The organism is Streptococcus sp. HMSC068F04 (genome assembly GCF_001837455.1).
Taxonomy (GTDB): domain Bacteria; phylum Bacillota; class Bacilli; order Lactobacillales; family Streptococcaceae; genus Streptococcus; species Streptococcus salivarius_D.
Map to the genome: position 1 here is coordinate 1 of NZ_KV832453.1, position 56,416 is coordinate 56,416.

Here is a 56,416-nt window from a genome sequence, read left to right on the forward strand (position 1 = left end):
ATTGTGCACTTATATTGTATATTCAAGCCCTAAAAGTAGTATAATCAAGGTGTAAAGGTAATCGTTTTCAAAAGAACGAAGCTGTCTTTTGAATAGAAATGGAGGACAAACTCATGACCCTATTTATGTCTAAACTGATGAGCGGTATTATGGAACTGCTCATAGTCTCTGTCGTTCCTTTTATCACTTGGTTAATTTGGAGCAGGAAAAGGGTCGGTTTCTTTGACTGGATTGGGTTGAAGAAAGTTGAGAGTCAGAAGAAGAGGCAATTACTACTGACCATTTTTGGTTTTACCCTACTTTTTACTCTTTTTTCGATTGTAGTCTTTAGTTGGTTTGACTCTAGCAAAACGGCCACAGCAGATTTTTCTGGAAAGGGAATTGGAGCTCTTCCTGCTATTCTAGCCTACGCTATCTTAGGGACTGCCTTGCCTGAAGAAATCTTCTTTAGAGGTTTTCTATTAAAAAGGATGCAAGGAAAACTAGGATTTCTAGGAGCAAATCTGGTTCAGTCTCTCTTATTTGGGCTCATCCATGGGTATATGTTTATCCAACTAATCGGTGACCTAAAAGCTATGGCTATTTTTGCCTTTATTAGTCTCATAGCTTTCGTTTTGGGTGCTATCAATGAAAAGAAAGCAAATGGCTCCATTCTTCCAAGTGTCTTTATTCACGCCTTGGCCAATACGGTTGTAGGGTTGCTCTTTGCCTTCTCCCTCATTTAGATAAAATTATATAGAAGAAAGTTATCATGGATGAATTAAAAGAAATCAAACTTAAAAATTATCAGTACTTAAATGAGGTCGCTATCAAGGGGGAGACGCTTTTCACGGGCTCCTCTCTCATGGAGCTTTTTCCCATTTGTGAAATCGCTAGGAGTAGAGGTATCGACGATATCATCTACAATCGGGGCATTAGTGGTTTGAATACGGATGAATTTCACCAGCATCTCCATCCCCTGCTTTTGGATCTGCAACCGAGTAAGGTTTTCATCAATATCGGTACCAATGACATGACCGAGGAGCCTTATGGAGTTCAGTGGTTACAACATATGACGGCAAATATCAGCCAAATTCTGGAGCAAACATTTGCTATTTTGCCCCATACCAAGATTTACCTCATGGCTTTCTACCCAGCCAATCTTCATTTACCTTGGCAGACCAAGGCTTCAATCCAGTGGATGAAACTGCGAACAACTGAAAATCTTGACCGTTGTAATCAGGCACTCGAGGAAATCGCCCAAACCTATGGCTGCCACTTTATTAATTGTAATGCTGGGCTGGTCAATGATAGGAAAGAGCAGAAGGCTGAGCACACCTATGACGGTGTCCACCTTTATGCCAATGCTTACTTAAAAGTCTATGAAGCTCTCGAACCCTACCTCTTGAATTAAGAAAATATGAGAGAATTTCCAGTTCTTACTCGCTTTTTTCCCTTGATTACAGTACAATAGACGTCAAAAGTGAAAAATTGAAATGAGGTATCCCTATGTGGAAATGGTTTAAACGACTCATTGTCCTCGTCATTGTCCTATTTTTTGCAGTGGCGGCTCTACTCATTCCGGACAAAATTGACAGTCAGGACCAATTAAAAAATGTATCTACACAAACATCTCTTGCCGATCTAGCCCAGGCTGGTATTGGTGGAGCGTCCCTCTCATCAGGTGGGGTTTCAACCGAGATTAATCTTGATAGCAACCAGTTTCGTCAAATCCTAAAAGCAAGCATGGCTGATTCTAATGACGAGACCTTGCTAAACAGTACTGTAGAGTTGAATGATTCTTATCTCACAGCTAAGCTACCAGTGTCTCTTGGACCTATCGAATCAACATTCAGCCTTGATTTCACGGTCAGCACAAACAAGGAAGTCATCCTATTAGACTTGGCAGGTGCCCACCTGGGTCGTCTCCCTGTACCTAAATCACTGGTTCTGCCTTACCTCAAGAAGAGTATTGCCCAGTCAAGCAGTGGTGTTCGCATGGTAAACAATCAGATTCAGCTCAAGCTTCCTGAAATCGGCTACGAAATTGAGCAAGCCACTGTGACCAATGGCAAGATGAAGGTCAAGCTTAACATTCCGATTTCCTTACCAACCAGTTGGTAATTCAAGAGAAATCTATCAAGCCATGATAAGTTAAAACAAGTCCATAGTCTGGACTTGTTTTTTGATGTCTTCACTTCTAAACTAAGAAAGTTAAAAAATTCTTGAAATAATACGTTTACATCTCTCAATCCCCTAGAAAATGGGGATTTCCTGTGCTATCATAAGACTGTAAAAATGATAAGCGTCTGACACTCATTGAAAAAAGAGTTAAGTCAAAGAGTTTTAGGATAATAGTTAGGAGGAAAAAATGGACGCTTTAAAATATATCACACCCAAATTTTTCACCACTATCAAGGATTATTCTAAGGGACAGTTCATCAAGGACCTGATTGCAGGAGTTATCGTGGCTATCATTGCCCTACCCTTGTCGATTGCCCTAGCGATTGCCTCTGGTGTTAATCCCGAACAAGGTCTTTACACAGCAGTGGTTGCAGGCTTTTTTATTTCCTTTTTAGGAGGTAGTCGAGTTCAGATTGGTGGACCTACTGCAGCCTTCGTTGTCATCATCTATGGCATCATCGCCCAGTATGGCATGGCGGGTCTGACTGTTGCCACGCTTATGGCGGGACTCATGCTTATTATCATGGGGCTCCTGCGTTTTGGCGACCTGATTAAATTCATTCCCAAAACCATCACACTTGGCTTTACCTTGGGGATTGCCGTTGGGATTGTGGCTGGACAGATTAAGGATTTTCTAGGCCTTGAGATGAAGTCCGTGCCAGCTGAGTTTCTGGAAAAGATGATTGCCTATGGAGAGCATCTTTCGAGTATTAGTTGGGCGACCCTAGCTATCGGTATTTTGGCCCTGCTCATTCAAATCTTTTGGCCACGCCTTTCTCAGAAAATTCCGGGTTCTCTGGTTGCTATCTTTGTGACCACAGCCATCGTAGCTTTTGGTCATCTCCCAGTCAAAACCATTGGTGACCTTTACACCATCAAGTCGGGACTCCCAAGTTTTACGGTTCCTGATCTATCATTTTCTTTGATTCGTCAAATGATTTCGCCAGCCTTCACCATTGCCATACTGGCAGCCATTGAATCGCTACTTTCTTGTGTGGTTTCAGATGGCATGATTGGTGGTAATCACCGCTCTAATGCAGAATTGGTCGGCCAAGGTGTTGGGAATATCATGTCAGCCCTCTTTGGCGGGATTCCGGCAACGGGTGCTATTGCCCGTACCGCAGCCAACGTCAAAAATGGCGGACGAACACCAGTAGCAGGTATGGTTCATGCCTTCACCTTGCTTCTGATTTTACTCTTCCTCATGCCTTACGCCTCATTGATTCCTATGACCTGTCTGGCCTCAATCCTAATGATTGTCGGGTATAACATGAGTGGTTGGCGTACAGTTGGTCGTATGATCAAACGTGCCCCTAAGAGTGATGTGGCGGTCCTGCTAGTGACCTTTATTCTAACCGTTTTCTTTGACCTAGTGGTTGCCATCGAATTTGGTATGGTCCTAGCAGCCTTCCTCTTCCTCAAACGCATGTCCGATGTGGCTCAAATCCGTCAGTGGGTGGACAAGGAAAATCTGGACGATCCAGTTTTGTCCGAGGATAGCGACTTGAAACAAGTTCCTAAAAACGCTGTCGTCTATGAAGTTTTTGGTGCCCTCTTCTTTGGCGCAGCCAATAACTTCTTGAATGTGATCAATGATGAAACTAAGAATGTTCTCATCCTACGCATGCGAAACGTTCCAGCCATGGATATCTCAGGTCTAGATGCCCTTGAAGAAACCCTGGCCATTTGTCAAAAACGTGGCATGACCTTGCTTCTTTCTCACGTTAATGCTCAACCCTACCGAGTGCTTGAAAAATCAGGCTTTATCCAAACTATTGGACCAGACCATATCTGCGAGTCGACCGATCAAGCCCTTGAAAAAGCAGCAGCACTAGCATAAGAAACCTAGACAAATGTTTTTAATACAAGAAGAAAAAGCCAGTTCAACTGAACTTGGCTTTTTAAAATACGCGATAAACATAAGGATTGTCAGGCTGACCGACCTCTTTGACCTCAGTCAAATTGAGAATAGGCAGGCTCTGTTTGAGATTTTGATAATAATCCACAGTGATGGTACCAGTGACTTTCACCCAGGTATTGTCCTTAAAGGTTTGGTCACTTCCTGTCGTCGCTAGTCCGTAAACACCTGAATCGGCGATACAGTGGATAATTCCGAAACGGAAGATGAACTGATAACCCTTGGTTTGTGGGTCATTGTAAACAAAACCGGTATAGGTGACCTTCTTGCCTACGAAATCGTTAGGATAGAGGTAGATGAGCTCCATGACTTCCATGTAATTTTCTGTGGTAATCTGGATGGTCTCACGTCCCTTGTACTTGGCGAGCTCTCTGGTCATTTCCTTCTCATAAGCTGAGGAGGTGAAGTAGGAGCTGGTGTCTGGCTTCAAGTACTGGATAGTCGTTCCCTCTTGGTCAGCCTGATTAGGATCGCTCCCTGCCGCTAGTGGAAAATGATAGCCCTTAGCTGACACGGTATTGGCATCCAAGGTTACTGTTGGCACCAAGAGCCCCGTGAGGACTGGAAAGGCCAAGAGAACGATGCTGGCTACCTTGGCTACTCGACCTGACAAATGCGAGTGAACCTTCATCTGCTTCATCCAAACGATGAGTTGAACCACAGCGAGGATAAAGGAAAGCACCATGGAAATGTAGGCTAAGTAGGAGTAGTGGATGTTAATGTACTGGTTGAGCTTGCCAGAAACTTGCAAGTACATGACGAGCTCAAAATATCCAGATAAGATGAGAAAACGTAACATTAAATCACCCCCAATAGCAGACAGTAAATGATTGTCACCAGACTTGCGGTTCCTACAAAGAGACCGACAAATCGTGTCTTAAACTGGTGTTTCATCATAATCAAGTTCTTGATATCAACCATAGGACCAATGATGAGAAAGGCAACCGTTGGTGCCACTCCGAAACTAGAGAGCAGCGAAGCCCCGATAAAGGCATCGGCCTCTGAACAAAGCGAGAGGATGAAGGCCAGAAGCATCATGATCAGGATGGCTGTCACTGAATTATGACCGATGGTCGTGAGGATACGGGTCGGTAGGTAGGTCTGCATACTTGCTGCCACCAAGCTTCCGAAAATCAAGTAACGCCCAGTGTCGAAGAACTCGTCAACCGCATGAACCAGAGCTTGAAAGACTTTCTTACCAGCTGACAAACCACTATAGTCGTGCACATGACTAACCTTACGGTTGTCCTTGAGAATCTGGTCATCCACCACAAAGCCCAGTAAAATTCCCAAAATCATGGCAATCAAGAAAGCCCCGACGAAACGTAAAATTACGTAGTACCAAGAGTTCCCAAAGGCTGTGTATGTCGCAAAGAGAACAACTGGATTAATGATAGGAGCTGTTGCCATGAAAGGAATAGCCGTGTAGCTAGGCACTTTTTTCTCTAAAAAGTGCGTGATAATGGGAACAATCCCACACTCACAAGAAGGGAAAATAAAACCAATTAGAGTTCCAAAGAGAATAGCTAGGACCTTGTTTTTCGGCAGGAAGTTTTGGACCTTTTCAGGGGTCACGAAGACTTCGATAAAGCCAGACAAGATGCTTCCCAGTAAAACGAAGGGCAGGGCTTCGATAATAATAGATAGAAAAACTGCCAGAAGCTGCAAAACGCTATCTGGTAGTTGATGAAAAATAGCCATAACTATTATTTCTTCTTATCTTCTTGAAGACGTTTGTCCTTCTTAGGATCAGTTCCCGCCTTCTCAAAATCAGGGATAGCCGCAAAAGATGCCATCATGCTTTCAAGTTCATTTGTTTTTTTCTGAATAACCGCCATAAAAAGCCTCCGAGTTAAAATAAGATACTAAGGGCGTCATTTCTAAGAGAAAAGAGGGCATCGACCGAAGAAGCTCTGCTTCTAGGAAGATGCATCTATTTTCCGAAAGAAATAGCCCGAGTTCAGTTGCAAAAAGATACTAAGGGCATCATTTCTGTTAGAAATAGCCCTTAACAATAGGTTTACCTTTCTATTATACTACCTCTTGCTTAAAAATTCTCGCTTCAGCTACAAGGTTTTCTACCCAAGCAAATCTCCTATCGTGGTATAATAGAACTTATGGAAAATCGTAATCTAGAGACATTGGCTCAGGAATTGGGCCTAAAAAAACAACAAGTTGAAACTGTTTTGGAATTGACCGCAGAAGGCAATACCATCCCCTTTATCGCCCGTTACCGTAAGGAAAAAACAGGCAATCTGGATGAAACGCAAATCAAGGCTATCATTGATATGGACAAGTCCTTGACTACTCTTCAAGACCGCAAGGAAACGGTTTTGGCTAAGATCGATGCACAGGGCAAATTGACTGACCAACTCAAGGCAGCCATTGAAGTGGCTGAAAAGTTGGCAGACGTGGAAGAACTCTACCTTCCGTATAAGGAAAAACGCCGCACCAAAGCGACTATTGCCCGTGAAGCAGGTCTTTTCCCATTGGCTCGTCTTATCTTGCAAAATAGTCCAAACCTCAAGGCTGAAGCTGAAAAGCTGATATCTGAAGCCTTTCCAACAGCTGATAAGGCTCTTGCGGGTGCTGTGGATATTTTGGTTGAGGCCTTTTCTGAGGACAATAGCTTGCGCTCTTGGACCTACAACGAAATCTGGAACAACAGTGACATCACTTCAACCCTCAAGGATCAATCGCTGGATGAAAAAGAAACTTTCAAGATTTACTATGATTTTGAGGATAAGGTGTCTAAACTTCAAGGTTACCGTACGTTAGCCCTTAACCGTGGGGAGAAACTAGGCGTTATCAAGGTAAGCTTTAAGCACAATCTTGAGAAAATGCACCGTTTCTACAGTGCTCGTTTCAAACAAAAAAATGACTATATCGAGGAAGTTATCAATCAATCTCTCAAGAAGAAAATCATTCCAGCTATGGAGCGTCGTATCCGAAGCGAATTGACTGAAGCAGCAGAAGATGGTGCTATTCAACTTTTCTCTCAAAATCTTCGAAGCCTCCTTCTAGTATCGCCACTTAAAGGCAAGATGGTACTTGGTTTTGACCCAGCCTTTCGTACAGGGGCTAAGTTGGCCGTGGTTGACCAAACTGGTAAGCTCATTACAACGCAAGTTATCTATCCAGTAGCTCCAGCAAGTCAGGCTAAAATCGCACAGGCTAAAAAAGACTTGGCTGACCTCATCAACAAGTATGCCATTGAGATTATTGCAATCGGTAATGGAACAGCAAGCCGTGAAAGTGAAGCTTTTGTGGCAGAAGTCCTCAAGGATTTCCCAGAAACTTCTTATGTCATTGTTAATGAAAGTGGTGCCTCTGTCTACTCTGCATCAGAGTTGGCTCGCCATGAGTTTCCAGATTTGACGGTCGAAAAACGCTCTGCTATTTCTATTGCCCGTCGTCTCCAAGACCCATTGGCTGAGTTGGTTAAGATTGACCCTAAATCAATCGGAGTAGGCCAATACCAGCATGATGTTAGTCAGAAGAAACTGTCTGAAAATCTTGATTTCGTCGTTGATACCGTGGTTAACCAAGTCGGTGTCAATGTCAATACGGCAAGTAGTACCCTCTTGTCACACGTGTCAGGACTCAATAAGACCATCTCTGAAAATATCGTCGCCTACCGTGAGGAAAATGGTGAGATTGCATCACGTGCGGAAATCAAAAAAGTCCCACGTCTTGGTGTCAAGGCCTTCGAACAAGCCGCCGGTTTCCTTCGTATTCCAAATGCCAAGAATATCTTGGATAATACAGGGGTCCACCCAGAGTCTTACCCAGCGGTAAAAGCCCTCTTCAAGCAGTTAGCTATCACAGACTTGGACGATTCTGCCAAGACAAAATTGAAGGCTATTAATCTTAAAGAAACGGCAGAAGAGCTGGGGCTTGGACAGGAAACCCTCAAAGATATCATTGCTGACCTTTTGAAACCAGGCCGTGACCTCCGTGACGATTTTGAAGCACCAGTGCTTCGTCAAGATGTTCTTGAACTCAAAGATTTGTCAGTAGGACAAAAACTTGAAGGAACGGTCCGTAACGTTGTGGACTTTGGTGCCTTTGTGGATATCGGTGTCCATGAGGATGGTCTTATCCACATCTCAGAGATGAGTAAGAGCTTCGTTAACCACCCAAGTCAGGTTGTCTCTGTTGGGGACTTGGTTACCGTGTGGGTATCAAAAGTTGACTTAGAGCATGAAAAACTTAATCTCTCCTTGGTGAATCCGCGTGAATCTAACTGATTATGTTAAGACTGTTTCTATAGAAGATTTCGGCTGGGAATTTAAGCACCAAGCCTTGTGGAACAAGCGTCTCCGTACCACTGGAGGTCGGTTCTTTCCCAAGGATGGACACTTAGATTTTAATCCAAAACTCTATGAGGAACACGGACTTGAAACCTTTCGAAAAATCGTCCGCCACGAACTCTGTCATTATCACCTTTATTTTCAAGGGAAGGGCTACAAGCATGCGGATAGAGATTTTAAGGATTTACTAGCCAAGGTTGATGGCCTTAGATACGCTCCAAAGATGCAAGGTCAGGAGGAGAACTACTACCTCTATCAGTGCCAATCTTGTGGTCGTATTTACCGTCGCAAACGCCGTGTCAATACACAGAAATTTGGATGTGGTTTGTGCCGAGGCAAGCTCATTTTTCTAAATCAGTCCTAGGGCTGATTTTTTTAGTTTAAAAAAATCATATAATTAAATTAAAGAAATGATGGGAGAAGAAGAACATGTCAAATCGTTTTTATAAGACGCGAAAAAATAGACTCGTCGCCGGTGTTGTTGCAGGTTTGGCAGATAAGTTTGGCTGGGACCTAGCTCTGGCTCGTATTTTGGCTATTATTCTCATGGTTTCAACGCAGTTTGGGATCTTTCTATACTTGGTTTTAGCCTTTCTCCTTCCTTACAAAGAAGATATTTATCCCGAAATCAAACTCAAGGATGGACGCAAACGTAAAAACGCTGAACCTGTTGAAGATGAGTGGAATTGGTAAGTAATTGTTAATAGACATTAACCTATGATTGGCCTTAGTGCTAGTCATAGGTCTTTTTTGCTTTGAGAACCGCATTGAAAACCTTTTTATGATACAATGAAACTAGTAAATAATCGGAGGAAATAACATGACAGTAACCGTTAAAATGTTGGTTGACAGGCTTAAACTCAAGGTTGTCTATGGGAATAAGGAGCTTTTGGCAAAAACGATAACAACTGCTGATATCTCTCGTCCTGGTTTAGAAATGACAGGTTATTTTGACTATTATTCACCGGAACGACTGCAGTTGGTTGGGATGAAGGAGTGGTCCTACCTTAAAACCATGACTGAAAATAACCGTTATTCTGTTTTTACTAATATGTTTAAAGCGGAAACTCCAGCTGTTATCGTGGCGCGTGGTCTTGATATTCCGGAAGAGATGCTTCGAGCTGCTAAGGAAAATGGCGTAGCAGTTCTTCAAGGACGAAACGGCACATCGTCACTTTCAGGGGACATGTCTTGGTATCTTAACTCACAATTAGCTGAACGAACCAGTGTTCACGGTGTTTTGGTTGATATCTACGGCATGGGTGTTCTCATCCAGGGTGACTCTGGTATTGGTAAGAGTGAAACAGGGCTTGAGTTGGTGAAACGTGGTCACCGCCTTGTCGCTGACGACCGTGTGGATGTCTATGCTAAGGATGAGGAAACTCTCTGGGGTGAGCCTGCGGAAATCCTCCGCCATCTTCTTGAGATTCGTGGGGTTGGTATCATTGATGTCATGAGTCTCTACGGAGCTAGTGCTGTCCGTAATTCTTCTCAAGTTCAGTTGGCCATCTATCTTGAAAATTTTGAAGACGGTAAGGTCTTTGATCGTCTTGGAAATGGGAATGAAGAAATCGAATTGCAAGGCGTTAAGATTCCACGTGTCCGCATTCCTGTTAAGACAGGCCGTAACGTATCAGTCGTTATCGAAGCTGCAGCCATGAACTACCGTGCTAAGCAAATGGGATTTGATGCAACCAAAACCTTTGAAGAACGTTTGACCAACCTCATTAGTAAGAATGGTGAAGACTAATGTTTGCTACTATTGATCCTATTGCTCTAAGGCTTGGCCCCATTAGTATTCATTGGTATGCCATCTGTATCGTATCTGGTCTCTTACTTGCCGTTTATCTGGCTCAGCGTTGGGCTCCTGAAAAGGGAATTGACCCTGAAAACATCTTAGATTTTATTCTTCTTGCTTTTCCGATAGCCATTGTTGGTGCTAGGCTCTACTATGTGATCTTCCAGTGGTCCTACTACAGTCAAAATCCTTCTGAAATTTTTGCAATTTGGAATGGTGGAATTGCCATCTATGGTGGCTTGATTGCTGGAGCAGCTGTTCTCTATTGGTTTGCTAAACGTCATGTCATTGCTGTCTTGGATTTTCTAGATATCGCGGCACCTGGCGTTATGATTGCTCAGAGTATCGGTCGCTGGGGAAACTTTATTAACCAGGAGGCCTACGGAAAAGCAGTTAATCATCTGAATTATGTCCCAGAATTTATTCGCCAACAGATGTACATTGATGGTAGTTATCGTGTACCGACCTTTCTTTACGAAAGTCTCTGGAACTTGGTCGGATTTATCATTATCCTAGGACTAAGACGCTTTAATAAGAAACTGCGTCAAGGAGATGTGACCTCATTTTACCTTATCTGGTATGGGTTTGGACGTTTTGTCATTGAAGGCATGCGTACGGATAGCCTCATGTTTGCTGGCTTGCGTGTTTCCCAATGGGTCAGCATCGCCATTATCATCTTGGGTGCTACCTTGTTATACTTGCGAAAGCAACGCCCAGAGGCAGATTATAAAATGAAAAACTAGTCATATAGCTCAGACTTTGTTATAATATAATGAAAATTATCATAACAAAGGTCACTGGAAACTGGAGGTTCTACTTCAGTTTTCTTGTAGCGACCTTTTAAAAAAGGTCAAAGGAGTCCTAAACTATGGCAGAAATTGCATTTCTTATTATCGCAATCGCACTTGCTGCGTTTCTCATTGCATTAATCCCTACTCTACTTCGTACCCGTCATGTGGTTAAAGAAGTTGAAGAAACAGTTGCTGTGCTTCGCACAGATATTAATGTAACCCTTCATCAAACAAATGAAATCTTGGCTAAGGCAAATGTCTTGGTTGAAGATGTTAATGAAAAAGTTCAAACAATCGATCCTCTCTTCGTAGCAGTAGCTGAGCTTTCAGAAAGTGTTTCTGACTTGAATACTGAAGCTCGTTACCTCGGTGCGAAAGCAAGTGCAGCAGGAGCAAGTGTCGGTAAAGCAGGTTCAGCCTTTGCTATCGGTAAGGTTGCTTCAAAACTATTTGGTAAAAAAGACAAGAAAAAATAAGGAGGTCTTTTCATGAGTAAATTTTTAAACACCCTAATCATTGGTGTAGCTTCTGGAGCTGCAGCAGCTTACTTCTTTACAACTGAAAAAGGTAAAGCTGTTAAAGCACGTATTGATGAAGAAATCGCTTCATTCAAAGAAAATCCAAAAGCTTATCAAAATCAAGTGGTGGAAAAAGCTAGCGACTACAAAGATTTGGCAGTCGATACTTTCCAAGACTATAAAACAAAATTTGAAAATGGCGACATCACTGCAGATGATTTGACAAAAGCAGTTCAAGAAAAAACAGCTCAAGTTGCTGACTTTGCCAAAGAGAGCTTTGAACTTATCAAAGAGAAAACAGCACAAGTAACTCCTGAGCAAGCAGATGTTGAAGCAGAAACCAAAGCTATCGTTGATGATATCGTCATTGATATCAAAGATATCTCTGAAGAAGCAGCAGAAGCAAAATAAAAAAAGAAAGCCCATGAGGCTTTTTTTAGTACGCAAAAACGTTGACCAAACAGTCAACGTTTTTGTGCTTTATAATATTCGATTAGGACATAAATGCCTATCTGACCAATGACGCTGATGGTAATTGCCCAGAAGAAGGCCCAGAAGGTAGCCACCTGTGCTACCAAGAAAAGGAAGGCAACTAGGACTGTTGAAACACAGAAGCTTGAGATACGTCCAAAGAAAATCATATCTTGTAGCTTAATACTATTACTATTTAAACCTTGATAATCTTGATAATTCGTCGTTTGAGGACGCTCAGTCTCGAAATCTTCGATGTGATCAAATTGACGGTGTAAGTTGTCAGCCATGTCTGCCTCCTTTCTATATAAAATATCTAAATCACTTTTTCGTGTAGGTTAAAATACTTAGTCAGTATTTCACTATTTAGAATCTCATTAATAATACCACAAAAATTTTATATTGCAAAGTTTTTTTTGATTTTTGTAAAAATCATAGTATTCAAAAACTAATTAAAAATATTTAGATACAGAGTTTTGAGTCTAAAAATTCTAAAAAAATCAAATCATTTGTGCTATAATGTGAGTTATGGAAAAAATAGTGATTACAGCGACTGCTGAGAGCTACGAGCAGGCACGTGAGCTCCTAGAACTTGGCGTAGATCGTATTTACATCGGCGAAAAAGCTTTTGGCCTTCGTTTGCCTAAGCCTTTTTCATTCGCAGAGATGCGAAAGATTGCAGAGCTGGTACATGAGTCTGGCAAGGAATTGACTGTTGCCGTTAACGCCCTCATGCACCAAGGTATGATGGATGCTCTTCCAGACTACCTTGATTTTCTTGAAGAAATCAAGGCAGATTATATCACGGTTGGTGATGCAGGAGTTTTCTACATTTGTAACCGTGACAAACGCCCCTTCAAAATGATTTATGATGCTTCAACCATGGTAACCTCTAGCCGTCAGATTAATTTCTGGGGCAAACAAGCTGGAGCTTCTGAAGCTGTTTTGGCTCGTGAAATTCCATCTGCGGAACTTTTCGTCATGGCTGAAAATCTTCAAATTCCAGCTGAGGTTTTGGTTTATGGTGCAAGTATCATTCACCACTCAAAACGTCCGCTTCTTCAAAACTACTACAACTTTATCAAAACGGATGAAGCTGTTACCAAAGAACGTGACCTCTTCCTTTCTGAGCCAGGAGATCCAGATTCTCACTACTCAGTTTATGAAGACTTGCATGGAACACATATCTTTGCCAACAATGACTTGGATATGATGACTAAACTTTCAGAACTCGTTGAACATGGTTTTGATCACTGGAAGTTAGACGGTGTTTATTGCCCAGGTGAAAACTTTGTAAAAATCACTGAGTACTTTGTGAAGGCTCGTGACCTCATCGAGGCTGGCGAATTTTCACAAGACCAAGCCTTTCTCTTTGATGAGGCTATTCATAAATTACACCCAGCCAACCGTGGTTTGGACACAGGTTTCTACGACTATGAACCTGACCGTGTAAAATAAAAACACTTCCTCCTTCGTTTGTGAGTTTTCCATTTTCAGGGAACGAAGGAGCCTTCTCAAAACTAAAATCGACAATCTTGCAAATTGGAGAAATTATGACTACAACTAAAAAACGCCCAGAGGTTCTGGTACCTGCTGGGACTTTGGAAAAATTGAAAGTCGCTGTAAATTACGGCGCAGATGCTGTTTTCGTTGGTGGACAAGCCTATGGTTTGCGTAGCCGTGCCGGAAACTTTACCATGGATGAGCTTCGTGAAGGTATCGAATACGCTCACGCTCGTGGCGTTGATGTACACGTTGCTTCAAACATGGTTACCCATGAAGGAAATGAAAAAGGTGCTGGTGAATGGTTCCGCGAGTTGCGTGATATGGGACTCGATGCTGTTATCGTATCTGACCCAGCCTTGATTGAAATCTGTTCAACCTACGCTCCAGGACTTAACATCCACTTGTCAACGCAAGCATCTGCGACAAACGTTGAAACCTTCCATTTTTGGAAACAGTATGGCTTGACCCGTGTTGTTTTGGCACGTGAGGTAACTATGGAAGAATTGGCTGAAATCCGTAAACGTACGGATCTTGAAATTGAGGCCTTTGTCCATGGTGCTATGTGTATCTCATACTCAGGTCGCTGTACTCTTTCTAACCACATGTCAGACCGTGATGCCAACCGTGGTGGTTGTTCACAGTCTTGCCGTTGGAAATATGACCTTTACGATATGCCATTCGGCCAAGAGCGAAAGAGTATACACGGTGAAGTTCCTGAAGAATACTCAATGTCAGCCGTTGACATGTGTATGATTGAAAATATCCCTGACCTTATCGACAATGGTGTTGACAGCCTTAAAATCGAAGGTCGTATGAAATCTGTCCACTACGTATCAACAGTTGCCAACTGTTACAAGGCTGCTTGTGACGCTTACATGGAAAGTGCAGAAGCCTTTTATGCCATCAAAGATGATTTGATTAACGAACTCTGGAAAGTTGCCCAGCGTGAATTGGCAACAGGTTTCTACTACAAGACACCAACAGAAAACGAACAACTCTTTGGAGCTCGTCGTAAGATTCCACAATACAAATTCGTTGGTGAAGTCGTAGACTTTGATCCAGCAACTATGACAGCTACTATCCGTCAACGTAACGTTATCCTCGAAGGTGACCACGTTGAATTCTACGGACCAGGCTTCCGTCATTTCGAGTGTGATATCAAAGACCTTCACGATGCCAATGGTAACAAGATTGACCGTGCACCAAACCCAATGGAACTTCTTACAATTACCGTGCCACAAGAAGTTAAACCTGGTGACATGATTCGTTCAACTAAAGAAGGTTTGATTAACCTCTACCAAAAAGACGGTTCAAGCAAAACTGTTCGTGCCTAATGACAAGTCAAATCAATGGGCTCCTGGTAGATGATCAGAGTAGGTGTCAACACTACCATTCCCCACTAGATATAGTTGCCCTAAAATGCTTCGAGTGCCAGAAGTATTATGCCTGTTATCAGTGTCATGATTGCTTAGAGAAACATAGCTTTCGAGCTTATCCTTGTCAATTGAAGCAGGACAAGGTCCTTATCTGTGGCGTTTGTAGGCATGAGATGACAATTGAGGAGTATCAAGATGTAGAAGCTTGTCCCAATTGTCACAGAGCTTTCAATCCTGCTTGTTCAAAGCACTATGATATTTATTTTGACAAATAAAAAGATTGAAGATTCTGTTCACGCGAACAAAGTCTTCAATCTTTTTTAGTTAAAGTAGCTATGATTTTTAAGAGCTTTTAAGACCGGCTTAGTCACCAAAGCGATGATGAGACCTTTTAAGAGATCAGGAATGATAAAAGGTGTCAAACCAACAGCCACAGCTGCAGACCATCCCATCTTTCCGAGAAAGTGCAGGCTGAGGATACCACCGATAAAGACAAGTGCATCACCCAAAACAAAAGCCACAAAGATTTTCCAGATAGGAGTCTCAGCATGTGTCAGTTTTGAAGTGACAAATGCGAAAAATGGATAGGCCAACAAATAGCCAGCTGAAGGGCCAAAGAAGGATTGGAGCCCACCGCCTCCACCTGCAAAAACTGGAAGACCAATGGCACCTAGAATCAGGTAGAGGGTAGCAGCAAGTGTTGCCTCTCTTGACTTAAGAATTGCAGCAACAAGTCCGACAGCGAAAGTTTGCAGCGTAATGGGAACTGCTCCGATTGGAATGATGATTTGAGCTAGTGCGGCAATGATAGCTGCACCGAAGGCTGGAAGAATAAGTGACAATGTACGATTTTGTGTCATTTTTAGTTAACCTTTCCTAAATGAATAGTTAACTTATTATAGCAAGTGATTTTGAAATAGTCAACCTAATAATAAAACGAGGTTAACTGATAAACTTAACCTCGTTGTGATATGATTTTTAGACGTTTGATTTCTTTAAGTTCAATCATGCTGATGATCTTATCTTGCTCGATAAAGATGGCTTGTCGCTCCCTGTCATAACGGTTGATGTAGCCTTTATAGGTCTTCTGATTGGATGTCAGCATGACCATTTGATTATGATCAATAGCATGATAGATATCGTTAATAAGTTGATTCTGCATTAGGTGGACAGGTTTGCTGTGACCTGTTTCCACAAACTGATGAAGCTGATGCTTTACGGCTTCTAAAAAGTTTATCATGGTCATTTCCCTCGTTTCTTGATAAAATAATTATAGCATGAAAGGTGAATTTTTGTGGATAACTTCTTTCTAAAACACACAATTTTCACAGAAAAAAACGAATAAAGCTAGTGGAGGTAAGCAAATGGCAGAATTTTCATTTGAAATTGAAGAAAAACTCTTGGTCTTGTCTGAGAATGACAAGGGTTGGACTAAGGAACTCAATCGTGTGAGCTTTAATGGCGCACCTGCTAAGTATGACATCCGTACATGGAGTCCAGACCATACCAAGATGGGCAAGGGGATTACCCTCAGCAACGAAGAATTCCAAGTTCTCGTTGACGCCTTCAAAAACTAAAACAAGGTCAGCATGGCGCTGGCCTTATTTTTTTGTTTAAAACGTATCAAAGATAAGTTTGAGATTGAGAATGGTTAGAACAACAGCAATAGCATAACCGAGGAAGGTATTCCACTTGGCATTGACGTGTTTTCCCATGAGTGATTTCTTTGAAGTGTAGTAAATCAACGGGAAAATAGAGAATGGCAAGGCAATTGAAAGGAAAACCTGTGAATAAACCAAGAGTTGATCCAGGGTCTTTTCTTGATCGCCGTAGAGAATGGCTACAACGATAACAGGTAGTAGGGCAAAGAGACGTGTGAACAAACGAATTACCCACTGAGGTAACCTCATGTGGAGGAAACCTTCCATGACAATCTGACCAGTTAGGGTACCAGTAATGGTAGAGTTTTGACCACTAGCCAAGAGTGCCAAGGCAAAGAGAGTTGAAAGTGTTGAACTAGCAACCGCACCAGCAATCTTAGAGTCCTGAAGGGCATTGTACATTTGTGAGAAGGCTGAAATATCAGAAGCGTGACCAAAGAAGAGAGCTGCTCCCAAAATCAAGAGGAGGGAATTAACCACAAAGGCCAAGGTCAACTGAATGTTGGAGTCCCAGGTCATGAAACGAACAGCCTTGGTTACGTCTTTACCATCTGAATAGTCAACCTTACGAGTCTGTGACAAGGATGAGTGCAAGTAGAGGTTATGTGGCATAACGGTTGCACCTACAATCCCAAGTGCCAAAGTCAACTGGTTGGTGTGCCCAGCAGCATGTGGCTCAAAGAGCGCTGGCGTAGGGAGATAACCCTCGAGGATTCCCGTAATACTAGGCTCAGACAAGGCTACCAGGTAGACAAAGATAACCAAGATGGTCAAAATCAAGGTTGAAACAATAGCCTCGATTTTCTTGAATCCAAGCTTCATGATGAGTAGGAGTAGGAAAACATCTAGGACTGTCACCAGAATGGCAACCATAATTGGAATACCAAAGAGCAGGTTCAGTGCGATGGCAGAACCAAGCACCTCGGCTAAGTCCGTCGCCATTAAGGCAAGCTCCAGAATCACCCAAAGCGTGTATCGCAACCATTTGGGCGAGTGGTAGGCCGTCGCTTGGGCCAGGTCCATTTGAGTCACAATCCCTAACTTTCCAGCCATTTGTTGCAACTGCATAGCGATTAAAGATGAAATTAAGATGACAAAAAGAAGACTATACTTGTAGGTCGCCCCACCGACGACACTGGTAATCCAGTTTCCTGGATCCATGTAACCCACGGCCACGAGAGCCCCAGGTCCCAAGAAAGCCTTAAGATTTTGCCAAAAACGATTATTATTTGGTGTATCTATGGATTGGTTTACCTCAGAAAGGGAAACCTTTTTTGAAGATGTCATAAACACCTCTTTCTAAGTCATTCTGCCTAAAAGTTGCATTATTTCTAGACAGACCGACAATTTTATTATAACACTATGAGGATGATGTGCAAGGTTTTGAAAGGTATTGACTTATCTGACATTGATATCATAGACGACTTTTCAGGATTGCCTTTTTATATTAAACTATAAGAGTAGATGATTTCATAGATGAGGGAGAAAAATAATTGAAAACATTACAACTAACAGCTAAGAAAAAGATTACCCTGGCACTCGTAGTTGTCATCGCGCTTGCTTTGGTTATCTTTATCATTAACGTGCAGATGAATCAGACTGATAACCTACCTGCCAATTACATGGAGCGCCTTAAAAATCCTGGAATGACGGGCGATTATATCGGCCTTTGGAAGTCTCGCTGGCATGAAGAAAACAAAGCCCGGCTTTATCCTGCGAAACAATACGCTATCTATGCAGTAGTAGCCCTAGCTTGTCTATCAGCTTGGGTCACAGCCTCAAAAGCAAAATTTTGGAAATAAGAAAATGCTTCTCTCGACTTGAGGGAAGCGTTTTTTCATAACAAATTAAAGTTTGCTTGTAATGATAGCTTTTTGATAGAATACTATTTGGAGGAATGTTACATGTCTAAAAAAATCATTAATGTTGTGGCAGCAGCCATCGAAAAGGATGGCAAAATCTTTTGTGCCCAACGACCAGAAGGAAAAAGTTTAGGAGGATACTGGGAATTTCCTGGAGGTAAGTTGGAAGAAGGAGAATCACCTGAAGAAGCATTAATTCGAGAGATTCATGAAGAATTAAATTCTCAGATTGAGATTATTTCCTTCGTTAATGAAGCTTCCTATGATTATGATTTTGGAACAGTTGTTATGAAAACCTTTCATGCTAAACTCGTTTCTGGAAATCTAGATTTGTTGGAACATCAGGATTCAACTTGGCTAGAGCCAAGTCGCTTGAAAACTTTAAATTGGGCACCTGTAGACCGACCAGCTGTAGAATTGTTATCAAAATAAGAGCATCACAAATGTGGTGCTCTTATTTATTAGTTATGTAGCGATAGAGAGTATCAGGAATAGGATTATCTAGTTTGAAATTCATAGTAACAATACTTTCATTACCACTTTCCAGTGGGCGCACTAATTCTTCAACAGTAGATGGTACGATGGTTAAGTCACCTAAATAGTAAAAATCTCCACCTTCAGCATCATCTTTAATGATAAATAATTTTAGATCTAATCCATTTTCAGGTGAATTGATAATTGTTTTTACATCTGGAGACTCAAGTGTACGCTTGTTTTTAGAAAACCATTTTAGAGTAGTTTCATTTAATAACTCATCTTCGTATTTGATAGTATCACTGATTTCATCATCTTTATGATAGGTGATGAAGATTGGACAAGTGTTAGTGTTCTTGTCTATTTTATAGCCACCAATATTAAGTGGAGGTTCATCCTTAGACCAGTTAAGAAGTTTACAGACATCACGACGAGAATATTTTTGACCGATTGTAAATATTTCAGGATAATCATTCGTTTTGTAGAGTCCAGCCTCAATAACATCATTAAAAAGCAAGGCAAAATCAGAGTTCTTGAAACAATCTAGGACCTCAGGATTGAGCTTATAAACATTTTTTTCTAGAGTGACCAGAGGTTCAGTACCGAATTTTTTTACCTCTTGAGATTTAAGAAATTGAAGACTTAATACATTTTCAACAGAGGAGATGATTGAGTCTTTAGTAGATAATTGTTCAGTTTCCAGAATCTCAATAAATTTATCTTTCGAGACTTCACCATTTTTGATAAGTTCCTTAAGTAGAAGCAGCTCATGTTTTCGTTTACCAGGAAGAAGTTCAAATGTGATAAAACTCAGCCAGTTAATCTCAGTGTCAGTGAGTTCTATTGACTTGTTTGAAAATTTGTTAATAACATCTGCATAGTTTTTGAAGCTATTATTGTTAAAAAATACTATTGGATCAATATTATCAAAGGTTAAATGATCGATTAGCATAGGCGTTCTACCAAGTTTATTTTCAAGATCTGTATAAGCATCCTTGAGAATTTTCATGTTAGAAAGAACCGTGTTTGTAATCGATTTGAAGATTTGTTCTTTGGCAACTTCCTCAAAGTTCACGGTTGTTAAACCACTCAAGATATTTGGTTCACGCAGTTCACGACGGTAATTATCTTTATTCATAGATTTATCACCGAATAATGCAATTGGAATCAGATAGTTATTTTTGTAATTACCAATAAAATCAATAATAGTAACGTAATCCTTGCTTTTGTGCTTACGAAGTCCGCGACCAAGCTGTTGAACAAAAATAATACTTGATTGCGTGTTACGCAACATAACTACCTGGTTTACGGATGGTATGTCTATTCCCTCATTAAAAATATCAACGGTTAAGATATATTCTAGCTCTCCATCTTCTAATTGCTTAACAACCTTTTCACGATAGTTGATATCGTCATCACCAGTCAATGCGATGGTACGTTTCCCATGTTGGTTAAGTTTTATTGATAACTCTCTGGCTTCTGATTTTGATGAGCAAAAGATAAGTCCACGAACTTGATTATTACAAACACCATAGAAATCAATTTTATTTAGAATATGTTTAACACGCTCATCTGATGTAAGGTTTGAGATATTTGATTTTTCGTCAATAAGTTGACCATCAATTTCAATGTCTTTAACACCAAAATAAACGAAAGGACAAAGCATGTCATTTTCTAATGCATCTTGTAAGCGAATCTCATAGGCAATATTATAGTCAAAAATCTCGTAGATATTTTGGCCATCAGTACGTTCAGGAGTTGCTGTCATACCTAGATAAAAATTCGGTGTAAAATGGTCCATAACTTTTTTGTATGAATCAGCCCCAGCCTTATGCACTTCGTCAATGAGAATATAGTCGAAGAAGTCTTTTGAAAATGCTTTTAAGTTCTCCTCGCGTGACAATGTTTGAATAGTCGCGAAGATATATTTTTTACCAGTTAAATCGTCACCTGAGTGATAAATATGTCCTTCAGATGGATTAAAGCCCAGAACTTTTTGAAAATCTATTAAAGATTTTTTGAGAATCTGTTCACGATGGACGATAAATAACATGCGTTCAGGATTATATTGTTTAACGTCAAAGGCAGATAAAAATGTCTTACCAGTACCTGTGGCACTGATAACGAGTGCCCTATCTTTTCCTTGTTCCCGAATATTTCTAAGTCCTTCTAGTGCAGCCTCTTGCATTTTATTAGGAACAATTTTTTCACTTGAATAAGGGAGCTTTTCTTCATCATTAATCTTTGTGAGACTAATGACCTTCTTTCTCTTTTTAGCATAGGTATCAATTATTTCGGGTGTTAGTAACTCTGACTGTTCCCAAATACGGTCAAATTCTGATTTGGTATTCTGAATGAATTCCCCGTTATGAGTAGAGGTTAGTTTGATATTCCACTCATAATTAATTTTTAAAGCCGTATGAGTAAGGTTGGAACTACCTGAAATTAATACCTGTTTACCAGTATGTTCGAAAAGATAGAATTTGGCGTGCATCTGCATTTTTTCAGGCGTTAAACGGACTTCAACGTTTTTAAGCTTTAGTAGTTCACGCATTGCATCAGGGTCGTTGAAATCTAGATAAGGGGAAATCAAGATTTTTCCTGGCACTTTCTTGTCCATTAAATCTGATAACTGAGACTTAATCATGGCAATTCCATTTTTAGTGACAAAGGCGACAGAAAAGTAGAAAGCAGTACACTTACTCAATTCTTCCTGTAGGTCTGTCAAGACATAGCGCTTTTCATCGCTATTATTCACAAGAATTTGGGGAGAATACCCACCCTCTTGATATTTAATGTTATCAACAAAACCAAACTTAAGTGATTTTATCAAAGTGTCCTGAAATAAATTAATTCCCTCTGGCATTGTATAATCCCTTTCTAAGTTGCAGGATAAACCTATTATAGCAAATACTAGTTATGAAAATGGTTTAGGTAGAAACTTTTAACTGTTTATTCCAATTCTAACTTGCATCCGAATAAACATATCTCTTTTTTGTTCTTCTAGGCTTGGCTGCTCATGGATGACCTCACACAGATAGTCTCCAATAATTTGATAACCTTGTTCACGAATATCTAAGAGGAATTGAGGCAAGAGCTTAATTTCTTCTTCGAATGATTTACAGTAACGTATAGCGTAGTTACCTTCTGGGAGTATGCTTTTGGTTAGATGAGAGTGATAGATGGGTTCATCATCAAATAGTGTAAACTCTTTGGAATCAAAGTTTTGACTGATGAAATTCTCTTTTGGCATAATTGAACCTACTCGACTAAAATGATTGAAAAAAGGATTGTATTGTATGATTTCTTGTTTAAAACATCGTAAATAGAGTTCGTATTCCTCAGTTGACATCTGATAGATATTTGAATCAATCTGAAAGCGATAAAGAGAACGTTCAGGAAATGTTTGGATTTCCAAGTGTTGAGAGTGGGATTTCGTCTGGTAAAGCAAGGCTCCAGATTGATAGATTTCAATTTCTCGAAGTTGTTTTTTGATACGTTTTTGTTCTTCAATGAGTTGCTGATACTTGTCGATAATCAGTTTGTGAAGGTGTGAATTTTCGATATCAGACAGGATTTCCTTAATCTCTTCCAAAGAAAAGTCAAGTTGACGCAAATACTGTATGGCATCCACAAGGGATGATTGCTCAATATGATAACCTCTATAGTTGGTTTCAGGGTCGACTTGATATGGTTTCAAGAGACCAATCTGGTCATAGAATCTTAGCGTACGAATAGGAATATTATTTAATTTGGAGAACTCTCCAATTCGTAAAATGTCTTTCATTTTCCACCAAACTTTCTATTGACTCTCTAGTTACTAGAGACATTATAATATAATTGTGAAATAAATAACAACCTTTATAGAAAGAAGGCGAAATCTATGAAAAATACTAAAATTCGTGCAGTACAATTTGGTTGTGGGAAAATGTCTCAAGTTCTTTTCAAATACATGTTAGATCATGGTATTGAAATCGTTGGAGCGATTGATAATAATCCAAATATTGTTGGTCAAGATGTAGGTGATTTTGCAGGACTCGGTTATAAAACTGGTGTCCTAATTTCAGACAATGCGGAGGAAGTCTTTAGCAATTGTGATGCTGATATCGCCATCGTGACAATTCTTTCCTATATGCCAGAAATGTATGATTTCTTCGAAACAGCTATAAAGCATGGGGTCAATGTTATAACAACTTGTGAAGAAGCCATTTATCCTTGGACAACCTCACCATCTGAGACCAATCGCTTAGATAAATTAGCGAAAAAATATGGCGTTACAATTATGGGATCTGGGATGCAAGATATTTACTGGATTAATATGCCTTGTCTTGCCATGGCAGGGCTAAACAGAATCGATAAGATCAAAGGTAAGGTTAGCTATAATGTAGAAGACTATGGACTTGCTCTTGCAGAAGCTCATGGTGCTGGTTATGATTTAGAACGATTTGATGCTGAAATCGCAAGTGCTGAAAGTTTCCCATCTTATATGTGGAATTCTGCTGAAGCTATTTGTTCAAAAATGAATTGGACCATTAAGGATATTTCTCAAAAGAGTGTTCCTTATGTTCTAGATGAGGATGTCTATTCTGCAACTCTTGGTCGAACTATTAAAGCAGGTGACGTGACAGGTATGTCAGCAGTAACAACGATTCATACTCATCAAGGAGTTGAGTTTGAAGTGGAATGTATAGGTAAGGTATATCGTGAAGATGATGGAGATATGTGTGACTGGGAGATTACTGGTGAGCCTAATCTTGTCTTCTCAGTGTCAAAACCAGATACAGTTGCACATACCTGTGCAACTATTATCAACCGAATTCCTACAGTATTAGATGCACCAGCTGGCTTTGTGACATCTGAAAAAGCTCGTGAAGTTGAATTCCCTACTTATCCATTGCATACTTACGTTAAATAGCAGAAAGTTCTCCCTCTGAAGTTATCAAGAGGGAGAACTTTTTGATAGTTTTGAGTTAAACAACTTCCTTATGTTAGGAGAGTAACATGAAGGTGATGGTTTGGGGATACTTGCAATTATAGTAGTAACTTTGGTAAGTTTTATTATCACAAACCAGGTGAATCAACTAGCTTATTTTTTTACTAACCACTATGCTAGCGGTGATGGGAGGTTCGGTTACTTGAGTAAGGGTTCCAAGAGCAAAATATAAAAGAAGGTTTCACGGTAATTACGAGAGAATTTTTTTCTATTTATACTAATTGTTCTTTGTAACTGGTAAACATCTCGTCAATGTCATCTTCAACCAAGTGATAGATTTTCCAATCAAATTCAGTTCTAGCAACATCATCAACCAAGACTGTATAACAGAAATCCATATAATCTTCATAAAAATCAGAGATGAAGGGGAGGAGTGTGTCACTAATATCAGATGAATAGAGTTTTTCATCAAGATGTTTAAAGAGATAGTCTGTACCCGTAATCGTTTCATTCTTGAGTTTTTGTGCATCTTCAAGGTTAAAGCTATCACTTTGGGGATTCAGAAAATCATGTTTTGCTAGCCAGGCGACGAAGACACTGAGATGAAAGGCAGCTCTTTTACTAATCTCTAGCATATCTGATTTGCTTAGTTTTTCTGACGGGATATTATTTTCTTCACAATAGAATACAAGTGCATGATCGAAAAAATAATCTGCGCGGTCTATGGGAAAGTCTAATTGACTTTCTTCGATCTTTGTCTCAGGCTGTTCAACTACAGTTGATTTTTTCTTAAAAAGGGACTTCAGTTTTCTAAACACGTTTATACCTCATATAAAAATATCCCATTATTCAAATAATGGGATATGATTATTATTTCATCGTTGGGAACAACAAGACATCACGGATGGTTGTTGTGTCAGTGAGAAGCATGCAGAGACGGTCGATACCGATTCCGAGTCCACCTGTTGGTGGCATACCGTATTCAAGGGCTTCAACGTAGTCGTAGTCGATGCCTGTTGCTTCGTCATCACCGAGTTCCTTAGCAGCAGCTTGTGCTTCGAAACGTGACAATTGATCGATTGGGTCGTTCAATTCGGTGAAGGCATTTCCGTACTCTTTAGTCATGATGAAGAGTTCGAAACGGTCAGTGAAGCGAGGGTCTTCTGGGTTTTTCTTAGCCAATGGAGACACAGCAACTGGGTGACCGTAAACGAATGTTGGTTGAATCAATGTTTCTTCAACGAATTCTTCGAAGAAGGCGTTGATGATGTGACCAACTTCAGTGTAGTGTTTTTCAACTGGAACATTCTTTTCTGCAGCAATAGCTTTGGCTTCATCCAAAGTCATGTCTTGCCAGAAGTCAACGCCAGTGATTTCCTTGATAGCGTCAACCATGTGGATGCGTTTGAATGGTTCGTTGATCTTGATTTCAGTTCCTTGGTAGTTGATAGGTCCGTCACCTTTGACAGCTTTAGCAGCGTGCTGGATGATACCTTCAGTCAAGTTCATGATATCGTGGAAGTCAGCGTAAGCTTGGTAAACTTCGATAGATGTGAACTCAGGGTTGTGAGTGGCATCCATACCTTCGTTACGGAAGATACGTCCGATTTCGTAAACGCGTTCCATACCACCAACGATGAGACGTTTGAGGTGGAGCTCAGTTGCGATACGAAGCACCATGTCGATGTTTTGTGCATTGTGGTGAGTGATGAAAGGTTTGGCAGCAGCACCACCAGCTTCGTTGTGAAGAACAGGTGTTTCTACTTCAAGGAAACCTTGAGCATCGAGGTAGCGACGGATTTCAGAAATGATTTTTGAACGTGTAACAAAGCGGTCAAAGCTTTCACGGTTAGAAATCAAATCGAGGTAACGTTTACGGTAGATTGTTTCAACGTCTGAAAGTCCGTGGAATTTCTCAGGCAATGGACGAAGGGCTTTAGACAAGTGTGTGATATGAGTAGCTTTGATAGAAAGTTCTCCCATATCTGTACGCATAACTTCACCTTCGACACCGAGGAAGTCACCAAGGTCAGCTTTCTTGAAGATTTCGTAGTTTTCTTCACCGACAGCATCTTTACGCACGTAGATTTGGATTTGACCATCGCGGTCTTGGATGTGGGCGAAGCCAACTTTACCTTTACCACGTTTAGTCATCAAGCGACCTGCGATAGTAGCAGTTTCGTTGATTTCGTGCAATTCTTCTTTTGTTTTGTCAGCGTATTTTTCTTTTAATTGACCAGATGTAGCTGTGCGTTCGAATCGCTTACCAAAAGGATCGATTCCTTGTTCAGCCAAGGCCGCCATTTTTTCACGACGGACAATCTGTTGATCGTTTAATTCTTCCATGTGTTGATTTGACATGTTAGTCCTCCATAAAATAGTCGTAATTATTGTATCATAAATCACCTTCTAAAGATAGGACAAATGATTAAATGTCAGATAAATAAAGCTAGGATTTGTCTATTTTTAGGACAAATCATTAACTAGTATTAATGTTAGATTAGAAAGTTATAGAATTTATTGACAAATATAATAATAAGGGTGTACAATAGCAAAGTAAGTTTCGTATGATATAAGGAGGAAATACGATGAAAAAGAAAAATTATGTTAGTAAAGCTGTGATGCTTGGCGCTTTACTAGCACCTATTGGGATGCCTACGGTATCTGTGTTAGCAGATAGCTTTTATCAAAATCAAACGAGTGCTCACGCTGCTGATATTACAAACTGGATTGCCAGCACACCTGAACAAATTACAAATAATTTGACAACTCAGAACATCAATCCACAGCAGTTAGATGGCCAACAATACGTGATTCAATGGGGAGATACCTTGTGGGGAATCTCTCAAGCGACTGGAATTTCTATTGAAAAATTAGCCTACGATAATAATATTCAGAATATTGACCTTATCTTCGCAGGTGACGTCCTCATCTTGAAACGTGATGGTGATGTCCCAGCAGGTTACCATGTGACTGGTAATGGTTACCGTTGTGCACATTCTAAGATTGTTATCAACAACTATTATGGTGATAACAACAGAGTGATTATCAATAACAGCACTTTTGTCTCTGATGACCATTCTAAGAATACAGTGATTTACGCTCCAGATAATTCTGACAATAGCGTTTCATTCTCAAATAGCACTACAAACAATAACAACGATAAAGACAAAGATTCTAAAGATGGCAAGGATTCATCTTCGTCATCATCAGAATCTAAAGATGCTTCATCAAGTTCGACAAGTGGATCATCATCTTCTGCATCAAGCTCAACAGCAAGCAGTAGTGAAAGCAAAGCAAGTACAGAAAGTTCTAAGGAAAAAGAATTGACTGATGATGCTTTCCAAGACAAGGTTCAAAGTGAATTCGAACAAGTATATCAACAAAAACGTTCAGGTCGTCCTGCATGGAGTTTCTTCTCACATGAAGGTGATAAGACTGGTGAAAATGCTACTGCTAAGAAGGACACTGAAAGCACGTCCCTCTACCGTCAAGGTGAAACGCCTAAGGCTCAAGACATTGTAGGTGGACCTAAAGATGGTGCTAAAACGGAAGACAATGCCAAAGCTCTCGCTCAAAAGATTTACGATGTTCTTAACAGTGATAGTAAGTTGTCAGATCTTATCAAGGCAAAATATGCTCAAATTCAGGTAAGTTATAAGGGTGATAAGTGGGCTTTCAACGTTGATGTTTACAAGGAAAAAGAAAGTTCATCATCAAGCACTGAAAAATCATCTGAATCTAAGGCTTCATCAAGTGTTGAACGCTCATCATCAAGTTCTTCAAGCCACACTGAAACAGACTCAGAGGCAACTTTCTCTGACCTAACTGGTGACGAATAGAGAGGGGCAAGACATGTCAAAGAGAAATATCATTATTAGTGTCGTTCTCGCCTGTCTCTTGGTTACGGGAGCTGGATTTGGTGCTTTCTATTACTGGGGAACACACCATTTGGATAGTGTTGTACCTGGTAAGGTTTACCAATACTCAAGTTCTCTAAATGGTGAGGTCAATAATCGTGTCATGTATGTAGCTTTCCAAGAAGGCGGTAACAAGGCACTTGTGAGTCAGGATCGTACGACAGTGGTTAATGCTGCTAAGAGTCAGACTGATTTTGACAAGGCCTATAATGATCAAACAGCTAAGTGGGAATACAGCGTGACGAAGACAACATTGACTCTCGGTAAAAAAGAGGACGATCAATTGTCACAATGGCAGTACAACAAGGTCTTTGCTTATGGTGACCACTTCACATCAAAAGATTTCTATTACCAGATTGCCAAAGGTGGTCAGGGTGAAGTCAAACAAAAAATGACCTTTAAAGAAATTAAATAAGTGTCTGAATATGACAAGATGCATTAGGTTTGGGACAAATTGTTCCAAACCTTTTTCTGTCTTCAAAACACGAATAATCTTTTCTTAAGTGGGGTCGAAAATTGAAATAAGAAGGTAAAAACGGTATAATAAGACTGTTTGGGCAATTGCAATCTGATAAAAAACAGACGAGTAAGATTGCCCCTAGACAGTTGACTTAAAGCTTACTTTTGCAAGACTGAAGATTAAATTAGGAGCAGACTCATGTGGTAGTTTAGTTGTTAGCTTCCTAATTTATCTAAGTCTCTGACAAGAGAATGATATAAGAAAGAACGGACAGATGATTACCTCTATTGTTTTTGACGTTGACGATACTATTTACGACCAACAGGCACCTTATCGTATTGCCATGGAAAAATGTTTCCCTGACTTTGATATGAGTCACATGAATCAAGCCTACATTCGTTTCCGCCACTATTCTGATGTTGGTTTTCCACGTGTAATGGCCGGTGAGTGGACAACCGAATATTTCCGTTTTTGGCGCTGTAAAGAGACGCTTTTGGAGTTTGGCTACCGTGAAATTGATGAAGAAACGGGTAACCATTTCCAAGAGGTTTACGAGCATGAGTTGGAAAATATCACCATGCTTGATGAGATGCGCATGACCCTTGATTTCCTAAAGGAAAAAAATGTTCCTATGGGTATTATTACCAATGGACCAACAGAGCACCAACTTAAAAAGGTTAAGAAGTTGGGACTTTATGATTACGTTGATCCTAAGCGTGTCATCGTCAGTCAGGCGACAGGTTTCCAAAAGCCTGAGAAGGAAATCTTCAACCTCGCAGCTGAGCAATTTGACATGAATCCATCGACGACACTCTATGTTGGAGATTCTTATGACAATGATGTCATGGGTGCCTTCAATGGTGGCTGGCATTCTATGTGGTTTAACCACCGTGGACGTAGCCTTAAACCAGGTACTAAGCCAGTCTTCGACTTGGAAATCGATAGTTTTGAGCAACTCTTTGGAGCGGTGAAAGTCCTTTTCGACCTTCCAAATAACAAATATATCTTTGATATCAATGATAATGAAAATCCAGTCCTTCAACTAGGTATCAATAATGGTCTTATGATGGCGGCTGAACGTCTTCTTGAGAGCAATATGAGTATTGATAAAGTGGTTATCCTTCTTCGTTTGAATGCTAATCAGGAAAAAATCCTTCGTATGAAATATGGAAGATAAATAGAGCGGCCTCGTGTGGCCGTTTTATTTATCAAGAGGGAGGAAATAATAGAAGTGAAGCTCTTGAAGTAGTAGGCTTTAAGGGTTTTTTGAGTGCTAAAAAGCGACCCTTGATCAGGATCGCTTGTCTTATGAAGTCAGTCGATGATTTAGCTAATCTTGTTTTGTTCATCCATATAGGACGTATCATTCCAACATTTAAGAGTGAAGTGCTCGAAATCGTTGGTTTCGAGAATAGTGACAGAAGCATTGTCAAGACCTCCTGCTTTACGAAGAAGACCAGGTTCAAAACCAAGGAGGGTACGGATAGAAGCTGTTAGGTTAGCTCCGTGACCGACAATGAGGACATTTTTAGCATCACTATCTTTAAGTGTTTTGACAAATTCGGCCACACGTTTTGTTGTTTTGTAGACAGATTCCGCTTGGAAGTCCTTAGCACGGAAATTGGCTAGATTGTTACGGAAGGCATCCATTTCTTTTGGATAGATGGCTTGGATAAGGGAAATCTTTTGCCCCTCTAGTTTACCTAGTTGCCATTCACGCAAAGTTTTAGTGTAGGTAACTTTAGCTTTAGGCTTTTGAGACTCCATGATGAGCTCTGTAGTTTTTTTAGCACGAGGTAGGTCACTTGAGAAGACCAAGTCAAAATGAGTGTCACTGAGGTAGTGACCTAGCTCACGTACTTGTTCGATAGATTCTTTAAGTAAAGGCGAGTCTCCCTTGGCACCTTGAAGTCGGCCTTCCAAGTTCCACTCAGTTTTACCGTGACGTACAAAATACAGTTTCATGATTACTCCTTAATATCAGCAAATTCAGCATTAACAAAATCAGCAAGTTCTTGACTATTGATACGAATAGAACGCCCAATTTCCCCCGCTGAGACAATGAGGAAGCCAGCATCTTGGGCAGACTGATCGATGTAAATAGGGAAATTATGTTTTTGGCGAATTCCCACAGGATTGTTAGCCCCGTGAACATAGCCAGTTGTTTTTTGGAGATCCTTTTGTGGAATCATTTGAACCTTCTTGTTCCCTGAAATTTTAGCTAATTTCTTTTCAGACAGGTGTTCGGTGATAGGGACAATGCCGATGACAGGCCCTGTCTTATCTCCCTTAAGGGCGAGGGTTTTATAAATGCTCTCACGCGCCACATCTTCTGGAAGATCCCCCTCTAAACCATTGAAGGATAAGCTATCATGGTCAATCTTAGCTTTATCAAGAATTTGGTCAACCAGGGTCTTCTTGACTTTGCCTTTCTTAGCCATTGTCATATCTCCTTTTAAAGTTATTCATTTCTACCATCCATTATAACATATTCGTCCGAACAAGCCTAAACCAATTTGACAAGAAGAAAACCAGTGCTTTAGACACTGGTTTTTACTGACTACTAGATGAACTTGTCGAAGTAGTCTTCTTATTTTTAGTTGGTTTTTGCTTAATCTTACCAAAGAGTTTTTCAAAGGTTTTACGTTTGTTTTTCTCGGGATTGATTTGGCTAAGATCTAGAATATTATCGAATCCAGGAAGACTTCCTTGTGAGGTATACTGATGTAGATCATAGTCAATATCAGTGTTTGGCAAAGTCTCATAGTAACCAGAGTCAGTACCGTAGGCGGGAATCCAAACAGCATCGAAGTTTCTGGTTGAAACCTCTTGCTCAAGCATGAAATAAGCACCGATATAGAGACCGACTTTATCAGCTCCTAGACGTTTGAGCTCAGCTAGAAAAGCTTGGACACCTTCCTCCATATTAGGCATGGTTTCCTCTTCAACGTCAATCCAGTAATAGGTAGGTTTGTATGGAGAAGCATTTTTGTAGAAAATACGAGCCTCCTCCTTCATCTCCTTGACAGAAGCACCTTGAGCGTAGGAATAGACGGCAACTGGAACATCACGTTTTTGGAGTTCTTTGATATGTTTTTTAAAAGATTTGTCAACCCCATTCGAACTAGCGGCATTGCTATCCTTACTAATCTGTGATCCGCCAAAGACACGGATAATAGCACCAGAAATATGATTTGACAAGACATCGTAATCGATATCCTGAGGTAGTTGCCACCCCGAAAGGTCGATAATGGGATTGAGTTTCAGCTCCTCGTCGGAACTACTAGATGTACTACTGGTTGTTGTTTTCGGTGTAGTAGCAGAAGGAATAGCAGATTTCACGTTTTGGAGATGCGCCTGCTGTTTGGACGTATTGTGAATATTTGCAATAACTAATGCTAATCCTAAAAGAGCTAGAACCACGTAAACAACGATCGGTTTTATTCTTTTTCTCATTACTCCCATTTTACCTTAAATAGCGCAAAAATGCAAAATAGAGTGTTTATAAATTCTGTGAGAGATATTAAAGTGACTGATTTCCAAAAAGCCTTTGTAGTGCTGACTTAGGCACATTTTATGAATAAGTGTGTTTTGAGCTAGTCTTGAATTAAGTGAATTTTTCATTTATTAAAGCAAGAAATTTAGCTTAAAAGTCAGTTTCTTCCTTGAAACTAGCGCCACTAGTGGCATCAGACCAGGCGACAAGGGCTTGAGCAGAGTTATCCAGATAGGTCTTGAGAGGTTGCTTCAAATCATAAACGGTCTCCCAAAATCCAAGGACCTTTCCTTCTTGGTCTATGGCAGCTTGGTAGGTCTGGATCAGGACTTGATCAAAACTATCTGTTGGAATCTGATAACTTCTTTCTTTTGTAGGAGATGCTAGAACTTCAGACATGATCCAGTCAGGCAGATTTTCATCCTCACGGGGAAAGAAACTACCATCAGCGCCACCATTGTCATAGAGAAAGTTTCCTTGGGCATCATAGGCGGCTAATTTATAAGGCAGGTGATTCAGTAAAGTTTTTAAATCGTTCATACTTTCATGATAGCTTCTTTCATGGGAAATGGCAATGTATTGGATTGGAGACAAGACTATCATAGGATAGTATCAGTTTGTCCGAGGATAGTAGTATCTCTTACAACCGTATCAGGGTATAATAAAATAAAAGAAGACTCGAGGTGAAAACATGTCAAAACTTATTTTTCTAGATGTTGATGGGACATTGGTGGATTATCATAACCGCATTCCAGAGTCAGCAGTAAAGGCAATTCGTCAGGCGCGTGAAAAGGGGCATCTGGTCTATGTTTGTACCGGACGTAGCAAGGCAGAAATGCAACCTGAATTATGGGAAATTGGCTTGGATGGGATGATTGGTGGCAATGGCTCTTATGTGGAGCATCATGGCCAAGTCCTCATGCATCAGCTGATTTCCAAGGAAGATGCAGCAAAGATTGTGGATTGGCTAACAGAGCGCCATCTTGCCTTTTATTTGGAGAGTAATAACGGCCTCTTTGCCAGTCCTGATTTTCGGGAGCGGGCGCGTGAGACACTTAAGACTTACGCTATTCAAAAGGGGCAATCTGCAGAGTCTGTTGAGGGTAAGGAACCAGAAGATTTCATTCATGGTCTCCAGTATGGTGGGGAACTCTACCGTGACGACCTAAATAAGGTCAGTTTCGTTTTGGAGTCCTATCAGGATCACTTGGATTCCAAAGAAGCTTTTCCACAGCTTGAAGCCCATACTTGGGGTGGTCGAGGTGAAACAGCCTTGTTTGGTGATTTGGGTGTTAAGGATATAAACAAGGCCCATGCCATTGATGTTCTTTTGGAATATTTGGGGGCTAAGCGTTCGGATACCATTGCTTTCGGTGATGCCAAGATTGATATCCCTATGTTGGAATACTGTGAGATTGGCGTTGCCATGGGAAATGGTGGGCCAGAAATCTTGGCTATGGCAGACCTAGTCACAGACGATGTTGAAGCTGATGGCTTGTACAAAGCTTTTGATAAATTGGGCTTGTTGAAATAGAAAAAACTGAGCTACCTAGGTAACTCAGTTTATGTTTTATGCTGGTTTACGACCGATAAATTTTTTCAAGAGGTACAAGAGATAGCCGACAGCGATATATCCGGCACTGATGACTAGGACATTTACCAAGACCTTGTTCCAACCAAATTTATTGACATTGATAAAGAAGTAGGCGAAGGGGCTATCTTTAGCTCCTGGAATTGGGAGTTTTAGCACCAAGCCATTTAGAAGGGCAAAGGCAAAGTAAGAGAGAGGGACCACGGACCAGTAAATTGGCTCACGTAGACGGTAGGCTTTCTTAGCATCGAAAATAAGGGTATCAAGCACCAATCCCCAAGGCACAATATAGTGGACCAAGAAGTTACGGAGAGTCCAGAATTTCTCAGGCTCTGTAATAGGGGCCAAGAGGATGTGATAGATGACTCCAGTGATGAGGATGGCCATGGTTACACCACCCTTGTAACGCAAGAGTTTGGTGTTAGTCGTCGCATCCTCTTTTTTAAAGTCATAGATGATAAAGAAAATCAAACTAGAGAAGACCAGGATATTGGACAAAACAGTGTAATAGAGCAACATGCCCCAACCATCGTCATGGATTTGGATAGAGACTCCTACCAAACCACAGAGAGCTAATAAGATACGGTAAAATCGTGAAATAGTCATAAGCTTCCTTTTCCTAATAAATAATCTCTCTTATCATATCACATTTTTCACTAACAATTTATTGAAAATTCTAGTAAAATCAAGGTAAGAAAGACTTTAAGGAGTAATGATGTCCAATTTAATCGATTATCTTGAAAAGGTTAAGGATTTGCCTTTCGACCAAGAGCCTCTTAATATTTTGGATAAGGTTTGCATCAATGAGATTGGCTACCTGACTTATGAAAAATGGCTCTCAGCAAGTGATTTGAAGGAAACCATCAATTTACATGACTATGCAGAGGGTAAGGACCTAAATCCCGATTACACCTTCATGGTGACTAAGGAACGGGTAGATCTGGCTGAAGCCATGGTCAGGTCTAGACGTTTCGCTGGACTTAATCTAAGTGACTACTGTAGTGTCTTGGACAAGGGAGTGGAAAAGCAGTTTGCGGCTATGATTTTCAGCTTGCCTGAATTGGACTACCAGCAGATTGTCTTTCGTGGGACAGATGATAGCGTTATTGGTTGGAAGGAGGATTTTCAACTGACCTACAGTCGGGAAATTCCTGCGCATCGCTCAGCTATGGCCTTTCTGGAGAAGCACTTGCCAAACCTCAGTGGTCACATCGCTGTTTCTGGTCATTCCAAGGGTGGCAATCTTGCCCTCTATTCGGCTGTTCAGAGTTCGACTGTCTTGCGTGAGCAAATAGCAGAGCTCTTGCTTCTTGATTCTCCGGGCTTGATGAAATCACTCTTAGAGAAGCCTTCTTACCAAGAGTTGAAACCCAAGATGACGGTTATCAGACCTCAAGAATCAGTTGTGGGAGTCATGCTCTACTGGGATAAGGTCGCAAAGCTCGTAGCAGCAGATGGCATAGGCATCGCTCAACACAATGTTTTGCTTTGGCAGGTTGACTTGGGAACAAATGATTTTGTTTATGTGGATCAGCCGACAGACTTGAGTCAACGCTTAAAAGAGACCTTCCAAGAATGGATTGAGACCTTGCCAAATCAAGAACTCAAGCAGGTTTGTGACTTGTTCTTTGATACCATTCTTGATTCTGGAATTGAAAGTCTGGATGATATTGGGATAAAAACTCTCCCTAAGCTAGGCCAGATGTTGCAAGAATTTGGCAATCTCTCGGACCAACAAAAGAAAGTGCTGCAGGATGGTTTCAACCAGTTACTCTGGATATTTTGGAAGTCGGGAAATAGGAAATCTAACCTGCCCAAACTTGAACTTCCTGATTTTATCAAGAAGTTGAGTGAATTAACCAACAACGATTAGAGACAGCGGAACCATAGAAGTGGAGGATTTTATGTCTAAAAACGTACTTATTACAGGAGCAACATCAGGAATTGGCGAAGCAACAGCGCGTGCCTTTGCCAAAGAGGGAGAAAATCTCATCCTAACCGGTCGCCGTGTGGAGCGTTTAGAAGCTCTAAAAGAAGAGCTCCAAGCAACCTATCCAAATCAAAAAGTTTGGACCTTTGCCCTGGATGTCACAGATATGGCCATGGTCAAGGATGTTTGCCAAGCCATTCTCAAAAGCGTGGGGCAAGTCCATGTCTTGGTCAATAATGCAGGTCTGGCACTAGGTCTAACAGCTTATCAAGACTATGAGGAGTGGGACATGCTGACCATGCTCGACACCAATGTCAAGGGCTTGATGATGGTGACACGTCAGATCTTGCCAAGCATGGTTGCTGCCAATGAGGGCCATATCATCAATATGGGCTCTACGGCGGGCATCTATGCCTATGCAGGTGCTGCCGTGTATTCAGCAACCAAGGCTGCAGTAAAAACTTTCAGTGATGGCTTGCGTATCGATACCATTGCCACAGATATCAAGGTGACAACCATTCAGCCTGGTATCGTTGAGACCGACTTTTCTCAAGTTAGCTTTCACGGTGACAAGGACAAGGCGGCGAAAGTTTATCAAGGGTTAGAAGCCCTCCAAGCTCAAGATATTGCGGACGCAGTTCTCTATGTCACCAAGCAACCACGACGCGTCCAAATTTCAGACATGACCATCATGGCTAACCAGCAAGCCACAGGGTTTACGATTTATAGGGGAGAAGACTAGGAGAAGCTTATGAAGAATCACACTAATCCAGCCATCGGCAGTAGCTGGGAAGACTTGCAAACAAAACTCTTTAGCAAGGAAGAGATTGAAGCCAGTTACCAAAGAGTGGAAAAACTCATTCAGGAAAAAATGGGTAAATAAATGATAAAAACATGACCTTCGGGCTGTGTTTTTTTTGTTGGAATTTTCCCAAAACTATGAAAGAACCCGTGAAAATGCTATAATGTAAGGGATTACGACAGTTTTGAGGTAACAAGATGAAGGAATTAATGAATAAAATCAATCAATTTAGAGATGATAGAGATTGGCGTAAATTTCATAATGAAAAGGATTTAGCTATCTCCATATCACTAGAAGCAAGTGAACTTCTTGAGTTGTTCCAATGGAAAAAATCAGAAGAAGTAGTAGCGAGCTCACTTAAAGAAATTAAGGAAGAACTTGCTGATGTATTGATTTATTCTTTGATGATGGCAGATAATTTGAATTTAGATGTTGAAGATATTATTAAAAGTAAACTTGATTTGAACGAACAGAAATATCCTGTTGAGAAAAGTCGAGGAAGTAATAAAAAGTATAATGAGTTGTAGTGGTGGAAGATGGACATAGAATTATATTTTGAAGATAAAAGCTTTATTGAGCAGAATTTCGAATTGAAAGAATTTAATCTAATTTCAACGAGTTACATTAAAGATTATCCAATATTATATATTTTGTATAGGGATAAATCCGAAGCTTATATTGGTCAGACGACGAATGCAAGAAATCGTATGAAGAACCACTTAAAGAATCCAGTTAGACGAAAACTTAAGAGGGTTCTATTAATAGGGCATGATAAATTTAATCAGTCTGCAACATATAACATTGAGACTAATCTAATTAACTATTTTTTGGCAGATGGAATTTTTAAATTACAAAATAAAAGTCAAGTTTCTTCTAATCAGGTAATTCATAACTACTATCAGAAGCAATATTATAATGAAGAGGTCTTTCAAAAACTTTGGGACAAGTTAAGGCAAAAAGGTCTCGCTAGGAATAGCAGTGATGTTATTCAAAATAAAGATGTGTATAAACTTTCACCTTTTCATCAATTATCAGATAGTCAATATGGAGTTAAAGAACAAATCATTGATTATTGTCGTAGAAATTTGAAAAAACTAAAAGAAGGTGAACACAAAGTTTTCTTAGTTAAAGGAGAGGCTGGTACAGGAAAGAGTGTTGTATTGTCTTCTCTATATAATGATCTTTGTAATTTATCAAGTGATAAAGATGAAGGAGATAAAGAGTCAGGATTATATAAAACAGTTAATCGTTTATTGGTGAATCATTCGGAGGTTTTAAAAACCTATCAAACTATGTCCAAAAGTTTGCCTAATATGAAGAAAAAAGACATTATGAAACCAACATCCTTCATTAATAGTGTTGATAAGGAGAAAATTACCAAGAGTGATATAACATTAGTAGATGAGGCCCATTTACTTTTAACTAGTAGAGATGCGTATAATGGGTTTCATTATGAAAATCAGTTAGAAGAAATTATTAAACGATCAAAGATTACTATTGTTATTTTCGATCCTAAGCAGGTTTTAAAATTGAAATCCTATTGGGATGAAGAGACAATGGATAGCATTATGTCTAAATATGATACTGAAACTCTATACTTAAAGGAACAGTTTCGAATGAATGCTTCAGATGAAATTATTGAATGGATTGATAATTTTGTTGAAAAGACAATACTACCCTTGCCTAAATCAACAGAAACTTTTGATTTTCAAATTTGTAAGTCTTCTCAAGAACTTTTTGATAAAATTACAGAGTTAAATAAAAAAGATAACTTATCTCGGTTGGTAGCTACATTTGATTTTACTCATAAGAAAGATGGAGAAGAGTACTACGTAGATGAAGAGGGAATTAATTTACCTTGGAATCTTGCGACTAAAGGTGTTTGGGCCGAAGATCCTGAGACGTTAAAACAAGTTGGGTCAATTTATACTGTTCAAGGATTTGACCTAAATAATGTAGGTGTTATTCTTGGTCCATCTGTTAGTCTTGATGAGAAAACAAACTCCATAAAAATTTTACAACATGAATACAAGGATAAAGGAGCCTTTCAAATTCCGCAAGAATTTGAAAAGAATTTTTCTAGAGAAAATGCAGATTCCTACAAAGAAGAAATAGTATTAAATTCAATTAATATTCTTATGAAAAGAGCTATAAAAGGCTTATATATATATGCTATTGATAGTAAACTTAACGACTATTTACTGAAATTGAAAAGAGATATGAAATTATAGAATTAATTTACTTAGTACACTTCATGGAACAACACAAGAAGCAGACGAAGAACTCAAGGCTTTTGTGGAAGCATTTAAGGGGTAGTTTATTAGTTAAATGATAAAAGAAGGATCAGTCAAATGAAGTTTTGACTGGTCTTTTTTCTATGAATTTGATAATATTAAATTACCAAAAAGGTAATTTAAATCGAACGGAAAGGAATTTATGAAGCTTATCTATACAAATAAAACTGTTGAGAAACAGTGCACTGAGCTGAGGCGAGCGAAAAAGGATTTTTCGGATAAGGTTGCATTAAAGTTGCACCAGTTGATTAACCTTTTGGAAGTATCGGATTCTTTGGCTAGTGTGACGGCTTTTCCTAAGTATCATTTTCACCAATTAAAGGGAAAGAGAAATGGACAGTTTGCTTTAGATATAGATGGTCGAAGGAGTTCCTATCGTTTGATTGTAGGATTTCGTGAGGAAGATTTTGAGAAGGTGTTTTCTAGTCCGGTAGAAATCGAAATCTTGAAAATAGAGGAGGTTAGCAATCATTATGAGTAAAAAAGTGGTTGAGTACAAAGACCTGGTTGCTTTTCATCCAGGTCAGTATGTTGAAGACTTAATTGAGGACTATAACGTAACTCAGAAAGAATTTGCGGAGCGTTTGGGAGTCTCTGCCAAGACTGTCAGCAAGCTAGTTAATGCTGAGGAGTCTATTAGTAAGGAGACAGCTCATAAGTTAGCCAAGTTAAGTGGTGTTTCTATGCAGACTTGGCTCAACCTTCAAAACATTTATGATGTGAAAGTGGCTGAAATTGTAGAACAAAGAGAGCTTGATCAGGGTCGCGAGAAGGAAATCTGTGATATGATTGACTTTAAGTATTTTAAACAAAAAGGCTACGTTCCAGAGAAGCGCTATAGTATCGGTGAAAAGATTACAGAGCTTCGGAAAATTCTGGAGGTATCGAGTTTAGAATATCTCGTGACTTTTAACCATTTAGTGAGTTATCGTAATACACGTGACTTTACCGAAAAGAGTATCGTTAATTCCAATATCATGTTAGAGTTAGCATCTAAAAAAGCTCGTAATAAAACGACCACGAAGCTTAATTGCAGAAAGTTAGAGAAAAGCTTACCAACTTTAAGAGACTTGACAAGACAAGATCCAAAGGATTTTGCTCAAGAGTTGACCGATATCTTGCTAGAGTGTGGGGTTGTCCTAGTGGGCCTTCCTGCTTTAGCAAATGCCAATTTAAATGGTGCAACAAAGAAATTTGGAAACGGTAGTGTCTTGTTGTTATTAACAGATCGTAATAAAGCATCGGATATTTTTTGGTTTTCACTTTTCCATGAGATTGGACATATTCTGCAGAATGACTTTTCATCTGATGACGGAGGTAGTGACTCTTATCGACGTTCTGAGGAGCTAGCAGACCAGTTTGCGAAAGATTTACTAATTGACCCTCAAGACTATCAAAGATTTATAGATGAAGCTTGCTTTGATAAACAAGCGATTAAGAAATTTGCTGATGAGATTGATATTCATCCAAGCATTGTTTTAGGTCGCTTGCAGAATGATGAGTATTTGGGTTATGATCAATTTAGAGACTTGAAAGTGAACTATTATTTAGTTTCTTAATGGATCTTATAGTGCAATCAAAGGCTTTTTCCGAATAATAGAAGTAGAGGGGCCAACCCTCTATTTTTTATTAAGGAGAAGTAGATGGAAAAAAGACATAAGCATGTCTCACCGACCTTGGATATTATGGCTAAGAAGATTTTCAGCCTGCCTGAGGTGACGGTGGCATTTATTCGAGATATTTTGGATTTGGATGTTGTGGATGCTCAGATTTTGGAGGGGACACAGCTTCATAAAAAGGACTTTGACGAGGATGAGCTCTTTTCAACCTCGGTGGATGTTCGAGCCAAGTTGAATGATGGAACCGAGGTTATCATTGAGATTCAGGTGCGTAAGCAGCATTATTTTCTCAATCGTTTTCATTATTATTTGGCTAGCCAGCTAGTAGAAAATGTGCAGCAATTACGCCAACAAGGACAGACACACAAGATGTATGAGCAGATGGAGCCGGTCTATGGTATAGCTATCTTGGAGAAGACCTTGTTGCCAGATGAGGAGTCCCCGATTAATACTTATTGGATGGCCAATAGTAGGACGGGGAGGCCTTTGAATGCTTACTATAAGGATGGGAAACAGCAGAACCTTCTTCAGATTGCCTTTTTAGAGTTGGATAAGTATAATAAAGATAAGCATATCAGGGATGAAGGGCGGCAGTGGCTAGAGTTCTTTGGAAATCTCCCATTTTCTAAGGCACCTAGCCGAGCGGTCACGCATGCCGATTCATTACTGGATTCATCCAGCTGGACACAGGAGGAAAAGGCGATGATTGATGAACGCATACGTATTCAAGAAAATTATGACATGACCATGGAAACAGCAATTGATGAAGCGCATGAAGAAGGCTTGGAACGAGGTCGTCATGAGGAGCGCTTAGAGTTGATTCGCAAGATGCTGTCAAAAGGTCTATCTCTAGAAGTAGTATCAGATGTGACTGGTCTGTCGCTTGAAGAATTAGAGGCAATGTTATCGTAAAATCTAGTTAGGTTAGTTATTTTTTTGAAAAATAAGAGGCAGATTTTTGTCTCTTTTTTATTTTTTTGATGTTTAACATTTGTAATACTAAAACATTCGGAAAATAATACTTTGAAGCGTAAAATTAAAAAAGACTGTCAAACGTTTGACAGAAATCTGAGAAAACAGATTTAAAACATTTTGATCGTTTTGGCCGATAACTCTTGCTAAATAAGCCTTTATGGAAATTTAGAGTTTTTTATTTCTTACACGTGAAAGAAATCACCTTTTTGTGCGACATTTTTAGACTATAATTTAGACGTGAATGACTGAACTTTCTAATATGACAATTTTGTTAAGGCCTTGTTAAAATGGATAGCCTAGCCTTTTTTTTTACTTTTTCATCCCTTATAATTTACTTTGGTTTGTTTTTAATAAGAAAAACAACAGCATTATTAACAATCTTTAATATGAGGGAATCTTTATTTTCTTTCAAAGGACGGCTTGGTCCTAAGATAGAGAGATTGTGAAAAAAAGTATCAGGAGAATAGACTTGTTTAAAGAAAGAAAAACGAAACCAAAGTACAGCATCCGTAAATATTCTATTGGCGCAGCATCAGCTTTGATTGGCTTTATGGCTCTTGCTAATGGGCAAGCTGCTCAGGCTGATGAGGCACAATCAATTAGTGATTTGACTGATGCCTCAAATCAAGCACAGACACCTCAAACAGCCTCAACGGCACAATTGGCGACTTCAGAGCCAGCATCAGTTGAGCCAGTACAAACGTCACGGCCTGCCAATATTGCTTCAGTTCAGCCTCAGGTAACAACTGTTCAAGCAGCTGAACAGACTCCGACTATTGATCAATTGGTTGAGACAAGCAACCCTCAAACTCAAGAAATTTCAGCAAATGTCTTAACCAATGCGACTGAGGACCAAGGTCAAGGCAAGGAGTACAGCACAGATGGTTACGGTGCAAAAATGCCTTATACGACTCATGAGGCAGAAAATGCAAGTGTTGAAAATGGTGCTACAATCCAGCAGTCAACGGACATGGAATCTACGGCTGTGGAAGCGACTAACCAAACTTATGTTGAACTTCCTAAAAAGGATGCGGCAGTTACTTTCAATGTCACTGAGCCAGCCAATGCTTTGAATGTGCGTTATACAATACCTGATGGTGCATCAGGTCAGTTGGATGTGCAGGTCAATGGTTCAAGCGTTGGTAATCTTGATTTGTCATCTCACTCAGCATGGCAGTACCTTAAAGGGGACCATGAGTATGATCAAGCCATTGATGGTTCAAGTGCACGTTTTCGTTTTGATGAGACACGTCTTCTCCTCAAGGATATCCAATTGAAATCTGGAGATAGGATTTCTCTAGTTAAGAAGAAAGATGACAATGTCCCTTACGGTATTGACTTTATTGAGCTTGAACAGGCTCCAGCGCCTGTTGCCCAAGGTGAAAATAGTATCAGTATCGTGGATAAGGGTGCATCTGCCAATGATGATAGTGATGACACTGCTGCCCTACTTGCGGCTGTGGAAGAAGCTAAAGCCAGCGGAAAATCTGTCTATATTCCAGAAGGACGTTTCAATTTTGATAAACAAGTTAATATCGAAGCTGATAATCTAAAAATCTCAGGTGCCGGTGTTTGGCATACGCAACTACACTTTACAAGTGACAAACGCTATGGTGGTGGTATTGTCTTCGGTCATAATAGTAATGGCATTGAGTTGAGCAATCTTTACATGGATTCCAACTTGACGTCTCGTTATAACGAGGATGCACAGTACAAGGCTATTTCGGGAACACTTGGTAAGGATTCGAAAATTCACGACATCTGGGTTCAGCATTTCGAAGTCGGTATGTGGATTGGAGACTACGACCAGACGGGTAATATGAAGTATACGGATGGTCTTGTCGTTGAAAATGCTCGTATCCGTAATAACTTGGCTGATGGTATTAACTTTGCTCAAGGGACCAAGAATTCAACAGTTAAGAACTCTAATATCCGTGGGAATGGTGATGATGGTTTAGCTATCTGGTCAAGTATTTCAGATGGTACAAATGCCGCAGCTGAGGAAAATAATAAATTCCTCAACAATACCATTGAATCAGGCTGGCGTGCTGCTGGTATCGGTATTTTTGGTGGTAAGGGGCATGAAATTTCAGGAAACCTCATCAAGGACGTCTTTGCTGGAGCAGGTATCCGTGTAAACACTGTCTTTGCAGGTCACAATTTTGACCTCAATGATTCTGGAATTAAGATTCATGACAATACCATTCTACGTTCAGGGACAACTAATGACCTCTATAAGCTCCATCGTGGTGCCATTGATTTCCAACAAGTTCGTGGAACAATCAAGAATGTCGATGTTTACGATAATAAACTATTGAATACCTTGGCTGATCCAGTGATTACCAAAAACTTTGAGATGGGTGACAATGGTAATGGAGAAATCCGTTTATCTAATAATACGATTGACAATAAGGCGACGATTGTTGGGGCTGTCTCAGCAGTTTCTCCAACAAAACCTGAACCAAAGCCTGTCAATAATCCAGTCTCTGAGACTTCAGTTTCCGAAACGCCAAAGAGTGAGGAAAGTTCATCAGCCCCAGTTTCCGAAGCATCAAACAGTGAAGTAATTTCCGAAACTTCAGCATCAGAAACACCAAAGAGTGAGGCAGGTTCAAGCACTCCAGTTTCTGAAGCATCAACTAGTGAAGTAATTTCTGAAACTTCAGCATCAGAAACACCAAAGAGTGAGGCAGGTTCAAGCACTCCAGTTTCTGAAACATCAACTAGTGAAGTAGTTTCTGAGACTTCAGTTTCAGAAACACCAAAGAGTGAGGAAACTTCAGTAGCTTCATCTACTAGTCAGCTTGACGTAGCAATTACTTCTGATAGCCCAGAGAAATCTCCAACTTCAGAAAGCACACAAAAGGATCCGATAAGCGAGGTTTCTTCAGAAGTTATTGAAAAAGGTTCAACAAGTCAGGTTGATGTCAAAGTTTCTGAATCTCCAACAACAGCACGTACATCTGAAGTTGTCAGCATCTCCCCAAATAGTCAGGTCGCTTGTAACAATGACCTAAAAATCTCTGTAACAAGCAGTCAGCTCGCCTCAGAAGCTATTCGCTTTAATTCTCTTTTGAATGAGAAGTCTGTGGATGTGATTGCAAGTAAAGTTATGGCGGTTATGGCCTCTGAAACATTAGCCTCAGAAGCGGCATCACTTACAAGCTCTGAAGGTGTTGCCAAAGAGATTAGCAGTGATTTGTCAGAATTGGCGGAAAGCAAGAAGGATGACACACCTAAGAATGTCGCCCGTATTGATAAAGCAACTGAGGCAAAACAGGTGGCCAAGAGTTCTGAAAGCCAAGCTAGCACTTCAAAAGAAAAAGGTAAGTCTAATACGACAACGGTCTTCCTTCTTGTCGGAGTTGCTGCAGCACTAAGTATATCTACAGTTTATCTTACAAAACAAGGTAAAAAAGCAGGTAAATAATAGGTAAGAAACATCCATTAAATTGGGTGTTTTTGTTTTTAAGCAAGCTCTAAGATACCTAATATCATTATTCTTTATTTTTAATCATCCACTTTGATTTGGTCCTGTATAATTAAAGTGATAAGAAAAATTAAGGAGTTAAGATGATGAAAGAAAAAAGAAATAGTAGGATTCGTTTATTTGCTCTTCTTGTTTTAGTATTTACTTTAGGATTCGGATTTTCATTTGATACTAGCAAACAATCTTCGGCTGTGAGCTCTCAAGTGGTTCAAGCGGATGAGAACAATGGTATCTTGACTTTTAATGGTCAAAAGCAGTTTGTCATGGAGGAGAAGGACCAGTTAGGACGTGCCCACAGTGCTCATATACAGTTACAAGATAAGGACGAGCCGAAGAATAAGCGTCCCGGTAAAATAAAATATGATCCTGTAGGATGGCATAACTATAAGTTTTATTATGGTGACGGTAAATCAAAATCTTGGCTAATGAATCGAGGGCATTTGATTGGCTATCAGTTTTCTGGTGTCAATGACGAGGGCAAGAATTTAGTGCCTATGACTGCCTGGTTGAATTCTGGAAATTATAAAGGAACCGACGAAGGTAATCAGTCAGGTATGCTTTATTACGAGAATCGCTTGGATAACTGGCTAGCACTCCACCCTAACTATTGGTTAGACTATAAGGTAACAGCTATCTACAGTGGAGATGAGTTGTTGCCTCGTCAAGTAGAACTTCAGTATGTTGGTATTGATGGTTCTGGAAATCTCTTGGAAATTAAACTTGGTGGAGATAAGGAGACTCTTGACAGTCAGGGAGTTACGCATGTTATCTTGGATAACCAATCACCAAATGCAGAAATCAATTATGCAGATGGGACAGCGACAAATACGGTTACTGAATTTACTGAAGCGCCATCTGAGCCTAGTTCTGAGAGTTCACAGGTGACTGAACAACCAAGTTCTGAGCCAGAGCATGTGCAACCTGCACAAGAAGAAAGTCGAACAGTTTATGTGGCGCGTCATGGAACAGCAGATGTTTATTGGTATGACATCAACAGTATGCCTAGCAATACCAACAAAGCAAATGTCGTTACAATGACAGAGGCAGATGCCCTAGCCCAAGGTAAACGACACACGTCTAAAGAGTAATACAAAAGCTGGACATCTTGTCCAGTTTTTTTGTAAAACGACTCACATTTTACCACTTTCATCTGAAAATTTGATATACTGAGACTATCAAAGATACTTGAAAGAGAGGTTAATTGACTCTTTTTCAGTACAAGAAAGGAATAGAAATATGATTTGGATTATTATTGCCATTATCGTTGTTCTTGTAATTTTTGTTATTGCAAGTTATAACGGCTTGGTTAAAAGCCGTATGCAAACCAAGGAGGCATGGAGTCAAATTGATGTTCAATTGAAACGTCGTAATGATCTCCTTCCTAACTTGATTGAAACGGTTAAAGGTTACGCTAAATATGAAGGTTCAACGCTTGAAAAAGTAGCAGAACTTCGTAATCAAGTAGCAGCTGCGACTTCTCCTGCAGCAGCTATGCGTGCCAGTGATGAATTGACTCGTCAGGTTTCTGGCATCTTTGCGGTAGCTGAAAGTTACCCTGATCTTAAGGCTAGTGCCAACTTTAGCCAGCTTCAAGAAGAGTTGACGAACACTGAAAATAAAATTGCCTATTCACGTCAACTTTATAACAGTGTGACAAGTAACTACAATGTGAAATTGGAAACATTCCCAAGCAATGTTATTGCTAAGATGTTTAGCTTTAAGGCAGCTGAATTCCTTGAAACACCAGAAGAAGAAAAAGCTGTGCCTAAGGTTGATTTCAGTGGACTAGGTAACTAATATGTTATTTGATCAAATTGCTCGAAATAAGAGAAAGACTTGGCTTTTGCTCCTGGTCTTTTTCCTCTTGTTGGGCCTTGTTGGCTACGGTGTTGGCTATCTTTGGTTAGGTTCAGGCTTTGGTGGTCTGATTCTTGCCCTAGTTATTGGTTTTATCTATGCCATTACCATGATTTTCCAATCAACCAATGTCGTTATGGCCATGAACGGTGCACGAGAAGTTGATGAACAAACGGCTCCAGACCTTTATCATGTGGTCGAGGACATGGCTATGGTGGCCCAAATCCCAATGCCACGTGTCTTTATTGTCAATGATCCTTCTATGAACGCTTTTGCGACTGGATCAAGCCCTAAGAATGCTGCAGTAGCTGCTACAACTGGTCTACTTGCAGTTATGAATCGTGAGGAGCTTGAAGGGGTTATCGGACATGAAGTGAGTCATATTCGCAACTACGATATCCGAATCTCTACTATAGCAGTTGCCTTAGCATCTGCCATTACCATGCTAGCTGGGATGGCTCGTAATATGATGTTCTGGGGTGGAGGCCGTCGTAGAAATGATGATGACCGTAATGGAAGTAGCGGTTTGGAAATTATTCTTCTCATTATTTCTTTGATTGCCATTATCCTGGCGCCTTTGGCGGCTACCTTGGTTCAGTTGGCTATTTCACGCCAACGTGAATTTCTAGCTGATGCTTCTAGCGTCGAATTGACACGTAACCCACAAGGTATGATTAATGCTCTGCTCAAACTTGATAATAGTGAGCCAATGCAACATCACGTGGATGATGCTAGTGCAGCCCTCTATATCAATGATCCTAAAAAGGAATCTGGTTTGCAGAAGCTCTTTTATACTCATCCACCAATTTCAGAACGAGTGGAACGCTTGAAACAAATGTAAAAAAAGTGAGACTGATGACACATCTAAGTGTGTTCATCAGCCTCGCTTTTTTAGTTTGATTCAATATAAAGATTGCTAGCAATAGCTTCTGGTATTTGGACGTCCTTTCCATCAATATGTAGTCGGTAGAGTTGTGTGAAAGGGTCAAAGCCTTCCAAGGTAAAAGGTGTTCCAATTTTAAGACCGACAGTCTCCAAATAATGGAGTAGATCATGTTGATCTTGAACTCGACGAAGGACATAATTTCCAGGAGCAAGACTTTGTGTAAAAGTCTGGTTATAAAATTCTTCTATGAGTTGACCTGATTTGGGAATTTGCCCGCCGTGTGGACAGGTTTGAGGATAGTTGAGTAGGCGGTCAAGAGCATCGATGAAGTGATCAGAGACAGTATGTTCTAAAATTTCAGCCTCTTGATGAATTTGATCGCAAGAATATTGCAAGTGGTCCACCAAAAAGACTTCGATGAGGCGATGTTTACGATAGAGTTCAGCAACGTTGATTGTACCTGTTTTCGTTAGGAGGTAGCCCTTGTGTTTATCTTTGACGATGAGGTTTTCTGAAATCAATTTTTTAATCATTTCCGTCACAGCAGGTGGAGACACCTCCATGCGGTTTGCGATTTCCTTATTAGTGATTTTACCTTCTTCAGTACCAATCTCATAGATACATTTGAGGTAGTCTTCTTTATTAGGTGTCATGTTTTTTCCTTTAAAAATAGTCTCACCTTAGTATAACAGATTTTTCAGAAGAATACAGAACGTATCTCAGACAAGATTTTTACTGATTCAAACCCTGGGCGATTTTATCCAGATTATATTTCATCATGTTGTAGTAGCTATCGCCGTTTTGCCCTTTTTTGGCAATAGAATCTGTAAAGATTTTTGCATAAATAGGAATATTGGTATCCTTAGCGACTGTTTTCATAGGGCGGTCATCGACACTAGATTCGACAAAGAGTGCTGGCACCTTGGTTTGACGGAGTTTTTCCACAAGCGTTTTGATTTGGTCTGGTGTACCTTCTTCTTCAGTATTGATTTCCCATATGTAGGCAGATGGTACTCCATAGGCTTTAGAGAAGTATTTGAAACATCCTTCACTAGTGACAATTAGTTTTTTTTCATCGGGAATGTTGTTAAAGGTCTCTTTAGCTTCTTGGTCCAGTTTACTAAGCTTGTTAGTATAGGTTTTTAGATTCTTTTCGTAATAGGTCTTGTTTTTTGGGTCCTTAGCGATGAGTTGCTTAGCAATATTTTGTGCATAAATAATCCCATTTTCCAGATTAAGCCAAGCGTGAGGATCCTCCTTACCTTTTTCTGACTGACCTTCAAGGTAAATCACCTCAACACCATCACTAACTGCAAAATAATCTTTGTTTTCTGTCTTATGGGCATTCTTGACCAACTTAGTAAACCAGGCATTCCCACCAGTTTCTAAATTGATACCGTTATAAAAAATCAAGTCAGCTTGTGACGTCTTCTTTACATCATCAGGAAGAGGTTCATATTCGTGAGGGTCCTTACCAACCGGGACAATAGAGTGGAGAGTGATTTTATCTCCAGCAATATTTTTGGTGATATCGGCAATAATGGAATTAGTCGTAACAACTCGTAATTTATCTTTGCTACTGCCTTGTTTATTATTACACGCTGCTAAAGTAACTACCGCTAAAAGTAATAGTGCCATTGTTGATAGTATTTTTTTCATATTATTTTCATCCTTTTATTTTATTGTTGATAAGTCTTATTCATGCCACTCTGTTTAGGGACGATGAAAAAGCTGATGAGAAAGAGAAGGGCAGATGTTAACACAATGCTTGAACCGGCCGCAATGTTAAAACTATAGCCTATAAAAAGACCTAGAACAGAGGCTAGGGCCCCAAAAACTGATGAGAGGAGAATCATGGTTTTAAGACTGTTAGCATATAAGTAGGCGGTAGCAGCCGGTGTGATTAAAAGAGCCACAATAAGAATAGTGCCAACACTTTGCATAGCAGTCACAGCAACCAAGGTGAGAATAACCATAAGTAAGTAATGGTAGAAGGTGACTCTAACTCCAATAGACTTAGCTAAGATTGGATCAAAGGATGTCAGGAGTAGAGGGCGAAAGAAAATTTTTATTGTTGTTAGTACGAGAAGGGCAACGGCAATCGTTATCCACATATCCAAGTCTTGTACAGCTAGAATATTTCCAAAGAGAATATGAAAGAGATCTGTGGAACTATTTGCGACACCTATGAGAATAATGCCAAGAGCTAGAAAGCTTGAAAAGGTAATACCGATTGCTGTGTCACTCTTAATAATGGAATTGCTTTTGATATAGGTAATTATTGTAGAAGCTAAAAGACCGAAGACGATGGCTCCTATGAAAAAATTAATACCTAAGATAAAGGAAATGGCTACGCCAGGTAAAACCGCATGTGAAATCGCATCACCCATTAGTGACATACCTCTTAGAATAATAAAACAACCAACAGCCCCCCCGACAATTCCAATAACTAAAGCCGTTATAAGGGCGTTCTGCAAGAAGTGGAAATTTAGCAAACCATCAATAAATTCAGAAAACATTTGCATCTCCTTTATAAAATAAACTGTTACCGTAGGTTTTACGGAGATTATCCTCATTAAAAATAAGATTAGTAGGCCCGCTAGCAATCAATTTACGATTGAGGAGGATGACTTGGTCAAAATAATGAGGGACCTTGCTCAAATCATGGTGAACAATGAGAATAAGCTTTCCTTGTTTCTTAAGTTCCCTCAAGGTGTTCATGATAATATCTTCACTAACAGAATCGATCCCAACGAAGGGCTCATCTAATAGGAGGACATCTGCCTCTTGTACAAGACAACGAGCAATCAGAACCCGTTGAAATTGGCCCCCTGATAATTGGCTTATCTGGCGATGGGCCAGATCATTTAAACCGAGTAGAGCTAAAGCTTTTGTGACCTTAGACCAATCTCTTTTAGTTAGACGTTTAAAGAACTTGGTTTTGGAATAGAGGCCTAGAGAGACGCACTCTTTGACAGTAATTGGAAAGTTAAAATCAATTTCCGCCTTTTGTGCAACATAGGAAAGACGATTTAATTGCTGACGAATAGGCTGTTTATTGAATAGGAATTGCCCGGAGTGAGGGATAATACCAATAAGTGCTTTAATTAGGGTTGATTTGCCAGCACCATTAGGACCAATAATTCCGGTGATACTTGGTCCGTCTAGGTTTAAGGTGATATTATCTAGAGCCAATGTCTGTTGGTAAGACACATTAATATTTTCGATTTGGATCATTAGTTGCCTCCTATTAGTTAATATAACCGAAAATAAAAATTAAGTCAAGTTAATTTTTGTAATTAGGTAAGGTTAATGAAATAATGTTGATTTAATGAGTTTTGGGTAGTAGACGAGGGTATATTTTTATTCTAACCAATCAGACTGTTTGAGACTTGTGAGGAGGTAAAAAAGAACAGTATTTTCAACAATATGTACTGTCTCATTTTTTTCATGAAATCATTTAGTTTTTTTTTTTTTTCGAAAACTAGCCATCTTTTCGTATTTTTGGCATAATAGATATATGAAACTAACGATTCAACGCATGGCTCGGATAGCCATTCTGTCAGCACTGGCAGTAGGATTGCGGTCAGCATTTATAGGATTACCAAATATTCAACCTATTACAGCTATGTTTTTTGTGGCTGTTCTTTACTTGGGGTTAGTAGATGGTCTCTTGATTATGGCTTTGACCATGTCAATCTCAGGATTCATCTTTGGCTTTGGTCCCTGGGTTTTTAATCAAATCTTGGCCTTCGGCGTTTTGATGGCTCTTTGGAGTTTGATTGCTCCTAGGTTATCACTTGTTTGGCAGATTGCCTTGGTAACTATTTTGTCCTTTCTCTATGGGATTCTCATGGATTACAGCTATGGCCTCCTATTTAAAAGTGGGATTACCTTTGTTATTTCTGGTCTACTTTACGACACCTATCATGCAATATCGACGCTTCTATTTTATCCATTCATACAGTCTATTTTTCGGAGGTTTTTGAAATGAAAAAATTATTAACCTATATCTTTCTCGCCTTATCACTTGTTACCCTAGCAGCCTGTGGAAAAAATGAGGCAGCTAAACTTACTAGTAGCACAAACAATCATCAGTCTAAGGTTCAAGGTCAAGTGACTTTGATTTTGAAAACAGATAAGGAAAGTAAGAAAAAATCAGTAGAAATCCAAAAAGGGGATACAGTACTTGATGTCTTGGAAGAGGTCTATCCTGTTCAAGAAAACGATGGCTTTATCACTGAGATTGATGGTATTTCTCAAGATAAAGATAAGGGCATCTATTGGATGTTTGATGTTAATGGGAAACTTGGTGAAAAAGCAGCCAACCAACTTAAGGTTGAAGATGGCGATGAAATCAAATTCTATCAAAAAAAGTATAATTAAGATTCTGAACTCTGTTTCAGAGTCTTTTTTTAATAAAGTTCGGAAATGGGCTTAAAAAATTGTTTGGAAAAGTCGGAAAATTGCAAAATAACTGACGATTTAAAGGAAAATAGTTTACTTTTGTTTTAAAAGTGATATGATAAAAGGGTACTACATAAAGTAAGGAGAATACGGTTTGGCTTTTAACAAATTGGAAAGCAGTAACAACCAGGAAATCATCTCTGAAGAAGTTGGTATCTTGAAAGAATTGTTGGATGATGCAACACGAGGCATGGCTGGAGAGCAAGGTCTCACAACTATCCAACATTTGGTTGAACTTTATGATGAAGGTGACTATGTGGCCCTTACACAAGCCATTTCAGAAATGACGAATGACGATATGGTCGTTGCATCACGTTATTTCTCTTTGTTACCTCTCTTGATTAATATCTCTGAGGACGTGGATTTGGCTTATGAAGTCAACCACAAGAACAATATTGATGAATCTTATCTAGGTAAGTTGTCTGAAACCTTTGATGTTGTCGCTGAAAGTGATAATGCACGTGACATTCTTGAACATGTCAATGTCGTGCCAGTATTGACAGCCCACCCAACTCAGGTTCAACGTAAAACTATGCTTGAATTGACTAACCACATTCACGAACTTCTTCGTAAGCATCGTGATGTTAAGGCTGGTCTTATTAACAAGGATAAATGGTATGCAGATTTGCGTCGTTATGTAGAAATTATGATGCAAACAGATATCATTCGTGAGAAAAAACTTAAGGTTAAAAACGAAATCACTAACGTTATGGAGTATTATAACTCCTCATTGATTAAGGCGATTACGAACTTATCACATGAATTCAAACGTTTAGCAGTTGAAAAAGGTATTGAACTCGACAATCCAACCCCTATTACTATGGGTATGTGGATTGGTGGTGACCGTGACGGGAACCCATTTGTAACAGCAGAAACTCTTAAACTTTCTGCAACATTGCAAAGTGAAGTTATCCTCAACTACTATATCGAAAAAGTTGATAATCTTTACCGTTCATTCTCCCTCTCATCACGCTTGACTGAGGTTTCAGATACAGTAGCAGAGATGGCGAAACATTCTCCAGATACATCTGTTTATCGTGAAAATGAACCTTACCGTCGTGCTTTCAGTTACATCCAGTCTAAGTTGATTCAGACACTTCTTTTCTTTAAAGAAGGAAACTTCAGTAAGGACAGAGTTGCTAAACGCATTTCTGAAAATGTTCGTCTGGGTTCGGCTTCAACAGGTGAAGTAGTAGCTGATTACGTGCAACAACGTCTCAGCCAAAGTCTTCAAGCTGTCTCACAACAAACAACAGAATTCTACGAAACAGCAGATGCCTTCCATGACGATCTTTTGGCAATCAAAAATTCACTTCTTGAAAACGACGATGCTGTCTTGATTTCAGGTGATTTCGAAGAGCTTCTTCAAGCTGTAGAAGTCTTTGGTTTCTATCTTGCTACAATCGATATGCGTCAAGATTCTAGTGTTCATGAAGCATGTGTAGCAGAGTTGCTTAAATCTGCAAATATTGTTGATAACTATAGTGAATTGACTGAGGTTGAAAAGGTTGCTGTTCTTCTTAAAGAATTGCAAGAAGATCCTCGTACCTTGTCATCAACTAATGTGCCTAAGTCTGAAACACTTGAAAAAGAATTGGCAATCTTCCGCACTGCTCGTCTTTTGAAAGATTATATCGGTGAAGATGTCATCAAACAACATATCATCTCTCACACTGAGAGCGTTTCTGATATGTTTGAGTTGGCTATCCTTCTTAAAGAAGTTGGCTTGGTTGATACAGAACATGCGCGTGTCCAAATCGTTCCACTTTTTGAAACTATCGAAGACTTGGAAAACTCTAATGATATCATGAAACAATATCTTGGTTATGATATCGTTAAACGTTGGATCAAGAATAGCAACAACTACCAAGAAATCATGTTGGGTTACTCAGACTCTAACAAAGATGGTGGTTACTTGTCTTCAGGTTGGACGCTTTACAAAGCTCAAAATGAATTGACTAAGATTGGTGAAGAGCGTGGCATTAAGATTACCTTCTTCCATGGCCGTGGTGGTACTGTCGGTCGTGGTGGTGGCCCATCATACGATGCTATTACGTCTCAACCATTTGGTACCATTAAAGACCGTATCCGTTTGACTGAACAGGGTGAAGTTATCGGTAATAAATATGGTAATAAGGATGCTGCCTACTACAATCTTGAAATGCTTGTTTCAGCTGCCCTTGACCGTATGGTAACACGTCAAATTGCGGACCCAGATGAATTGGTTGATTTCCGTGAAATTATGGACGGTATTGTTCATGATTCTAATGTTATCTATCGTGATCTTGTCTTTGGAAACGAACATTTCTATGATTACTTCTTTGAAGCAAGCCCTATTAAAGAAGTGTCAAGTTTGAATATCGGTTCTCGTCCAGCAGCTCGTAAGACTATTACTGAGATTTCTGGTCTTCGTGCGATTCCTTGGGTATTCTCATGGTCACAAAACCGTATCATGTTCCCAGGTTGGTATGGTGTGGGTTCTGCCTTTAATCGCTTTATCCAAGCTGAAGAAGGCAACCTTGAGAAACTTCAACATATGTTTGAAACATGGCCATTCTTCCGTTCACTTTTGTCAAACGTGGACATGGTGCTTTCAAAATCAGACATGAATATCGCCTTCCACTATGCACAATTGGCAGAGAGTGAAGAAGTACGTAGTGTCTTCAATATTATTTTGGATGAGTGGCAGTTGACTAAGGATGTTATTCTTGCTATTGAAAAACATGATGGTTTCCTTGATGAGAGTCCATCACTTAAAGCAAGTTTGGACTTCCGTTTGCCATACTTCAATGTCTTGAACTACATCCAAATTGAATTGATTAAACGTCTTCGTAACAATGATTTGACCGATGACGAAATTAGCCTTATTCACATTACCATCAACGGTATTGCAACAGGTCTTCGTAACTCTGGTTAATAAAGTAAAGTTCATCACATTGGTGGTGGGCTTTTTGTTATGGTGAAAATTCTGTTATAATAAAACCATGATTGCTATGGAAACGATTGAAAAGCTGTCTAAAGAAAAGCTCCCCATGATAACGGTCTTGGCGGGCGAGGATTTAGGGCAGTATAGTCAAGCTAAAGAAAAATTTTTAAAACAAATTGGTTTTGATCCGAGTGACTTAACCTATTCTTATTTTGATATGTCTGAGACTGATTATCAAGATGCTGAGCTCGATTTAGAAAGCATGCCTTTTTTTGCAGATGAGAAGGTGGTCATTTTTGATCATTTCGCGGATATGACTACTGCTAAAAAATCGTATCTGGATGAGAAAGAGTTGAAGCGCCTTGAAAATTATCTTGAGTCTCCTGTTGAAACAACACGTCTTGTCTTGATGTCTGCAGGAAAGCTAGATGGAAAGCGTCGTTTAGTCAAACTTCTCAAACGTGATGCCACGGTGCTTGAAGCCAGTCCTTTAAAAGATGCAGAACTTAGAACCTATTTTCAAAAGCAGGCGCATCAAGAGGGGCTTACATTTGATACAGGAGTCTTTGAGGAACTTTTGATTAAGTCAAATTTTGACTTTTCAGATGTTCAAAAAAACTTAGCTTTTCTAAAGGGGTATAAAACGGAAGGAAATATCTCATCGCAAGATATTGCTGAGGCCATTCCTAAAAGTTTGCAAGATAATATTTTTGATATGACGCAACTTCTTTTGCGAGGCCAGATCCAGAGTGTTCGTGAATTGGTTCATGATTTACGGCTTCAGGGTGAAGATGAGATTAAGTTGATTGCTGTTATGTTGGGACAATTTCGTACCTATTTACAGGTTAAACTCTTATCTGCTCAAGGCAAAAGTGATCAGCAAATTGTTTCAAGTCTGTCAGATTATTTAGGGCGTAAAGTCAATCAATTTCAGGTTCGTTTTGCACTGAGAGATAGCCGTCCTTTGTCAGTAGCATTCTTAAAAAAGACGATTAAGATTTTAGTAGAGACAGATTACCAGATAAAAACAGGAACTTTAGATAAAGATTACTTGTTTGATTTAGCACTTTTAAAAATCGTATCAAACCGCTAGAAATTTAGAGTCTTCTTTGATTTTGTAAGCAAAATTTTTGAAAGCTCTACCACTTTACGGTAAAATGAAGAAAAAATGAAAAGAGGACCTTTACTATGGCAATTATCCTTCCAGACCTTCCTTACGCTTACGATGCATTGGAACCATACATTGATGCTGAAACAATGACTCTTCACCACGACAAACACCACGCAACTTATGTAGCAAATGCTAATGCTGCTCTTGAAAAACACCCAGAAATTGGTGAAGATCTCGAAGCACTTTTGGCTGACGTGGAACAAATTCCAGCAGATATCCGTCAAGCACTTATTAACAATGGTGGTGGACACCTTAACCACGCACTTTTCTGGGAACTCTTGTCTCCTGAAAAACAAGAACCAACTGCAGAAGTAGCAGCTGCTATTAACGAAGCTTTCGGCTCATTTGAAGCCTTCCAAGAAGCTTTCACAGCGGCAGCAACAACTCGTTTTGGTTCAGGTTGGGCATGGCTTGTTGTTAACGCTGAAGGTAAGCTTGAAGTTGTTTCAACTGCTAACCAAGACACTCCTATCTCAGACGGTAAGAAACCAATCTTGGCACTTGATGTTTGGGAACATGCTTACTACCTAAACTACCGTAACGTACGTCCAAACTACATCAAAGCTTTCTTTGAAATCATTAACTGGAATAAAGTTGCTGAGCTTTATGCAGCAGCTAAATAAGTTTAAAATTATCCTCACTATTGGGGATGATTTTTTTGTAATATGATTGTAAAATCTCCTTGATTTTTAGTGAATTATATCTTAAACTATAATTGTTATGAAAAAAAAGGAAAAACATTCAAGCA

60 protein-coding genes (1 of these 60 cut by a window edge) are annotated in these 56,416 nt (G+C 39.8%); 40 read left to right on the forward strand and 20 right to left on the reverse strand.

Features of this window, described 5'->3' with window-relative positions; genetic code table 11:
• The first annotated feature begins 113 nt into the window (after positions 1-113).
• The 4 genes from HMPREF2571_RS00005 (at position 114) to HMPREF2571_RS00020 (ending at position 4,003) form a co-directional block, all read left to right on the forward strand.
• On the forward strand, positions 114-725 hold the full coding sequence (locus tag HMPREF2571_RS00005) for a CPBP family intramembrane glutamic endopeptidase (RefSeq protein WP_048674366.1): 612 nt from the start codon (positions 114-116) through the stop codon (positions 723-725).
• A gap of 26 nt (positions 726-751) precedes the next feature.
• On the forward strand, positions 752-1,393 hold the full coding sequence (locus HMPREF2571_RS00010) for a GDSL-type esterase/lipase family protein (protein ID WP_070846914.1): 642 nt from the start codon (positions 752-754) through the stop codon (positions 1,391-1,393).
• Between the two features lie 95 nt (positions 1,394-1,488).
• Positions 1,489-2,103 carry a hypothetical protein gene (locus tag HMPREF2571_RS00015; RefSeq protein WP_013990846.1) on the forward strand — a complete coding sequence of 205 codons (615 nt, stop codon included), beginning with the start codon at positions 1,489-1,491 and terminating at the stop codon, positions 2,101-2,103.
• 247 nt (positions 2,104-2,350) lie between these two features.
• Positions 2,351-4,003, forward strand: coding sequence for a SulP family inorganic anion transporter (locus HMPREF2571_RS00020; protein ID WP_070846916.1), 1,653 nt, complete (start codon positions 2,351-2,353; stop codon positions 4,001-4,003).
• A 61-nt stretch (positions 4,004-4,064) separates the two neighbouring features.
• Here HMPREF2571_RS00020 and HMPREF2571_RS00025 read toward each other — a convergent pair whose 3' ends face one another.
• Genes HMPREF2571_RS00025 through HMPREF2571_RS10775 form a run of 3 tightly spaced genes read right to left on the reverse strand, consistent with a single transcriptional unit; the run spans position 4,065 to position 5,919 of the window.
• Positions 4,065-4,880, reverse strand: a complete 816-nt coding sequence (locus HMPREF2571_RS00025; protein ID WP_003093491.1) for a TIGR03943 family putative permease subunit — start codon at positions 4,878-4,880, stop codon at positions 4,065-4,067.
• Positions 4,880-5,782 carry a permease gene (locus tag HMPREF2571_RS00030; protein WP_070846918.1) on the reverse strand — a complete coding sequence of 301 codons (903 nt, stop codon included), beginning with the start codon at positions 5,780-5,782 and terminating at the stop codon, positions 4,880-4,882. The genes HMPREF2571_RS00025 and HMPREF2571_RS00030 overlap by 1 nt, the downstream gene beginning before the upstream one ends.
• 5 nt (positions 5,783-5,787) lie before the next feature.
• Complete coding sequence (locus HMPREF2571_RS10775) at positions 5,788-5,919, reverse strand: SPJ_0845 family protein (RefSeq protein ID WP_002885949.1); 132 nt, start codon at positions 5,917-5,919, stop codon at positions 5,788-5,790.
• A 279-nt stretch (positions 5,920-6,198) separates the two neighbouring features.
• On the opposite strand from HMPREF2571_RS10775, the gene HMPREF2571_RS00035 reads away from it, so the two are divergent.
• From HMPREF2571_RS00035 to HMPREF2571_RS00065, 7 genes are all read left to right on the forward strand, one after another.
• Complete coding sequence (locus HMPREF2571_RS00035) at positions 6,199-8,331, forward strand: Tex family protein (RefSeq protein WP_070846920.1); 2,133 nt, start codon at positions 6,199-6,201, stop codon at positions 8,329-8,331.
• Positions 8,318-8,758 carry a SprT family protein gene (locus HMPREF2571_RS00040; RefSeq protein WP_013990841.1) on the forward strand — a complete coding sequence of 147 codons (441 nt, stop codon included), beginning with the start codon at positions 8,318-8,320 and terminating at the stop codon, positions 8,756-8,758. Before HMPREF2571_RS00035 ends, HMPREF2571_RS00040 begins: the two co-directional genes overlap by 14 nt.
• A 65-nt stretch (positions 8,759-8,823) precedes the next feature.
• Entirely contained in the window at positions 8,824-9,087 is a 264-nt protein-coding gene (locus HMPREF2571_RS00045; protein ID WP_002885986.1) for a PspC domain-containing protein, read from the forward strand.
• A 127-nt stretch (positions 9,088-9,214) separates the two neighbouring features.
• Positions 9,215-10,144 carry an HPr(Ser) kinase/phosphatase gene (gene hprK, locus HMPREF2571_RS00050; protein WP_013990840.1) on the forward strand — a complete coding sequence of 310 codons (930 nt, stop codon included), beginning with the start codon at positions 9,215-9,217 and terminating at the stop codon, positions 10,142-10,144.
• Positions 10,144-10,935, forward strand: a complete 792-nt coding sequence (gene lgt, locus HMPREF2571_RS00055) for a prolipoprotein diacylglyceryl transferase (RefSeq protein WP_013990839.1) — start codon at positions 10,144-10,146, stop codon at positions 10,933-10,935. Before hprK ends, lgt begins: the two co-directional genes overlap by 1 nt.
• 125 nt (positions 10,936-11,060) lie before the next feature.
• Entirely contained in the window at positions 11,061-11,459 is a 399-nt protein-coding gene (locus HMPREF2571_RS00060) for a DUF948 domain-containing protein (RefSeq protein WP_002885965.1), read from the forward strand.
• Positions 11,460-11,471: 12 nt separating this feature from the next.
• Positions 11,472-11,912, forward strand: a complete 441-nt coding sequence (locus HMPREF2571_RS00065) for a YtxH domain-containing protein (RefSeq protein WP_013990838.1) — start codon at positions 11,472-11,474, stop codon at positions 11,910-11,912.
• A 53-nt stretch (positions 11,913-11,965) separates the two neighbouring features.
• Here the strand turns inward: HMPREF2571_RS00065 and HMPREF2571_RS00070 are convergent, their stop codons facing one another.
• Positions 11,966-12,262 carry a DUF3270 domain-containing protein gene (locus HMPREF2571_RS00070; protein ID WP_002886140.1) on the reverse strand — a complete coding sequence of 99 codons (297 nt, stop codon included), beginning with the start codon at positions 12,260-12,262 and terminating at the stop codon, positions 11,966-11,968.
• Positions 12,263-12,500: 238 nt separating this feature from the next.
• Here HMPREF2571_RS00070 and HMPREF2571_RS00075 point away from each other — a divergent pair, with 238 nt between their 5' ends.
• From HMPREF2571_RS00075 to HMPREF2571_RS10175, 3 genes are all read left to right on the forward strand, one after another.
• On the forward strand, positions 12,501-13,430 hold the full coding sequence (locus HMPREF2571_RS00075) for a peptidase U32 family protein (protein ID WP_002886038.1): 930 nt from the start codon (positions 12,501-12,503) through the stop codon (positions 13,428-13,430).
• Positions 13,431-13,525: 95 nt separating this feature from the next.
• The gene (locus HMPREF2571_RS00080; protein ID WP_004182776.1) at positions 13,526-14,812 is read left to right on the forward strand and encodes a peptidase U32 family protein; all 1,287 of its coding nucleotides are present in this window, start codon (positions 13,526-13,528) and stop codon (positions 14,810-14,812) included.
• On the forward strand, positions 14,812-15,129 hold the full coding sequence (locus tag HMPREF2571_RS10175) for a CHY zinc finger protein (RefSeq protein ID WP_013990836.1): 318 nt from the start codon (positions 14,812-14,814) through the stop codon (positions 15,127-15,129). The genes HMPREF2571_RS00080 and HMPREF2571_RS10175 overlap by 1 nt, the downstream gene beginning before the upstream one ends.
• 45 nt (positions 15,130-15,174) lie before the next feature.
• Here the strand turns inward: HMPREF2571_RS10175 and HMPREF2571_RS00085 are convergent, their stop codons facing one another.
• Together HMPREF2571_RS00085 and HMPREF2571_RS00090 are read right to left on the reverse strand one after the other, a co-directional pair.
• On the reverse strand, positions 15,175-15,714 hold the full coding sequence (locus HMPREF2571_RS00085) for a biotin transporter BioY (protein ID WP_013990835.1): 540 nt from the start codon (positions 15,712-15,714) through the stop codon (positions 15,175-15,177).
• Positions 15,715-15,809: 95 nt separating this feature from the next.
• Positions 15,810-16,094, reverse strand: a complete 285-nt coding sequence (locus tag HMPREF2571_RS00090; protein WP_004182773.1) for a hypothetical protein — start codon at positions 16,092-16,094, stop codon at positions 15,810-15,812.
• Between the two features lie 124 nt (positions 16,095-16,218).
• On the opposite strand from HMPREF2571_RS00090, the gene HMPREF2571_RS00095 reads away from it, so the two are divergent.
• Entirely contained in the window at positions 16,219-16,431 is a 213-nt protein-coding gene (locus HMPREF2571_RS00095) for a YdbC family protein (RefSeq protein ID WP_002886106.1), read from the forward strand.
• A 36-nt stretch (positions 16,432-16,467) separates the two neighbouring features.
• Here HMPREF2571_RS00095 and HMPREF2571_RS00100 read toward each other — a convergent pair whose 3' ends face one another.
• On the reverse strand, positions 16,468-17,802 hold the full coding sequence (locus HMPREF2571_RS00100; protein WP_013990834.1) for an Nramp family divalent metal transporter: 1,335 nt from the start codon (positions 17,800-17,802) through the stop codon (positions 16,468-16,470).
• 206 nt (positions 17,803-18,008) lie between these two features.
• On the opposite strand from HMPREF2571_RS00100, the gene HMPREF2571_RS00105 reads away from it, so the two are divergent.
• Entirely contained in the window at positions 18,009-18,317 is a 309-nt protein-coding gene (locus HMPREF2571_RS00105; protein WP_013990833.1) for a hypothetical protein, read from the forward strand.
• 102 nt (positions 18,318-18,419) lie between these two features.
• Positions 18,420-18,809 carry a (deoxy)nucleoside triphosphate pyrophosphohydrolase gene (locus HMPREF2571_RS00110; protein ID WP_013990832.1) on the forward strand — a complete coding sequence of 130 codons (390 nt, stop codon included), beginning with the start codon at positions 18,420-18,422 and terminating at the stop codon, positions 18,807-18,809.
• 22 nt (positions 18,810-18,831) lie between these two features.
• Here HMPREF2571_RS00110 and HMPREF2571_RS00115 read toward each other — a convergent pair whose 3' ends face one another.
• Together HMPREF2571_RS00115 and HMPREF2571_RS00120 are read right to left on the reverse strand one after the other, a co-directional pair.
• Positions 18,832-21,717, reverse strand: a complete 2,886-nt coding sequence (locus HMPREF2571_RS00115) for a DEAD/DEAH box helicase (RefSeq protein WP_070846922.1) — start codon at positions 21,715-21,717, stop codon at positions 18,832-18,834.
• A gap of 78 nt (positions 21,718-21,795) precedes the next feature.
• The gene (locus HMPREF2571_RS00120; protein ID WP_002890584.1) at positions 21,796-22,638 is read right to left on the reverse strand and encodes a MerR family transcriptional regulator; all 843 of its coding nucleotides are present in this window, start codon (positions 22,636-22,638) and stop codon (positions 21,796-21,798) included.
• Positions 22,639-22,734: 96 nt separating this feature from the next.
• Here HMPREF2571_RS00120 and HMPREF2571_RS00125 point away from each other — a divergent pair, with 96 nt between their 5' ends.
• Complete coding sequence (locus HMPREF2571_RS00125) at positions 22,735-23,766, forward strand: NAD(P)H-dependent amine dehydrogenase family protein (RefSeq protein ID WP_013990830.1); 1,032 nt, start codon at positions 22,735-22,737, stop codon at positions 23,764-23,766.
• A gap of 290 nt (positions 23,767-24,056) precedes the next feature.
• Here the strand turns inward: HMPREF2571_RS00125 and HMPREF2571_RS00130 are convergent, their stop codons facing one another.
• Complete coding sequence (locus HMPREF2571_RS00130) at positions 24,057-24,602, reverse strand: DUF7832 domain-containing protein (RefSeq protein WP_013990829.1); 546 nt, start codon at positions 24,600-24,602, stop codon at positions 24,057-24,059.
• A gap of 52 nt (positions 24,603-24,654) precedes the next feature.
• The gene (gene lysS / locus HMPREF2571_RS00135; RefSeq protein WP_013990828.1) at positions 24,655-26,145 is read right to left on the reverse strand and encodes a lysine--tRNA ligase; all 1,491 of its coding nucleotides are present in this window, start codon (positions 26,143-26,145) and stop codon (positions 24,655-24,657) included.
• A gap of 227 nt (positions 26,146-26,372) precedes the next feature.
• Between lysS and HMPREF2571_RS00140 the strand changes: the two genes are divergently transcribed.
• From HMPREF2571_RS00140 to HMPREF2571_RS00150, 3 genes are all read left to right on the forward strand, one after another.
• Positions 26,373-27,626, forward strand: coding sequence for a LysM peptidoglycan-binding domain-containing protein (locus HMPREF2571_RS00140; protein ID WP_070846924.1), 1,254 nt, complete (start codon positions 26,373-26,375; stop codon positions 27,624-27,626).
• A 13-nt stretch (positions 27,627-27,639) separates the two neighbouring features.
• The gene (locus tag HMPREF2571_RS00145) at positions 27,640-28,119 is read left to right on the forward strand and encodes a hypothetical protein (protein ID WP_004182767.1); all 480 of its coding nucleotides are present in this window, start codon (positions 27,640-27,642) and stop codon (positions 28,117-28,119) included.
• Between the two features lie 319 nt (positions 28,120-28,438).
• Positions 28,439-29,341 carry an HAD family hydrolase gene (locus HMPREF2571_RS00150; protein ID WP_002890593.1) on the forward strand — a complete coding sequence of 301 codons (903 nt, stop codon included), beginning with the start codon at positions 28,439-28,441 and terminating at the stop codon, positions 29,339-29,341.
• A gap of 149 nt (positions 29,342-29,490) precedes the next feature.
• On the opposite strand, the gene HMPREF2571_RS00155 is transcribed toward HMPREF2571_RS00150, so the two are convergent.
• From HMPREF2571_RS00155 to HMPREF2571_RS00170, 4 genes are all read right to left on the reverse strand, one after another.
• Complete coding sequence (locus HMPREF2571_RS00155) at positions 29,491-30,129, reverse strand: histidine phosphatase family protein (RefSeq protein WP_013990825.1); 639 nt, start codon at positions 30,127-30,129, stop codon at positions 29,491-29,493.
• 2 nt (positions 30,130-30,131) lie between these two features.
• On the reverse strand, positions 30,132-30,605 hold the full coding sequence (locus HMPREF2571_RS00160; protein WP_045768905.1) for an aminoacyl-tRNA deacylase: 474 nt from the start codon (positions 30,603-30,605) through the stop codon (positions 30,132-30,134).
• A gap of 112 nt (positions 30,606-30,717) precedes the next feature.
• Complete coding sequence (locus HMPREF2571_RS00165; RefSeq protein ID WP_045768904.1) at positions 30,718-31,620, reverse strand: glycoside hydrolase family 25 protein; 903 nt, start codon at positions 31,618-31,620, stop codon at positions 30,718-30,720.
• Between the two features lie 190 nt (positions 31,621-31,810).
• Positions 31,811-32,200: a hypothetical protein gene (locus HMPREF2571_RS00170; protein ID WP_045769008.1), complete on the reverse strand. Its 390-nt coding sequence runs from the start codon at positions 32,198-32,200 to the stop codon at positions 31,811-31,813.
• 151 nt (positions 32,201-32,351) lie between these two features.
• Here HMPREF2571_RS00170 and HMPREF2571_RS00175 point away from each other — a divergent pair, with 151 nt between their 5' ends.
• The gene (locus HMPREF2571_RS00175; RefSeq protein ID WP_070846927.1) at positions 32,352-33,194 is read left to right on the forward strand and encodes a Cof-type HAD-IIB family hydrolase; all 843 of its coding nucleotides are present in this window, start codon (positions 32,352-32,354) and stop codon (positions 33,192-33,194) included.
• Positions 33,195-33,230: 36 nt separating this feature from the next.
• Here the strand turns inward: HMPREF2571_RS00175 and HMPREF2571_RS00180 are convergent, their stop codons facing one another.
• Entirely contained in the window at positions 33,231-33,857 is a 627-nt protein-coding gene (locus HMPREF2571_RS00180; RefSeq protein ID WP_070846929.1) for a Pr6Pr family membrane protein, read from the reverse strand.
• A 109-nt stretch (positions 33,858-33,966) separates the two neighbouring features.
• Between HMPREF2571_RS00180 and HMPREF2571_RS00185 the strand changes: the two genes are divergently transcribed.
• The 12 genes from HMPREF2571_RS00185 to htpX all read left to right on the forward strand — a co-directional run bounded on the left by HMPREF2571_RS00185 (position 33,967) and on the right by htpX (position 47,059).
• Complete coding sequence (locus HMPREF2571_RS00185) at positions 33,967-35,124, forward strand: Mbeg1-like protein (RefSeq protein ID WP_070846931.1); 1,158 nt, start codon at positions 33,967-33,969, stop codon at positions 35,122-35,124.
• Positions 35,125-35,155: 31 nt separating this feature from the next.
• Positions 35,156-35,923, forward strand: a complete 768-nt coding sequence (locus tag HMPREF2571_RS00190) for an SDR family NAD(P)-dependent oxidoreductase (RefSeq protein WP_070846933.1) — start codon at positions 35,156-35,158, stop codon at positions 35,921-35,923.
• Between the two features lie 9 nt (positions 35,924-35,932).
• Positions 35,933-36,064: a hypothetical protein gene (locus HMPREF2571_RS10780; protein WP_013990816.1), complete on the forward strand. Its 132-nt coding sequence runs from the start codon at positions 35,933-35,935 to the stop codon at positions 36,062-36,064.
• Between the two features lie 116 nt (positions 36,065-36,180).
• Positions 36,181-36,510, forward strand: coding sequence for a nucleotide pyrophosphohydrolase (locus HMPREF2571_RS00195; protein ID WP_070846935.1), 330 nt, complete (start codon positions 36,181-36,183; stop codon positions 36,508-36,510).
• A gap of 9 nt (positions 36,511-36,519) precedes the next feature.
• On the forward strand, positions 36,520-38,214 hold the full coding sequence (locus HMPREF2571_RS00200; protein WP_070846936.1) for a DUF2075 domain-containing protein: 1,695 nt from the start codon (positions 36,520-36,522) through the stop codon (positions 38,212-38,214).
• A 205-nt stretch (positions 38,215-38,419) separates the two neighbouring features.
• On the forward strand, positions 38,420-38,758 hold the full coding sequence (locus HMPREF2571_RS00205; protein WP_049528707.1) for a type II toxin-antitoxin system RelE/ParE family toxin: 339 nt from the start codon (positions 38,420-38,422) through the stop codon (positions 38,756-38,758).
• Positions 38,751-39,836 carry a HigA family addiction module antitoxin gene (locus tag HMPREF2571_RS00210; protein ID WP_070846938.1) on the forward strand — a complete coding sequence of 362 codons (1,086 nt, stop codon included), beginning with the start codon at positions 38,751-38,753 and terminating at the stop codon, positions 39,834-39,836. The genes HMPREF2571_RS00205 and HMPREF2571_RS00210 overlap by 8 nt, the downstream gene beginning before the upstream one ends.
• Before the next feature lie 84 nt (positions 39,837-39,920).
• Positions 39,921-40,808 carry an Rpn family recombination-promoting nuclease/putative transposase gene (locus HMPREF2571_RS00215; RefSeq protein ID WP_070846941.1) on the forward strand — a complete coding sequence of 296 codons (888 nt, stop codon included), beginning with the start codon at positions 39,921-39,923 and terminating at the stop codon, positions 40,806-40,808.
• 532 nt (positions 40,809-41,340) lie between these two features.
• A complete protein-coding gene (locus tag HMPREF2571_RS00220; RefSeq protein WP_070846943.1) occupies positions 41,341-44,301 on the forward strand; it encodes a YSIRK-type signal peptide-containing protein in 2,961 nt (986 codons plus the stop codon).
• Between the two features lie 143 nt (positions 44,302-44,444).
• A complete protein-coding gene (locus HMPREF2571_RS00225; protein ID WP_049554281.1) occupies positions 44,445-45,449 on the forward strand; it encodes a DNA/RNA non-specific endonuclease in 1,005 nt (334 codons plus the stop codon).
• A gap of 148 nt (positions 45,450-45,597) precedes the next feature.
• Complete coding sequence (locus HMPREF2571_RS00230; RefSeq protein WP_013990801.1) at positions 45,598-46,158, forward strand: LemA family protein; 561 nt, start codon at positions 45,598-45,600, stop codon at positions 46,156-46,158.
• 1 nt (position 46,159) lies between these two features.
• Positions 46,160-47,059: a zinc metalloprotease HtpX gene (gene htpX / locus HMPREF2571_RS00235; RefSeq protein ID WP_013990800.1), complete on the forward strand. Its 900-nt coding sequence runs from the start codon at positions 46,160-46,162 to the stop codon at positions 47,057-47,059.
• Positions 47,060-47,109: 50 nt separating this feature from the next.
• On the opposite strand, the gene HMPREF2571_RS00240 is transcribed toward htpX, so the two are convergent.
• The 4 genes from HMPREF2571_RS00240 to HMPREF2571_RS00255 all read right to left on the reverse strand — a co-directional run bounded on the left by HMPREF2571_RS00240 (position 47,110) and on the right by HMPREF2571_RS00255 (position 50,341).
• Entirely contained in the window at positions 47,110-47,757 is a 648-nt protein-coding gene (locus HMPREF2571_RS00240; protein ID WP_013990799.1) for a metal-dependent transcriptional regulator, read from the reverse strand.
• Positions 47,758-47,836: 79 nt separating this feature from the next.
• Positions 47,837-48,763, reverse strand: a complete 927-nt coding sequence (locus HMPREF2571_RS00245) for a metal ABC transporter substrate-binding protein (RefSeq protein WP_041817383.1) — start codon at positions 48,761-48,763, stop codon at positions 47,837-47,839.
• A 20-nt stretch (positions 48,764-48,783) separates the two neighbouring features.
• Positions 48,784-49,623, reverse strand: coding sequence for a metal ABC transporter permease (locus HMPREF2571_RS00250; protein ID WP_004182741.1), 840 nt, complete (start codon positions 49,621-49,623; stop codon positions 48,784-48,786).
• A complete protein-coding gene (locus tag HMPREF2571_RS00255) occupies positions 49,613-50,341 on the reverse strand; it encodes a metal ABC transporter ATP-binding protein (protein WP_013990797.1) in 729 nt (242 codons plus the stop codon). Before HMPREF2571_RS00255 ends, HMPREF2571_RS00250 begins: the two co-directional genes overlap by 11 nt.
• Before the next feature lie 283 nt (positions 50,342-50,624).
• Between HMPREF2571_RS00255 and HMPREF2571_RS00260 the strand changes: the two genes are divergently transcribed.
• The 6 genes from HMPREF2571_RS00260 to HMPREF2571_RS00285 all read left to right on the forward strand — a co-directional run.
• Positions 50,625-51,098, forward strand: a complete 474-nt coding sequence (locus tag HMPREF2571_RS00260) for a membrane protein (RefSeq protein ID WP_013990796.1) — start codon at positions 50,625-50,627, stop codon at positions 51,096-51,098.
• A complete protein-coding gene (locus HMPREF2571_RS00265) occupies positions 51,095-51,490 on the forward strand; it encodes a DUF4430 domain-containing protein (protein WP_002884044.1) in 396 nt (131 codons plus the stop codon). Before HMPREF2571_RS00260 ends, HMPREF2571_RS00265 begins: the two co-directional genes overlap by 4 nt.
• A gap of 175 nt (positions 51,491-51,665) precedes the next feature.
• Complete coding sequence (gene ppc, locus HMPREF2571_RS00270) at positions 51,666-54,488, forward strand: phosphoenolpyruvate carboxylase (RefSeq protein ID WP_013990795.1); 2,823 nt, start codon at positions 51,666-51,668, stop codon at positions 54,486-54,488.
• 67 nt (positions 54,489-54,555) lie between these two features.
• A complete protein-coding gene (gene holA, locus HMPREF2571_RS00275; RefSeq protein ID WP_013990794.1) occupies positions 54,556-55,590 on the forward strand; it encodes a DNA polymerase III subunit delta in 1,035 nt (344 codons plus the stop codon).
• A gap of 95 nt (positions 55,591-55,685) precedes the next feature.
• The gene (gene sodA / locus HMPREF2571_RS00280; RefSeq protein ID WP_004182735.1) at positions 55,686-56,291 is read left to right on the forward strand and encodes a superoxide dismutase SodA; all 606 of its coding nucleotides are present in this window, start codon (positions 55,686-55,688) and stop codon (positions 56,289-56,291) included.
• A gap of 97 nt (positions 56,292-56,388) precedes the next feature.
• Positions 56,389-56,416, forward strand: the 5' end (the start) of a protein-coding gene (locus HMPREF2571_RS00285) for a serine hydrolase (RefSeq protein ID WP_013990793.1). It continues 1,331 nt past the right edge of the window; 28 of the gene's 1,359 nt are visible here — the first part of the coding sequence; the start codon lies at positions 56,389-56,391; its stop codon lies beyond the right edge, outside the window.

Bases quoted from the DNA above. Each gene is read 5' to 3' on its own strand.
- HMPREF2571_RS00145 (WP_004182767.1), top strand. From the start codon at position 27,640: ATGTCAAAGAGAAATATCATTATTAGTGTCGTTCTCGCCTGTCTCTTG.
- HMPREF2571_RS00180 (WP_070846929.1), bottom strand. From the start codon at position 33,857: ATGACTATTTCACGATTTTACCGTATCTTATTAGCTCTCTGTGGTTTG.
- HMPREF2571_RS00225 (WP_049554281.1), top strand. From the start codon at position 44,445: ATGATGAAAGAAAAAAGAAATAGTAGGATTCGTTTATTTGCTCTTCTT.
- HMPREF2571_RS00165 (WP_045768904.1), bottom strand. From the start codon at position 31,620: ATGAGAAAAAGAATAAAACCGATCGTTGTTTACGTGGTTCTAGCTCTT.
- holA (WP_013990794.1), top strand. From the start codon at position 54,556: ATGATTGCTATGGAAACGATTGAAAAGCTGTCTAAAGAAAAGCTCCCC.
- HMPREF2571_RS00265 (WP_002884044.1), top strand. From the start codon at position 51,095: ATGAAAAAATTATTAACCTATATCTTTCTCGCCTTATCACTTGTTACC.
- HMPREF2571_RS00115 (WP_070846922.1), bottom strand. From the start codon at position 21,717: ATGCCAGAGGGAATTAATTTATTTCAGGACACTTTGATAAAATCACTT.
- HMPREF2571_RS00090 (WP_004182773.1), bottom strand. From the start codon at position 16,094: ATGATAAACTTTTTAGAAGCCGTAAAGCATCAGCTTCATCAGTTTGTG.
- HMPREF2571_RS00075 (WP_002886038.1), top strand. From the start codon at position 12,501: ATGGAAAAAATAGTGATTACAGCGACTGCTGAGAGCTACGAGCAGGCA.
- HMPREF2571_RS00020 (WP_070846916.1), top strand. From the start codon at position 2,351: ATGGACGCTTTAAAATATATCACACCCAAATTTTTCACCACTATCAAG.
- HMPREF2571_RS00005 (WP_048674366.1), top strand. From the start codon at position 114: ATGACCCTATTTATGTCTAAACTGATGAGCGGTATTATGGAACTGCTC.
- HMPREF2571_RS00170 (WP_045769008.1), bottom strand. From the start codon at position 32,200: ATGAACGATTTAAAAACTTTACTGAATCACCTGCCTTATAAATTAGCC.
- HMPREF2571_RS00205 (WP_049528707.1), top strand. From the start codon at position 38,420: ATGAAGCTTATCTATACAAATAAAACTGTTGAGAAACAGTGCACTGAG.
- lgt (WP_013990839.1), top strand. From the start codon at position 10,144: ATGTTTGCTACTATTGATCCTATTGCTCTAAGGCTTGGCCCCATTAGT.
- HMPREF2571_RS10780 (WP_013990816.1), top strand. From the start codon at position 35,933: ATGAAGAATCACACTAATCCAGCCATCGGCAGTAGCTGGGAAGACTTG.
- HMPREF2571_RS00045 (WP_002885986.1), top strand. From the start codon at position 8,824: ATGTCAAATCGTTTTTATAAGACGCGAAAAAATAGACTCGTCGCCGGT.
- HMPREF2571_RS00160 (WP_045768905.1), bottom strand. From the start codon at position 30,605: ATGGCTAAGAAAGGCAAAGTCAAGAAGACCCTGGTTGACCAAATTCTT.
- HMPREF2571_RS00240 (WP_013990799.1), bottom strand. From the start codon at position 47,757: ATGACACCTAATAAAGAAGACTACCTCAAATGTATCTATGAGATTGGT.
- HMPREF2571_RS00155 (WP_013990825.1), bottom strand. From the start codon at position 30,129: ATGAAACTGTATTTTGTACGTCACGGTAAAACTGAGTGGAACTTGGAA.
- HMPREF2571_RS00095 (WP_002886106.1), top strand. From the start codon at position 16,219: ATGGCAGAATTTTCATTTGAAATTGAAGAAAAACTCTTGGTCTTGTCT.
- sodA (WP_004182735.1), top strand. From the start codon at position 55,686: ATGGCAATTATCCTTCCAGACCTTCCTTACGCTTACGATGCATTGGAA.
- HMPREF2571_RS00190 (WP_070846933.1), top strand. From the start codon at position 35,156: ATGTCTAAAAACGTACTTATTACAGGAGCAACATCAGGAATTGGCGAA.
- HMPREF2571_RS00110 (WP_013990832.1), top strand. From the start codon at position 18,420: ATGTCTAAAAAAATCATTAATGTTGTGGCAGCAGCCATCGAAAAGGAT.
- HMPREF2571_RS00215 (WP_070846941.1), top strand. From the start codon at position 39,921: ATGGAAAAAAGACATAAGCATGTCTCACCGACCTTGGATATTATGGCT.
- HMPREF2571_RS00150 (WP_002890593.1), top strand. From the start codon at position 28,439: ATGATTACCTCTATTGTTTTTGACGTTGACGATACTATTTACGACCAA.
- HMPREF2571_RS00255 (WP_013990797.1), bottom strand. From the start codon at position 50,341: ATGATCCAAATCGAAAATATTAATGTGTCTTACCAACAGACATTGGCT.
- HMPREF2571_RS00025 (WP_003093491.1), bottom strand. From the start codon at position 4,880: ATGTTACGTTTTCTCATCTTATCTGGATATTTTGAGCTCGTCATGTAC.
- HMPREF2571_RS00250 (WP_004182741.1), bottom strand. From the start codon at position 49,623: ATGTTTTCTGAATTTATTGATGGTTTGCTAAATTTCCACTTCTTGCAG.
- HMPREF2571_RS00140 (WP_070846924.1), top strand. From the start codon at position 26,373: ATGAAAAAGAAAAATTATGTTAGTAAAGCTGTGATGCTTGGCGCTTTA.
- HMPREF2571_RS00070 (WP_002886140.1), bottom strand. From the start codon at position 12,262: ATGGCTGACAACTTACACCGTCAATTTGATCACATCGAAGATTTCGAG.
- HMPREF2571_RS00195 (WP_070846935.1), top strand. From the start codon at position 36,181: ATGAAGGAATTAATGAATAAAATCAATCAATTTAGAGATGATAGAGAT.
- HMPREF2571_RS00030 (WP_070846918.1), bottom strand. From the start codon at position 5,782: ATGGCTATTTTTCATCAACTACCAGATAGCGTTTTGCAGCTTCTGGCA.
- HMPREF2571_RS00065 (WP_013990838.1), top strand. From the start codon at position 11,472: ATGAGTAAATTTTTAAACACCCTAATCATTGGTGTAGCTTCTGGAGCT.
- HMPREF2571_RS00260 (WP_013990796.1), top strand. From the start codon at position 50,625: ATGAAACTAACGATTCAACGCATGGCTCGGATAGCCATTCTGTCAGCA.
- htpX (WP_013990800.1), top strand. From the start codon at position 46,160: ATGTTATTTGATCAAATTGCTCGAAATAAGAGAAAGACTTGGCTTTTG.
- HMPREF2571_RS00015 (WP_013990846.1), top strand. From the start codon at position 1,489: ATGTGGAAATGGTTTAAACGACTCATTGTCCTCGTCATTGTCCTATTT.
- HMPREF2571_RS10175 (WP_013990836.1), top strand. From the start codon at position 14,812: ATGACAAGTCAAATCAATGGGCTCCTGGTAGATGATCAGAGTAGGTGT.
- HMPREF2571_RS00245 (WP_041817383.1), bottom strand. From the start codon at position 48,763: ATGAAAAAAATACTATCAACAATGGCACTATTACTTTTAGCGGTAGTT.
- HMPREF2571_RS00230 (WP_013990801.1), top strand. From the start codon at position 45,598: ATGATTTGGATTATTATTGCCATTATCGTTGTTCTTGTAATTTTTGTT.
- HMPREF2571_RS00125 (WP_013990830.1), top strand. From the start codon at position 22,735: ATGAAAAATACTAAAATTCGTGCAGTACAATTTGGTTGTGGGAAAATG.
- HMPREF2571_RS00080 (WP_004182776.1), top strand. From the start codon at position 13,526: ATGACTACAACTAAAAAACGCCCAGAGGTTCTGGTACCTGCTGGGACT.
- HMPREF2571_RS00010 (WP_070846914.1), top strand. From the start codon at position 752: ATGGATGAATTAAAAGAAATCAAACTTAAAAATTATCAGTACTTAAAT.
- lysS (WP_013990828.1), bottom strand. From the start codon at position 26,145: ATGTCAAATCAACACATGGAAGAATTAAACGATCAACAGATTGTCCGT.
- HMPREF2571_RS00060 (WP_002885965.1), top strand. From the start codon at position 11,061: ATGGCAGAAATTGCATTTCTTATTATCGCAATCGCACTTGCTGCGTTT.
- HMPREF2571_RS00210 (WP_070846938.1), top strand. From the start codon at position 38,751: ATGAGTAAAAAAGTGGTTGAGTACAAAGACCTGGTTGCTTTTCATCCA.
- HMPREF2571_RS00085 (WP_013990835.1), bottom strand. From the start codon at position 15,714: ATGACACAAAATCGTACATTGTCACTTATTCTTCCAGCCTTCGGTGCA.
- HMPREF2571_RS00035 (WP_070846920.1), top strand. From the start codon at position 6,199: ATGGAAAATCGTAATCTAGAGACATTGGCTCAGGAATTGGGCCTAAAA.
- HMPREF2571_RS10775 (WP_002885949.1), bottom strand. From the start codon at position 5,919: ATGGCGGTTATTCAGAAAAAAACAAATGAACTTGAAAGCATGATGGCA.
- HMPREF2571_RS00200 (WP_070846936.1), top strand. From the start codon at position 36,520: ATGGACATAGAATTATATTTTGAAGATAAAAGCTTTATTGAGCAGAAT.
- HMPREF2571_RS00100 (WP_013990834.1), bottom strand. From the start codon at position 17,802: ATGACATCTTCAAAAAAGGTTTCCCTTTCTGAGGTAAACCAATCCATA.
- HMPREF2571_RS00185 (WP_070846931.1), top strand. From the start codon at position 33,967: ATGTCCAATTTAATCGATTATCTTGAAAAGGTTAAGGATTTGCCTTTC.
- HMPREF2571_RS00175 (WP_070846927.1), top strand. From the start codon at position 32,352: ATGTCAAAACTTATTTTTCTAGATGTTGATGGGACATTGGTGGATTAT.
- HMPREF2571_RS00120 (WP_002890584.1), bottom strand. From the start codon at position 22,638: ATGAAAGACATTTTACGAATTGGAGAGTTCTCCAAATTAAATAATATT.
- hprK (WP_013990840.1), top strand. From the start codon at position 9,215: ATGACAGTAACCGTTAAAATGTTGGTTGACAGGCTTAAACTCAAGGTT.